Genomic DNA, 57,671 nt, shown 5'->3' on the forward strand with positions numbered 1-57,671 from the left:
CTCCATAGCGGTGCAAATTAACAACTACTGTTAATCGCTATTGCATCAGTGATATTGTTTTTCCCTTTTTATTGGGCTTTGCATCCATTTTTCGGCCCAAACTGGGGGGCTGGAATCGCTGCCTTTATGATGTATATTGGGTTTCCTGCTTTATTTTTATTTAAATGGAGTAAGCGAAGTAGCCACCCACTCTTAAAGGTGTGCAACTATGCATTAGCCGTTGTAGTGTTGGGCTTACTAGGTTGGGTTTTTTACGGCGTGCTTTTCAATAGTGCTCCTATTCCAAATTCAATTGCTTTGGCAGGTGTTTACGGTTACCTAGCTTTCTATTTCTTAAAGCATGGATACATGCCTTATCAAGCTATAGAGTCAGAGACAGAGTGAGATGAAAGGCAAAACAAATAACAAACCCATCAAATCGCTCTCAGGCTAACTGGAACAAATACTCATTGTCTCTCCCTTGTACCTCGGGCATTATAGCCAACTAGTATTTGCCCTTTATGGAAAGCGTTATGCGTTAATGCAAGGAAAATTATGATATGGATATAAATACAACACTTATGGGCCAGATGTTCGCTTTATTTGCTTTAGTCGCTTTCGCATTTACTATCTCAATAATTAGCTACATTCTTGGCAAGAGGAAGACAGAAACGCCTGAAATTGCAGCTAAGATTGGTTTTTTCTTAGGCTTACTTCCCCCTCTATCACTGATTTATCTGATAGTTTTAATGTTAAAGCAAGATAAGTTTAAAGCACAAGATGACGTTTAATGCCTCTAAGCATAACAAAGCACTAAACTCAAACGCTTTTGCTCGCTGGGACAGCAACTTGGTACTCCTTCAGCTATTGTGCGCGCACCGTTGCTGCCCGTTAGTGCGGTGTTGAGGCTGTAGAAAAAACCAGATAACAAAATGGGTTTGGAGAATTGTACAATTAATGCACAAAAAATGTGTGTACGTGAACTTCAGATAGGAAAGAGCGTTGAACTTTCAAAATAGTCAACACAGAGCTCCGGCTTATTCTTACATTTTGTTTTTCTGCAGCCTCGTTAACTGTCCTTAGGATAACCTGCATGAAAGAAAAACTAAGAGTACATTCTGATAATCCTGAGAGCTCTTCGTTAGGAAAAGTTGTTTGGTCACCGATCAAATCGACCTGGTTTTTATCGAATTTATTTTTAGCGGTATTCGTAGCCCCTTTTTTTATATCTTTTTCAGCAATTCTGGTGTTCATACTCCTTACTGGCGTGACCTTGTGTTTTGGCCATTCCTTAGGAATGCACCGCCTAATGATTCATCGTTCATATGAGTGTCCAAAATGGATGGAGTACCTTTTTGTATATTCGGGTGTTTGGGTTGGTATGGCTGGACCGATTGGTATGCTTAAACAACATGATCTAAGAGACTGGGCTCAACGTCAGGAAAAGTGTCATGATTATTTATTGCATGGAAGTTCAATTTGGAAGGATGCGTGGTGGCAGTTGAATTGTGATTTGGAGCTCGAATATCCACCGAAATTCACTATTGAAGATAGAATTTTAAAAAGTAAATTTTATGTTTTTATCGAGAAAACATGGTTGTTTCAACAAATTTTTATCGCGGTGCCACTTTATCTAATAGGAGGATTACCATGGTTGCTTTGGGGAATTTGCGTGAGAGTGATTGTATCGGTAGGTGGACATTGGTTAGTGGGATATTTTGCTCATAATAATGGACAAAAGACTTGGACAGTAAACGGTGCAGCTGTACAAGGACATAACATTAAGATAGCAGGTTTGGTCTCTATGGGAGAATCTTGGCACAATAATCACCATGCTTACCCTGGCTCTGCCATGCTGGGACTTCATGAAGATGAATCAGATATTGGTTGGTGGGTGCTTAATGCGCTTCATAATTTGGGATATGTAAAAAACATAAAGTTACCCAAAGACTTGCCAGAAAGGTCAGAATTAGTAATTGAAGAGAAACGTGACGTTGAGCGCCAAAAAAAGGAACTTAAACCATGTAAGTTTGTGGGCTCAGTATGAGCAGACAGTTAACAAGTCAAGTAACGGAGATTATCAGCTCATGTCATGCCACTTGCTTTCGCAACCGCCACGCCATAATCTGCTAACTCGTTATTGGGTTGTTAGAACCCACCCACTTCTCATGCAAGGAGATTATTTTGAAAGTGTTTATTAAAGCTGTATCGTTAATAATTGTTGCAATATTAAATTTTGGATGTGGAAGCACAGAAATTAGTTCGGCAAATAATTCAGTTGTTAATTATAAGTCTAGATGTGAAATGCAGCCTAAAAATGAAGAAGACTCGATAAATCAAAGCTTAGTTCATACTACACCTCCAAAATACCCACCTGAAGCCGCGGTTAAAGGATTAGAAGGTTATGTAATAATTGAATACGATATTTCAGAGAGGGGTAAACCAATCAATATCAATGTAATCGAATCTTTGCCAGCTAAAGTTTTTGATAAAGCAGCAATTTATTCATTTAAGGGCTGGCAATATCAACCATCTGCTAGTAAGTGTCACGTTGTTCGCTTAGATTTTACACTTGGTTGAATGAGCAGCAAAGGCTCTAACAAACGCCTCATGGCAGTCGCTGTCCCGACTTCGGACACATAATTTGTTGTGCAATTTGCATTTCGCTGCGTTACGTTATTTCAATTGACACAATAAATTGCGTGCGGAATAGGCGGGTGTTATGCATGTTATAAATTTTTTTTGAGTTTAAATGATGAATGAATCGGACTGGAAAATATTTAAGCAAATTAAAGAGTTGGCTATTGATAAATATTGTTCGCTAGCTTTAGATGAAGCGAGAGATATTGTCTTAGGTGACAGAGAAAGTTCGCATGAGACATACGTTTATTTGTGCAAGATTCTTCAGAATAGAGAGCAGCATTTAGCCGTCATGTTTGATGGTCACAGCAGATCAAAAGCTTGGCTGCAATTGATTGCTATGAGAACAGAAGGTTTGGCAGAACAAGCCTTACTTGATAAATTATCAGAAGAATTTCGAATTAAAACAGATCCAACAAAACTATGGTAATTTCGATGCATAACAAATGCATGCATACGGATTTGTCACAAAAGTAGTACCAAACAGCTTATGGAAGGTGTTATTCGGCGTTAGACATCGCTTGACAAGGTACGGCATTGCCGTATCATTGCATCATGGTCTTTATAGAAACAAGCTTCTTTACAAAACTGCTACCAAATTATTTATCAGATAATGAATATCGTGGTTTGCAATCTTACCTTCTTCAAAAACCAGACGCCGGCGATATTGTAAAGGGCTCTGGTGTTGTCAGAAAGGTAAGGTGGGCTTCTTCAAGAAAGGGTAAAAGTGGTGGCGTACGCGCTATTTACTATTGGAAGAAGGCTGAACATGAGATATGGATGCTCACTATGTACAGTAAATCGGAGCGAGCTACTATCGCAGGTCATGTGTTGAAACAAATAGCAGAGGCAATCGACAATGAGTAATAGAGATATAGGTGCCGAAATTCTTGCAGGTATAAATGAGATTAAGGAATATAAAAAGGGAAAGGTTTCTCTGCGCAATAACGAATTAAGTGAGCCATCAGCGCCACAGGTGATTCGCTCTAAATTGAAAATGTCTCAGGTTATGTTTGCAGGTTTACTAGGTGTAAGCACAAGAACTTTACAGGATTGGGAACAGGGAAGAAGAAACCCTCAAGGACCAGCAGTTGCATTACTAAGGATAGCCGAACAACATCCAGAAGTTTTTAGCGAGTTGAGATAAGCGGAGTGGCGAATAACAAATCGGGGCAAGATTAGACAATTCACAAGAGCGGTGAATCGCCGCTTAATTTGGTGTTGGTATGACTTTATGAAAAACTTATTAATCTTCACTTTTTTGCTGTTACCTTGCTTTGTGTTCGCAGCAAACGTAATCAAAGTGCAAGCTGATCTAGAGTTTCTTTTAGATACCCAAAAGGAATCTGGGAAACTATGCAATAGTGAAAACGATTGCTCGACTTGGTCTCCATTGGACTACCTACGCTGCGCTGCGGCAGCCAATTAGCAAAGCGTTATGTGCGAAGGAAAGTACCTCTCATGAAAAATCTAATTTTACTTATAACTATTTTATTGCTGATAGGGTGTAATGAAGCAACTGACCCAAACACCTGCCTAAATCCTGTTGAAGTTACAGGAGTAAGAAGTGAGGTTAATATCGGTTATATTGTCACTTTTGAGCAAGAGATAAATATTGATACTATTACTACGGAATTTTTAAATAAGTACCAAGACCTCACTGTATTTAACACCTATCAAATTATTAATGGTTTCCATGGTGATTTTGGGCCAGCTACATTAGAGCAAATTCAATGTGAGGATGGTGTAAACTCCATTGAGTTCAATTCCGAAGTGCGCGGTACATAAAAAGTCATTAAACAGCGACAAATAAAGCTTTTTTCTTGTTCACTGCGTTCACCATTTTAGCCAAGGATTTATTTTCCGGTTAACGGGGCGTTATGTGTAATGAGAAAACAGCAGGCATCGTCAATTTACGATGAACAAATATGACTATTGTATCGGGAAAGATAGAGCCACTTAAAAGATTAAAGGAGATCCTGCATAGTCATGGCATATATAGGTTTAATTCTATTGGTGACATTAATGCATTTCTAAAGCAATATGAATCTGAAAAGAAAAATATATCAACAAAAGTAAAGCACTCTACTGACGATGAAATTAAGGACTTAGAGGAAGCACTGAACAGTACAATAGAGATGCGGGATAAAAACATATTCACTAAGCTTCTATACTATTCTAAGGCGAAAAAATTAATAAAGAACCATGCTTCACTGATAAACAACTATGAGGCAGTCTTGTCGCAGCGGTCTTCAGATTCTTATCGTAAGCTGAAATTCATCAAAGAAACAGTAGAGGGTCTATCTTCAGTAATTGCTGGCGCAGTCGGTGAAAATGCCGTTGTGAGTGAACTGAAAAAGCTATCTGATGAATATTACTTGATAAATGACTTTTCGTTAAAATTTAATCCACCAATATTTAATAAGCGCGAAAACGATACAATATACAGCATCCAAATTGATCATTTATTAGTCTGCCAATCAGGCATCTTTGTTATCGAGACAAAAAATTGGAGCTCTAAATCAATTGAAGATCTAGATTTAAGATCGCCAGTTAAACAAGTTAAAAGGGCTAGTTTTGCATTGTTTGTATTTTTGAACAGCGACAATAGTCAAGGTTTAATTGGGAATCATTGGGGTAGAAAGAAGATACCAATTAAAAACATTATCATAATGACCAATAAAGCGCCAAAGACCGATTTTCAGCATGTTAAGGTGCTGTCCCTTGATAAGCTAAACGGATACATTCAATATTTCGCCGACATATTTGATGAAGCCGAGACTGAAAAAATATTCACTTATTTGAAAGATGAAATATTGTAAAACACATAACTAGGAACTTCTGTGGGAGGAGTTTTCAGCTACGCTCCAAACTTCTCTCTAAGCGGCGTTTTAGGCCTACCGTGCATTTATTCTCTTCACTTCGTGTCTGAGCCTAATAGTTGCGAATGCTTGACTTAGATTTACCTAGCGCTTACCAGAAGAACCAAAACCACCTTCACCACGCTCAGTATTTTCAAACTCATCTACCACTACAAACCGCGGCTGAATAATCGGCAGAAATACCAATTGTGCAATCCGTTCAGCAGGTTCAATCGTGTAACTTTCCTGTCCTCGATTCCAGCATGAAATAAACAACTGCCCCTGATAGTCAGAATCAATTAGACCAACTAAATTGCCCAACACAATGCCTTTTTTATGACCAAGTCCGGAACGAGGTAGTATCGTTGCTGCCATATTTTTATTTTTCATATGAATAGCGATACCGGTTGCAATAAGCTCGGTTTGCCCTGGTACTAAGGTAATACTTTTGTCGATGCATGCACGTAAATCTATGCCGGCAGAACCTTCAGTTGCATAGCTCGGTAGCGGGATGTCTTTACCAATTCGGGCATCGAGTATTTTCACTTCAACTTGTTGCACTGTTTGTTCCTTTTGTTAAGCGCCGGTTTGCAGTGTTTAATGATACACATATAAAGGCATCGTGATCGACAAATGTTTGTGCACTTAGGCGCTTTTTATTGGTGCATAACACCGGTGTAATGCACCAAGATGGCCTGCAAAATGAGTCTATCAATCCTCTTTATAAATGTAAGTGCTTGAATAATAATTATAAGTCATGTTGGCAAAAATATTGCAAAGCTATGGGTGTTGTGTGTGCTTTGATGTTGCGTCTCATGGATTGATGATGCCTCATTGAAGGTTATGTCCGGTGCTTGCACTTGTCCTGTGGGCACCGGATTTTCCCATCTTATTTTTCATACTGTATAAAACTTCTGCGCTTAGTTAGATTGCGCTAGGCAATGTAGTGACATTTATGCCATATTTGAACGTGTCTTAAATGCTCAGGACGATGCATGCTGTATTTATACCCGTCAAACAAACTCGAACATCTATCTCATCTTTTGCACGGTGTGATGCGGCACAATGCCCAGCATCCTCTACAAAAGCGAGTGCTGTTGGTTCAACACACGGGAATGCAACACTGGCTATCAATGGATTTAGCCCGTATTTCGGGTATCACTATGCAGCTAGACTTTCCGCTACCTACACGCTTTGTGTGGGAAACATGCCGCGATATTCTTGGTGATGATGCGGTACCCCAGCAGTCTACATTTAAACGAGAGGTCATGGTTTGGCGTATTCTAGATATCATTACCGCCGAAGCATTTAACACCTCGCCCTATGCAGCATCGCTGCATCAGTTTTGGAACAGCACAGATCCGAAACAAACACATCTTCAGCAGTTCCGTTTTGCACAACAGCTCGCAGATTTATTTGAACAGTATTTAGTCTTTAGACCCGATTGGTTGCTCGCTTGGGACGCAGATAGCGACATTGATATCACTCTTGATGATGAATTCAGCCAAATATGTTATGCCTGGCAAAAGTGGTTTTGGCGAGCGCTTGTGGCGCAATTTCCGATGCACCCTGTGGTGCTTCAAAAGCGTGCCATGGCTCAACTAGCTTCAAAGCAGGATAGCTTGCCAAAGCACATTTACTTATTCGCCATTAATACCATGCCGCCAGGCTACATGGACTTTTTTAATGCCTTGGCCGAATTTACTGACATCCATTGGTTTCATTTGAATCCCAGTGTTGACTATTGGGCTGAGGCAAAGTCTGACAGAGCCATTGCACGGCAACTGCGCACAAATACCATGCAGCAGTGGGTAGACGAAGACGACACTCATCCACTGTTAAGAAACTTTGGCAAACAAGGAAAAGACCTATTAGTGCAGTTGCTCAACAGTCAATCCATGGAGATTAGCGCATTTGAGCCGCCTGATATCGACCACAGTGGCGAACTAAGTTTACTTCAGCAGTTACAGTCAGATATTTTAAAGGGCGGCGCAGAACCCGACTTAGACGCACATGCATTTACCGCCAATAGTAGTATCCATGTGCATGCTTGTTACCACGAAATTAGAGAGCTACAAGTACTCAAAGACTTTATTTTAGAACAACTTGAGCAAGACCCAAGCCTAGGCCTTGATGATATTTTGGTGATGTGTCCCGCGATAGAAGAATATAGTCCGTTTATTAGCGGCGTATTTGAAACCAGAGACAGCCAGCATTTAGCGATCAGCATATCAGACCGGCAACCGATTGAATCGCAGCCCACTATCGCTGCCTTTATGCAGTTATTAGCTCTGCCTGAAGCGCGTTTTTCGGTAGAGCAGGTGATTTCGCTATTAGATACTCCCGCTGTGATGAGCAAGTTTGCCTTAAGCGTTACCGACATTAAATACTGCCGAGCATGGATTGAAAATGTAAGGATCAGTTTTGCCTTAGACACTGAGCACAAGGCAAAGCTCGTCTCAGCAGACGCGGTATCGATTAAATACACTTGGGAATGGGGCATAGAGCGCCTGCTAGTGGCGACAATGATTAGCGAAGAGCAGCAAATGGCAAACGGTGTAGCCATTGCCCATACTATTGAAGGGCAGGCTGGCAACACCTTAGGCAAATTAATTGCTTTTTTGTCATCTTTAAGAGGGCTTGTCATCGCGCTCCAGCAAGCGCGAAGTATTCAGCAGTGGCGTGACACATTCGACGATGTCATACAGCAATTCTTTACGGCGTCCTCAGATGATAGTTTCGCATTTTTACTGATTGAGCAAGCCCTGAGCGCCTTGAATGAAAATGCCGATCTTGCCAGCTTTGGCGAGCCTGTTTCGATTGAAATTGCGAGGCAGGCACTTAAACAAGGCTTAACTGTGCCGGAGACCAAGTCGCGCTTTATGTGCGGAAAAGTTACCTTTTGCTCCATGATGCCGATGCGCAGTATTCCATTTAAAGTAGTCGCTATTTTAGGTCTCAACCAAAAAAGTTTTCCCCGTCAGTCTTATCCCAGTGAGCTTGATTTAATTGCTAAGTCTATGCCGAGGGTCGGTGATCGTTCTCGCAGAAACGACGACCGCTATCTATTTTTAGAAGCGCTGGTTTCGGCGCGCTCTCACCTGTATTTGAGCTATCAGTATCGCAATATCCAAAGCAACGCTCAGCGAGAGCCCAGCTTGGTGTTAAAAGAGTTAATTGAACACTGCCGCAAGTACTATTGTGAAAGCTGTTTACAACTTATTGAACATCCCCTGCATCCCTTTAGTCAGCAAAACTTTGTGAGTGTGCCGGGTTGGCATGGCTCCTTCGCAGGCTCTTGGGCAAGGCATGCGGCATGGTTACAAGCGCCTCTAAAAAACAATCATCAAAGAGCTGAGCAATATCATGTAAGCGCCAATATATATGACATTGCTGTAAATGATTTAGTCGCTTTTTATGAGCAGCCGCTCAACTACTTTGCAAAAGAGTGTTTACAGCTTAGGTTTGAAGCAACTGCTATAAGCGAATATTCCCAGCCATTTGACATTGAGCCCCTGCAAAAATATGGTTTTCGTCAGCGTTTATTTAATCAGTTGAGTCAGCCGGTTGAATTGAATTTTGCCGAAGGGGCACAGGCGCAACAAAATCATCTATTGAATGCTGCGATGCAGGCCGGCGGTGACTTGCCTGAGCTGCCAGACATAGATACATATATCGAAATACAAACATCGGATATAAAAAAGTTAGTCGCTTTTTTGCATGAAGATTGCAGCCTACAAACATTGAGCGGCCAAGTTGCTTATGCAATAAATGATAATTTAAATAGCAATAGTCTGCCCTCGATAAATATATCTGTAACAAGCGCGAGTGAGCAACAGTCTTTACAAGCAGGCGCTATCAGTTTCTTCTGTCAAATTGATGCGAATCAGGGCATGGTCTTCCCGGTCTTTAAGGAGGCGCCAAAACTCAAAGACAGGCTACAGGCTTGGATATCATATGTGCTGTTGGTCAACTATGCGGCAGATAATCCAGATGATGAAAGACTCGCTGCTTTTAATGAAAACAGGCCCTTGTGCGCTTCCATTGTTAGCGTCAAACATAGCTATGGAAAACCGAAACTCACCCAAGAAACACTGCCATTGCTCGATGCAGAGCGAGCTAAAATAGTACTAAGCGATATGCTTGCATGGTTCAAAGCAGGAAATCAGCAGCCGCTGTTTGTTAACCCTAAACTAGTCGATGATTTAGTCAATTTTGAAAGTGCTGATCAGGCAAGCGTTGACATGAGCTTCATGCGCACTTGGAATAGTCAGGCCGAGCAAAAAGGCAAACACATCCCTTACGATGCCTTGGCTCTTAACCCCTATTTTGCGTATTTTTACGCCGGCGTGCCGCCGCTCACTGCAGCGCTGTTGCAAATTTACTTTGATGTATATGTTCCAATGTTAGTCGAGCCTGTAAGTGAAGAGGCCACCGATAGTGATGCAGCGATATCGCAGGAGCCAAAGCATGACTGACTTTATTGATAATCGTCCTATAAATGCCGGACGTGATGCACAGGAACTCAATCCATTGCAACTGCCGCTCGGCGCTAGACATTTAATTGAAGCGAGCGCTGGTACGGGTAAAACCTTTAACATTACCCGCCTGTATGTTCGCTTACTGGTAGAAAAGTCGTACAGCGTTCAGCAAATATTGGTGATGACCTTTACAGAGGCCGCTACCGAAGAAATCCGCACGCGAGTAGCTGAATTTATTGACGAAGTCTTGCTAAATTGGGATGGCCAAGACGCGTTTATTTTAGGCTTACAAGAGCGCGTAGATAAAGAACACGCAAGACGCTTGCTTGAGAGCGCCAAGCTAACTATTGACGATGCCTCTATTTTCACTATCCATGGTTTTTGCCAGCGGGTGATCACGCAGTTTTCAGCGAGCATGAAACAAGACCCTGATTCAACGATTCTTACCCAAACGGAATCTTTGATAATGCAGGCACTTGCCGACGCAATTATCGGCTTAGATAAACAGGGTAAAGACTTTGCCGCACTGCAAAACAATAGCTGGCATACGCCGAGTAAGTTTTATAATGCCTTTAGGGATCTGTTGTATTACCAAGATACCATCACCTTATTGAGTGCAGAGACCATATGGCAAGAATATCTACAAAGTGCCAACGGGCATTGGCAGGCCAATGAGTTTCTGCGTTATCGACTTGTTAAAAATTTAAAAGAATCGGATAACTGGTTAGATGGTTTAGCCTCAAATCCAAAAAACGCTAAAAGAGTCGAAGATGAAAAGAGCACGGCGATCGCGTTTTTACAAAAGTCAGAATTGCTGGGTGATGTTGAAGGCTCCGCCTTATATGATGAACTTAAAGCAGGAGAGTTTAACGACAATCCTTACACTCAAATCATAGATGACGGACTACTCAAACTGTTTTCAACAGCGCGACTAAAAAAATATCCACAAGATTGGCTAAAGGCAATTAATCAAGATTTTGAACAGGTATTTGCAGCAATACGCGAGCCTTTAAAGGTATCAGGTGACAATCGCTTGGATAAACGTATGCAGCTTACACTAGCGCATGCTGTGGTGCTTAAAGTGGTAAATCGAGTGCAAGCACAGGTGTACGCGCAAATGCAGCAAGACAGTCTGCACTCTTACGACGACCTTATCCGCATTGTTGCGCAGACCATATCGGGGCCTAATGCCGAGGTGATTAGCTCGCATTTACTGAAGCAATTTCCGGCGGCCTTGGTTGACGAATTCCAAGATACCGACCAGCAGCAGTACAGTATTTTTTCGAGACTGTATAAAAAAGCGGAGCCCAGCACCACACTGATCATGATTGGCGATCCCAAACAAGCAATCTACGGTTTTCGGGGCGGTGACGTGTTTACCTATTTACAAGCTAGACAAGACGCTGATTATTTATGGTCTATGGATACAAATTGGCGCTCTACCCAGGACATGGTGGCCGCTTACAATTTTGTTTTTTCCAGTAAGCCTGAGCGTGATACCAGCCCCACACAAGCCATAAAAAGCGTATTTGACTATGGCATCGAATATTTGCCAATTATACCGGCTCAAGGTAATAAGAAAGAAACGTCGCAGCTCACAGTGAGAAATCAGGAAGATAATCAAGCTTTGCAGTTTGTTTGTGCTGATGCCTTCAATGAAAACGAGCGTTTTACGGACATTGATGTACAGCGTTTACAGATTATCCACTGGATGATCAATGAGATTAAAATTTTGTTACGCAATGGCACAATCGAAGAAAAAAGCGGCAGCCGGATTGTACAAGCAAAAGACATCGCAATATTAGTTAGGGCCGGCTATGAGGCCGACTTAATCAAACAGCTATTCAATGAGCACGGTATTGCCAGTGTTTACTTAAGTGAAAAGTCACCGCTGTTTGATTCACGTCAAGCGCACTATCTGTACTTTGTACTCGATGCTATCTGGACCGGGAACGATCAGCGTCGCTGCATCACCGCTCTTGCGACCGGTATCTTTTATCATGCGGGAGATGAAGTCATTGGTGAAGTACCCTTGTCGACCTTAATTGCCGATCATAGCCATCCACAGTGGCAGAGTGTTTACAAGAAAAATGCACAGTACCGCCAAATTTGGCAGAAGCAGGGCATATATGCCTTGGTTATGCATTTGATTAAAGATCAACTCAGTCTAAGTGATGCTAGCGATAATCCTGAGCGGGCTTTGACCAACTATCAGCATTTGGCCGAGCTACTCGCCAAAGCAGCCGTCATGCATACGACACAAAGCGCACAGCTTATGTGGCTTGCTAAACAAATCAATCAAATAGACAAGGACGAAACCGCTCAACTGAGGCTAGAAAGCGATCAAGCGCTAATTAAAATTGTGACTCAGCACAAATCTAAGGGACTGGAGTATCCGATTGTGTTTTTACCTTTTGCCAATATAGGACGCAAAGGCGCTACTGGTAGAATTGTGAAGTATCACGATAAAGATAATGCTCTAATTATGCAGTTGGGCTCTAGCGAAGCCGCTGCCGATGCAATGCGTCAAGAGATCCTTGCCGAAGATATGCGCTTGCTTTACGTGGCATTAACTCGGCCTATATACCGCTGCTACATTGGGATGCTGAGCTCAGATACGGCAGATCAGAGCGCTATTCATCGCGCTTTGCAGCTTCCAGCGCTGCAGATCCCGGAGCAAGATGGCAATCACAGCAGTGAAGTTTTAAGCAACTATGCAGACACCTTAATCTCTAACATATTACACGTGACTCAGGCGCAACCTGCCATTGGCGCACGAAAAGCCAGTGCGCTGGGCGAAAGCTTGGAGCTTCCTGAGCCTGACGAGCTGCCAAAGCTGCATGTACGTAAAGTAACTCGCAGTATCTTGCAACAATGGGTACTGACCTCATTTACGGGAATCACTCGCCTCATGCACGCAGATAGCGCGGAAGCCGACCTTGCCAGCCGCTTAGCCAGAGAGCCTGAATTCACTGCTAATAATTTCACTACTAATAACGACACGAACGAAAATACTGAAGCGCAAGAAGATGCTCAAGCGCCTGCACTCGAACTGCGCTTTAGCATGACCAAGGGTGCCAATACCGGAAATATTTTGCACGATACCTGTGAATGGCTTTCGTTTATGGTGCCTGATTTTGAAAAGGTGTTAAAGACGGTCGCGCTTAGGCATACAGATTTTAGTCATGTGAATACACAACAATATCGCCAGTGGATAAATGAATGCCTAAAAGCGCCTATCAACAGTGTGGATGTTTCGCAAAAGGCATTGTCTCTATCAAGCTTGCCCGACAGCGTTACAATCAAAGAAACGGAGTTTTATCTGCCCATTGAAAAACTTGATAGTAGCGCGCTTGAACGCTTGTTGCGCGCACACAGGCAGCGCGTAGCTGAGCAATTTGGTTTTTCGCCAGTGCCGGTTAATCGCCTCTCTAAAACGAATATCGAAGGCATGTTGCATGGTTTTATTGATTTGATTTTTATGGCAGATGAGCAGTATTACGTATGTGATTATAAATCGACTCACTTAGGCAATCGCTATGCCGATTATACCTCGGCAAACACCGCTTATAATATCCAACTGCATGATTACGACCTACAGTATTTGCTCTATGCGATGGCCCTTGACCGATTTTTAGCGCAGTCGCTAATAGATTATCAACACCAACAGCACTTTGGTGGGGTGTATTATTTGTATTTACGCGGCATGACAGATGCACCTGCGCATCTGATTGATGGCGTAAGTCCTGGCGTGTTTTTTACGCCTATACTAGAGCAAGAGTTAGCGCAGTTAAATGCCTTGTTTGCAAACGAGTCGCCTAGCGCTAAGCATGCTGCTGTTCAGACGCAGAACACTCATTTAGGTGATAGCCAATGAGCCAAAGTAAACGCGCAATTTTTAGCAGCGATGCAAGTGCAGGCTTGCCATATCAAAATTTAGAAGCATGTTTGTCAGACTTGGTGGGCATAGAGGCTATCGATTATTTCTTTGCTCAATATATGATGTCTTTATGTGAAGCAACGCCCGCTTACAAAAGCTTAAGTAAGGAGCAAGTCCACTTGAGCTTTTACTCACTTTTGGCGCTTAGCTTTGCTCAGCGACAGGGCAATAGCTGTTTGGTGGTAGAGAGTTTAGCAAATAAACTAATGTGGTCACAAAGTGACAAAGTGTCTGGATCACAGGGCAATGCTGCTATTGGCTACCAGTTCCCTGATCATTCTAAACTGCTCGATGCAAGCTTAGTTTGGAAGGCAATGTTTCAAAGCATTGAGGGTATTCAGTTTGACGGTAAGCGACTGTACACGCAAAAATTTTATGAATATGAGCGTAAGTTTTGTGAGCACCTACTGCACAAAATCAGCGCGAGCGAGGACAACTACCAGATGCTGTGTGCTGAGTTAGATCAGCAAGATGGTACTCAACAAGACATGCATCAAACTAAGACAAACTTAAGAGATTGTTTAGATAAAGATTGGCCTGCACTATTTGCTCAAACTTCTGAGGCAAACAGCACCGATTGGCAGCAACTGGCAGTGATGAATGCCTTAGTATCAAAGTTCGCGATAATTTCAGGTGGTGCAGGAACCGGAAAAACTTACACGGTCAGTCGACTGCTGTTAACGCTGGTCAGAGGCTTAAAATTACAGCCACGTCGTATTGGTCTAATTGCACCTACCGGAAAAGCGGCAAATCGTCTGGCAAGCTCGCTCAAATTTGAGCTTGCGCAATTTGCAAAATTGCCTGAATTTTCTGATGTAAACACACTATTTTCAAAAGTTGAGGTACAAACCGTACATCGGCTGTTGGGTATTCATCCAGTAGACGGTCGCTGCAAATACGATCAACATCGTTTATTACCCTTTGACTGCATTATTTTAGACGAAGCATCTATGGTCGATTTGTCGTTAATGCATAAATTATTAAGGGCCACCGATAGTCGATGTAAATTTGTTATGGTCGGTGATCCGAATCAGCTGCCATCAGTTGAAGCCGGGTGTCTACTCGCAGATTTAGTGGCGAGCACCGCGCCCGAACTCAGCCGGCAAAGCGTCAATCAGCTGCAGGCTTTAAATCCAAAGCTGCGGGTCAACATTGAGCATTTCTCAGCGCAGCCAGCTTCAAAAAATCAATATCTGGTGAGTTTACAGCAAGGAAAACGCAGTGAAAAAGGCGTAACAGCGCTAGCCGAAGCGGTGTTAGGTGGCGACTATGCCGCGCTTGTGAATACGTTTGAGCAAACGGTGGCTTTTCATAACATTGCTATTGATGCGTCGCACAGCGAAGGCTTAGTCAAGATACTCACCGATTCGGTATTGCCTCAAATTGCTAAAACGCTCAGTGCGCAGAGTATTATTGAGGCGTGGCAAGCGCTCACAGAGTACGCATGTCTTACTCCAAATCGGAGAGGTTATGGCGGTGTTGAATGGGTGAATGCTTTTATAGAGCGAGCTTTGAGTCAAAAATTTGCGTGGGTTGAGAGCAATCAGCCGTACAAAGGTAAGCCAATTATGATCAATCAGAATGATTATAGCCTTGGCTTGTTCAATGGTGATGTCGGCATAATGTGGCCTGATAATAAAGGTGAGCTATGGGCGTATTTCCCCGCTCAAGAAGCAGGGAGTTTTCAAGCATTTTCTCTATATACGTTGCCTGCATACGATCCTGTATATGCCATGACTATCCATAAAACACAGGGCTCTGAATACGCTCAGGTTGATATCATTTTACCGCTTCAAAGTGCTCATTATTTAAGTCGAGAGTTACTGTATACCGGCGTCACGCGGGCTAAAAAGCAAATTCGTATATTTACAGATGAACAAACGCTAAAAGCGGCAGTGAGACAAAAAATTGAAAGAGTAAGCGGGATAGAGGAAATACTGCAATAAGCTAAGTGCTTTTCTCATTAATCGAATGAACGTTTGATACCGAAGCAGAAAAGGTAAATAACTGTTTAGTGCGATTCATACTAGTATCGACTTTGTGCAACAAAATAGGTTTTGAGAGCACTAGTTGATTAGATTTAGTGTGAAAGTAATTACTAGCCTCTTGATAATGCTTACCGTCGCTAATGCATGCAAATTTGGTGACATCAATATAGTTTAGCCAACCGACAATTAGGCCAGCCTGTAAGACGCAGCCAATCAATGACTCGATGTCTTCTCTGATGGTTACCGAGGTGCCAAAAATCGGCTTATCTGACATCCCCACATCAGTATGATCATCTAGCACCAAGGTAAAGACGGGATCGCTTGCCTTGTGTCTGGGAGACAAATTGTTTGCTTGGCTCGTTGAAATCATACCTATGCGGCACCTTTGTTTAATGTATTATAATTGTTGGATACCAATTACCTTAGTCTAATATAACGCTTTAGTCTTAGTAGCTTGATGATTCAGATCAATGTATTAGTGATGAATGGGAGAAAAAGTTGAATAAAATAACCACGCCTAAATATATAAGCTTCGTTTTTATCGGTTTCATGTGCTTGTTTTCGTTGCAAGCGCATAGTCAAAGCGATGGGGCAACTCAGACTGGCTTTGTTGACCTTGTATATGATGCAAGCACCGATAGTATGTTCATAAGGCTAGATAAAACCCAGTTGGACCAAAACCTTATCTTTCAAAGCAGCCTGCCAAGAGGCATTGGCTCAAACGATATTGGTTTAGATCGAGGGCAGTTAGGAGATACACGTCTAGTCAAATTTGTTCGTTTTGGTAATAAAATATTATTGCAGCAGGTAAACACGGAGTATCGAGCAAGCTCTACTAATGATGCGGAGCGACGCAGTATTGACGAAGCCTTCGCTGACTCAGTGATTGCTGGGTTTATAATTGACTCTGAGACAGATAGCACACTGACCTTTGATTATACTGACTTTCTATTGTCGGATATTCATGGCATCAGCGACCGTTTATCAGCGAGCGGGCAGGGTGCTTACTCCCTAGACAAAAGCCGCAGCGGAATTTATTTGCCTCGCTCTAAAGCATTTCCAGAGAATACTGAGTTAGAGGCGTTAGTGACCTTTGCGGGCTCGCCAAAAGGTCAGTACATCAAAGATGTAACGCCAGATGCGAAAAGTGTCACTGTGCATTTGCATCATTCGTTTATTATGTTGCCCGACGATAATTATGAACCGCGTGTATTTCATCCATTTTCAGGATTTTGGAAGCATAGCTATCGTGATTACAGCGTGCCCATCGAGGCAGACATGGAAATCAAATACATTCCACGTCACCGTTTAAGCAAACTTAACCCTGAGGCACTAATCAGTGAAGCGCTTGAGCCTATCGTTTATTATCTTGATCCAGGTATTCCTGAGCCAGTCATGACCGCGCTAAAAGAGGGCGCTCAGTGGTGGGATCAGGCCTTTGAAGCAGCAGGGTATAAAAACGCATTTCAAGTAAAAGTGCTGCCTGCTGATGCTGACCCAATGGATGTCCGATACAACGTGATTCAGTGGGTGCATAGAGCAACGAGAGGCTGGTCTTATGGCAGTTCAGTGATTGATCCAAGAACCGGAGAGATCATTAAAGGACATGTGACGCTGGGCTCTTTGCGAGTGAGACAGGATTATTTGATTGCCTTGGGTTTAACTAGCCCGTTCACCGATAAAGAAACCGATACCAGCGCCCAGCTAAACCTTGCCCTGGACCGCATCCGTCAATTATCAGCGCACGAAGTCGGGCATACCATCGGAATTGCGCATAACTTTGCTGCAAGTGAAAACGATCGTGCCTCGGTGATGGACTACCCACACCCTCTGGTGACCCTACAAAATGATCAAATAGACTTGTCAGACGCATATGATAAAGGTATTGGCGATTGGGACAAATATGTGGTGACCTATGGTTACAAAGACTTTGCTGATGGCATAGACGAGCAAGCTGCACTGCTTGAACTTGTTGCACAAGCTAAAGCAAATGGATTTTTATATAAATCCGACCCTGATGCGCGCACCCCATCGCGTGCATCTGCAGACGGACATTTGTGGGATAACGGCGCTAACCCTATTGATGAGTTTACCAGAATCAGTGATGTAAGAGCCCACGCACTCAAGAACTTTGGTGTCAACTCATTGCCTTATGGCAGCGCTTATTCTGAGCTAGAGGAGCGCTTAGTGCCGATTTACTATGCGCACCGGTATCAGCTAGACGCCTTAGTAAAGCAAATTTCAGGAGTGGAGTATGATTACGCTGTAAAATCATCATCTTCACCCATACAAAAAGTCACAGCGGTTGAGGCGGGCGTGCAGCGCAAAGCACTGGAGCTAATGCTGTTGAGTGCAAGTGCAGATTACTTGTCTCTGCCAAATGAACTTTTGTCGTTGATACCTCCAAAAGCATACGGCAGCAGTCGTACGCGCGAAAGTATGGGTTCAAGAATGGGTATCGCATTTGATCCGGTGACTGCTGCCGAATCAGCTGCGGGATACTCACTGGCGATTTTGCTTAACCCGCAGCGTTTAAACAGAGTGGCTTATCAACACTCTATGAATAACGATATTCCTTCTGTTGCTGAGATTGCTAGCGGTGTATTTGAACGTTTGGTCAAGGTAGACAGCAGCAATGCATTAGAGGCGCGCATTAGCTACGTAGCGCTGAGCGTAGTCTTCGATACCTTGAGCTCAGATTTGCTTGCACCAGAGGTAAAATTGGCGCTACAGAACCAACTGATGGAGTTTCAAAACCAGCTATCCAAGCAACGAAGAGCCGGTGCAGAATCGAAAGTATTGCTGAAACACCTTCAACACTATTGGGACCATGGTACTTGGCCTATGAGAATGAAATTAATTCCCTTGCCACCAGGCTCTCCGATCTAAAGCCGGTTAAGACAAGAGCAAGAGTTTAGATTCACAAAAAAAGCACCTCTTTTAAAAATAGGTGCTTTTTATTATTGATGTTTGTTAAGCCTCAACAAAGCTTAGTTGGCAGTTTGCAGGGCCCTTATGCTGCTGGGCATTAACACCGTGGCGCTTGCTAGAGACATCGCATACCCCGGGCTTTCCTTTTCTAACGCGGCAGCGGGCAAATAAAAGTGCTTGTTGGCTCCTGACTGATACATCGCAGCATCTAATATATGCCATTTATCTTCTTGCCACACCTCAACCCAAGCATGGCCAACGGCCAGTACCTGTGCTTTCTCTTCAACTAAAATGGTGCCAATAATGACTCTCGCCGGCAATCCAAGAGAACGTGCAAGCGCAGTTAGTAAAACAGCGTATTCAGTACAATCACCACTGCGACTAGTTGCCACCACTGAAGCAATGTCAAAACCATTGACGTATGACGGCTTGTCGATGTGCTGGCTAACATATGCAACAAGGGCGTTAAGATCTATGCTCTGTGTTCTGCTGCCAGAAAAATTCGCAACAAACGCTTTAATGCTTGGCTCGCTAATATCAATTACAAAGCTATCTTTTGAATGCTTGGCGCTAACATTGCCTGCATAAAGAGCTTGTTCGATCATTTCAATCAGTAAAGTGGCATCGTCGAGTTTACTGACCTTTATGTCGGGCCAATCCTGCAAGCTTTTCGCTAAACCATCGGCATTGGTGGTAATCAGCTCAAAGCTGATCCTACTCCCTAGGGGCAAGCTTTGCTCTGGCGCCAATTGGATTTCCAGCATCGCCATAGAAGGACTAGACTGCGCGCTAGTATATGCGCTGAATACTAACGCTAAGCAGCAGCCTATGTATTTTAAAGTAATATGTTTTACGGTAATGAGGGTTCACCTTTTGAGTATATGAGTTCCATGTTCATAGAAACTGGACCCTGCTGCAAACTGCCTTGACGAAATACGCCTTTTTCATCGGCAAGAAACTTCATGACAAGTGCGCCCATATCCACCTCAAAGTTGGCGTTTTCATCACCTTCAATTTGTCTAAGCACTACCGGCAAGGCTGATGTTGGGTCAGCACTGGGGGCCCACATGTTAAACTCACCGGAGGTGGCTTCAGCATTGCGTAATATTTCAAGCTCAAGATAACTACCAAAACCAGAAAGCAACCAACCATCATGATCAAGTTTTGCGCTGATCGCCTTGCCTTGCATCTGCCCTTCAACTTGCCATCCCTCATCGCCATGTAAAATGGAAAACTGAGAAGTAACAACGCCGTTTTCAAGGGTATATTCGGAACCATTAATGAGCGAACCATCGGGTCTTGCCCAAGAGGTTGATACGGTGTCGGTGCGCGCAATCGAACTAGCATCTACAGGTATCAGCAGTGCAGTATTGTTGACGATATACACATCCCCATCGGCATCTTTGGCGTAGCTTTCTTGCATGTATCCCATTGGAATACCGTTTAGGCTAACTTTAAATAGAGACTCGAAGAACTCGGGGTTTTGCTGGTTTGCAGTAAAGGCTTTGACAAATGATTCGAAGACTTGTCTAAAGCTATCGCGATAGCCAATTTCGTTATGCATACAAATTTGCAGACTTTGGTCGGTTTTTGCTGACATAGCCTTGAGCACGCCAGATAATTTCTCACTGCCTTCGCCTAGGCTATATAGAGTGTCTAATGCCAAAAATGGGGTGTCACCAATTACGCCAGTATTGAGATAGTAGTTATTTTTACTGGTGAGCGCTTTGTCGTATATACTTGCCGCGCCAGATAAACCAAAGTCAATTACGGAATATAAAGACGTGGCTGGCCCATCGAATTCGCTAAATACATAACACTCTACCGGAGCGGGCGTACCGATATCTATGGTGTAATACCAAGTGCCGTCGCTATCATCAGCAAGCGTATAAGCCCCGATGACTTCTGCATCCACATTAAACTGCTCAAGCTTAAGTTGTGAAGTTTTATCCAGCTTAACTTCTCGAGCAATAGACTCTTGAAACCACTCTGGAAAATCTTTTAGATTGACAAAATCAACAGCATTGGCACTTAGCGCTAATGCAAAACTCATTAATACAGCAATAAATAGGCGGTAAAGCATATGGATTCGTTCCTTGAAAATTAAAAAATGGCTGGAAGCATGTTAATCGTTTTTTTTTAATTTTCCAGCAGAACCGCTCAAATAAAATGCTAATCGTTAGCGCAAAGATATTTACAGCACTGTGTAGCAGGCCTAAGCGAACGGCTCTGTAAAGCCTTAGATCACCCTGGAATATCGAGTCTGATGCAGTGGCTTATCGAGATATTGATCGAAACTCATGCATATGTTGCGCACGATCAGTCGGCCTCTCGCATGAATTTGAATGTCAGTGTCGCTGTGGGTGACCAACTTGTCATCAATAAAAGGCTTCAGATTTGCAAGACTGCTAGCAAAGTAATCATCAAAGTCGATGTTATATTGATGGGCGAATGCGTCTTTATTTATGCCAAAGTTACACATTAAACCGTGGATCAATGCACGGCGTATTTCGTCATCTGCGGTGAGTGCGATGCCTTTTACTTTCGGGCTTTGGCCGGCATCGATCGCGCGGTAGTAGTCTTTTAAATCTTTATGATTTTGTACATATACGTTTTTGATACAGCTAATCGCAGATACCCCAAGACCTAAGGTGCAATTTGCTTGGCTTGTGGTATAGCCTTGAAAGTTTCTAAATAAACGTTGCGCATTTTTTGCCTTGCTCAGTTCGTCTTCAGGCTTGGCAAAATGGTCCATACCGATAAACTCATAACCTTGCTCCGTTAGCTGGCTAATCGCCTGTCTAAATAAGCCAAATTTAGCCTCAGCATTTGGTAAGTAGTCATCTTTAATTTTACGTTGTGCGGCGAATAACTGTGGCATGTGCGCATAGCTAAATAAGGATATGCGGTCGGGCGACATTAACTGCATTTCATCTAATGTGTTCTGAAAACTGGCTTCAGTTTGATGCGGCAAGCCGTAAATCAAATCAAGATTAATTGACGCAAAGCCTGCCGCTCGGGCGCGGCTAATTAAATCTCTAATAAACTGTGTGCTTTGCACACGATTAATGCTCTGCTGTACTTTATTGTCAATATCTTGAACACCAATGCTTAAGCGGCTAAAGCCTAAGGATGCTAATTCATCGGCGTAATCTAGCTTAATTTCTCTTGGGTCGACCTCAATGCTCATTTCTACACTGTCGTTAAAATGAAAGACATCTTTTGTGGCTTGCAGCAGTCTGCTTAACTGTTGTTTATTCAAAAAACTTGGCGTGCCGCCGCCCAAATGAAGGCTGTCAACGCTGCAGCCGCTTGCTAGTTTTGCTTGTTGCTGTATTTCTTTAATCAAATAATCTAAATAAATATCGGCTTTGTGAGCGTGACGAGTAACAATTTTATTGCAGCCACAGTAATAGCAAAGCGAATGGCAAAAAGGAATGTGCATGTAAAGAGATAGTTTATTGGCATCTGTGGTGCGTGAAAGTGTCGATAGAGCATTGCTGAGAAGACTGCAGTTTTCTAGGGGTTCAAATGCGATTGCAGTAGGATAGGAGGTATATCTTGGTCCCGCAGTATTGTATTTTTGCATGACCTTTTGGTCAAAGTAATGATTAATTGAATCTGGCACGCTATACACTCTGAGCTTTAATATGTGCAAGCATTCTATGGAATGCGCCAATAGATAACTTTGATCTCGATTAAGCTTTTCGTATTTTTAAGATGAATGCTTCATTATCAACACAATCAATTACACTTAGTGACTAAAAACCATTAACCTGAATTTAACAATAAGTCGAAATAGTACAATATGGCAGAACTCTTTTTAGTCAGGCACGGGCAAGCGTCTTTTGGCAGCGCAAATTACGACAAGTTAAGTGAGCTGGGTCATCAGCAGAGCCAGCACCTGGGCGATTACTTTGCGTCACGCGGCATTGTCTTTGACCGAACCATTACCGGCGACATGGTGCGTCACAGAGAAACGGCTCAAGGTATTGTCGGCTCTCTTGACAGCGCAGAGATTGACACGGGGTGGAATGAATTTGATTTTAATGCCGTGGTTAGCGCCTATTTATCGGTTCATCCAGAACAGCAGCCAGCAAAAGGTGCTCCGCGCAGTGATTGGTATCGAGTACTCAAGTTAGCCATGCTTGCATGGTCTGAAGAAAAACTGCCTGATCTCGATGAAGATTGGCAAGGTTTTGAGACCCGCGTTCACAATGCCGCTCAGGCCGTTTTTAAATCATCCGACAAAAAAGTGTTGGTAGTCAGCTCCGGTGGTGCAATCGCCGTGTGCTTTATGCAGATGCTAGGTCTGCAAATTCAAAAAGCCATCGACTTCAATTTACAAATCAAGAATACCAGTGTGCATCATGTGTTCTTTAATAAAAACAGTGCACAGCTAAGCAGTTTTAATAATGTACCCCATTTAGATCACCCAGAGCGACAGCATCTGATTACGTATAGTTAATATAAGGTCAATTCCCATGAATTTTGATTACAGCGAAAAAACCCTAGGCCTGCTTGAGCGCCTAAACACTTTTATGGATGAAAATGTATATCCAGTTGAGCAGCAATATCATGACATGGTAGCCCATAACCCGAATATGTGGCGCACGCCAGAATTAATGGCAGACCTAAAAGCCAAAGCGCAAGCGGCCGGTTTATGGAACTTGTTTTTGCCCAGTGAATACCTCCCCTTAGGAGCCGGTTTAAGCAACCTTGAATACGCGCCTTTATGTGAAGAGATGGGCAAAGTCATGTTCAGCGGTGAAATATTTAACTGCAGCGCGCCTGACACGGGCAATATGGAAGTGCTCGCAAAATATGGTAGTGAGGCACAAAAGCAACAGTGGTTAATGCCATTACTAGCCGGAGAGATTCGTTCAGGTTTTGCGATGACAGAGCCTGAAGTCGCTTCATCTGATGCGACCAATATTGAAACATCGATCAGCAAAGACGGTGATGAATATGTGATCAACGGTCGCAAATGGTATACCAGCGGCGCGATGAATGAGAACTGTAAAATACTGATCGTGATGGGCAAAACAGATACCTCGGCCGCTCGCCATGAGCAACAGTCACAAATTCTTGTTCCTTTGGATACTAAAGGTGTCACGGTAGTTAGACCGATGTCGGCGATGGGCTATTTAGACGAGCCAATCGGACATGCGGAAGTATTGTTTGAAAACGTGCGTGTACCCGCAGAGAATTTAATTTTAGGCGAAGGTCGTGGGTTTGAAATCGCCCAAGGACGCCTTGGTCCGGGTCGTATACATCATTGTATGCGCCTAATTGGCTGTGCACAAAGAGCACTAGATTTAGCGTGTGTGCGTGTTGAGCAACGCATTGCCTTTGGTCAGCCCTTATCTAAACAGCAAAGCGTCAGAGAAAGCATCGCGCAGATGTACTGCAAAATAGAGCAGGCGCGCTTGCTCACATTGAAAGCAGCTGACCAGATGGATAGATACGGCAATAAAGTCGCTAAAAACATCATCGCTGCAATCAAAATTGTTGCGCCTAAAATGGCTTGTGACGTCATTGATGAAGCAATTCAGCTGCATGGCGCGGAGGGTACATCGCAAGACTCGATATTGTCTGCAACGTATGCATACGCCCGTACGATCAGATTAGCCGATGGTCCAGATCAAGTGCACATGATGCAGCTAGGCCGTAATCTTATCCAAGCAAAAAAAGCGCAATAGAACATTGATAAAGGATTCGTAAATGAAAGCAATTGTTTGTCATGAGTTTGCACAAGTTGCAGACTTAAAATATGAAGAGGTCGCTGACCCTGTAATAAGTGCTTCTGAAGTGCTTATTGATGTGGCAGCCGCCGGCGTGAATTTTCCCGACAGTTTGTTAGTGCAAGGTCTCTATCAATTTAAACCTGACTTACCGTTTATTCCGGGCACTGAAGTTGCCGGGACGGTCAGTGCAGTGGGTGCGGATGTAAAGCATCTCAAAGTAGGTATGCGGGTCTTAGGTATTTGTCGTTTAGGCGGTTATGCTGAAAAAGTCGCTATTCCAGCAGCGCAAGTGATGCCGATCCCCGATAGCATTCCCTTAGAGGAAGCGGCGGGATTGGTTACCGCACATGCTACCGCCCACCATGCATTAAAACAAAGAGCGCAAATCCAAGCGGGCGAGACCCTATTGGTAACAGGGGCTGCCGGTGGTACGGGCTTAGCGGCCGTACAAATTGGTAAGCAAATGGGAGCAATCGTCATTGCTGCCTGTTCGACTGATGAAAAGTGCGAAATTGCAAAACAAAATGGTGCGGACATCACCATTAACTATACTAAGCAAGACTTCAAAGAAGCGGTGAAAGCCGCAACCGACAACAAAGGTGTTGATGTAGTCTATGAGTGTGTTGGTGGAGATACTTTCCACACATGCTCTCGCCTGATGGCCTGGGCGGGTCGTTTGTTGGTGATTGGTTTTGCGGGTGGCGAAATCCCCAAATTCCCTATCAACTTAGCGCTGGTCAAAGGCTATTCGGTAGTTGGCGTATTTTGGGGTTCGTTTATGGCGCATCAACCGAAAGATTTCGTGGCTAATATGCAAGAGTTAATTACTTGGTATACCCAGGGCAAAGTGAAGGTACATGTGGACCAAGCTTATGCCTTACAAAATACAGTAGACGCTATTGATAGAGTGACAAGTCGTCAGGTAAAAGGAAAGGTTGTGTTGACGACCTAGTGCGCTTGCTAAACTCTTTTAAATCCTAGCACACATTAAAAAAGTGGCCCCGGAGAGGGGCCACCAATGGCAAAGTCGCCTTTGCCTACCATGTTGAACTGTTTATCAACAAGTGTGAAAAGTGCTTAAATCCTATCTAAAAGCTCTTTGGCTACCGCATTTTCCGAAAGTCCTTGTTCGCTAATCCACGCTTGCAAGGTCTTGCCATCATTTTCGGGTTCCGCTAAAAGCTTTTTTGGCATCTTTTTAACCAAGAGGGTTCCAGCTTCAACCGAATTATTTAAAATTGCGAGTTTGATTAAGCTGTTGCCGCCACATGATATGCCGCTGTAATAGTCGCGAAGCTGCAACTGGTAATTAGAATGAACGTTTTTCATTTTCTTCCGTAACTCGCCTTTGTCATCGGTTTTCACGATTTCACAAATGTTGGCTAAAGCTGCTTCGATTTCTGCGTTAGCAGAGGTCGACACAGTCAATGGCGCGATTACAAGTAACGGTATAAGTATCTTTTTCAACATGATGTTTACTCCGTATGGGTGACTACGGAATCTATGTTAAAGCACAAAGACCTGCTTAACAGACCAAGCGTCAATACTTGGGTATTAGCTTATATACGTCTTCTAAGCTGTTATCGCACTCAGACCATGCTTTTACCATGCAGTGACACCACCATCAATTGCGATAGTTTGGCCATTCATATAGGTATTCGCAGGTGAGAGTATGAGTACCATAACGTTAACAATTTCATCAATGGTGCTAATTCGCTTCATGGGTGAGCCCATGCCCAATTTTTTCTTGTCTTCGTCTGTCATCAAACCGCCGATATTCATGATGTCGGTTGGACTAAAAAATGGACAAATAGCATTTGCTCTCACATTATAGCGGCCATATTCTACAGCGGCGGTTTTCGTCATGCCGACTACCGCATGCTTTGCAGCACTGTATGCGCCGCCTTTTGGAGTGCCGCCTAAGCCAGCTAGTGAGCTAATGTTTAATATGTGTCCAGAGCCCTGCTTTAACATCACTTTTGCCTGGTGCTTCATGCCAAAACCGACCCCTTTTACATTAACGGCAAATTGGCTATCGTATATTTCTTCGGTCATTTCGTGCATTGCGCCTTGACGGTGGGCAATACCCGCATTGTTGACCGCAAAATCAAGTTTTGCAAAGTGCTGTAGGGCTAAAGCGACTGAATCTTCGGCACTGGATTCTTTGCAAACATCAGCGCACAAGGTTTGGGTAGTGCCTGCTTGCGCCAACAGTGCAGCGGTTTCATCAAGTGCCTGCTGATTAATATCGGTTAATACAAGCTTTGCGCCCCTTGCATTTAAAGCAATGGCTAGCGCTCTGCCAAAACCGCCGCCAGCGCCGGTAATGATCCCCACGGAGTCTGAAAAATCGAGTAGTGTATCCATATTAAATATTGCCTCTAAAAAGTGATATTGCGGTTTCGATTAGCTGGTCGCCAAGATCTTCTTGAAGAAAGTGACCACCGCCTTTGAGGGTTACATGGGGCTGGTTAAAGCAGCCCGGAATCAATTTTTGCATTATTTTATCGCCACCAGCAGTAATTGGGTCACTGTCACTGAATGCCGTTAAAAAAGGCTTGTTGAACTTAGCCAAAGACTGCCAAGCCTGACGATTATTCGCCGACTCCGGATCATCGGGTGAAATCGGCACTAACATCGGAAATTTTCTTACCGCACATTTATACTCTTCAGTTGGAAAGGGCGCATCATAAGCATCTTCCACCTCTTGAATTAATTCGTTTACGGTGGCTCGTTGAATGACTTTGCCAACTGGAAAATCTGGCACTTCTTGAGAAAAGCGCTGCCATTTTAAAAAATCTTCGCCAGGATGCTGATCACCGGTTGGCAACATTGTGTTTGCTGCCACGACTGCTGCAAATTTATCAGGATACTTTGCGACTAACCTCAAGCCCAATAGTCCACCCCAATCTTGACAAATTAGGTTGACATTGTTCATACCGGTGCCTAAGAAAAAACGTTCAAGCCAAGTTAAATGGTTTGCATAGGTATATGGTTCTTGTGAATCAAATTTATCAGACTTGCCAAAGCCGATTAAATCAGGCGCTAGCACTCTAAATCCATTCGCTTCTGCTTCACAAATCATTTTACGATACAGATAGCTCCATGACGGCTGCCCATGCAGCATCAATATAATTGGGGCGTCTGTCGCGCCATAATCGACATAGTGCATCATCAATGTTTGTGCAGTGTCGCCTACATCGATGTAGTGTGCTTGAAAGCTGTATCCTGGCAATTGTTTAAATCGCGATAATGGTGTTTTGAGTATCTTCATATTTACGATTAATTAACATTTTTTTTACAGTATATCGGGATAGGCAGAAAACAAACAATTCATTAGATTGACATTGCAGTATTAGTTAACGCTATGTTTTAACATCGTTTACAGCCAGTTTATTATCAATTGTTATTCATTATTATTAAATCAATAAATTGGGATGATATATGCGATTCCGTTAACCTAGTGTTAATAGTCATACTAGCAAAAGGTTTATCCATGCAAATAGATAGTAAATGTGTAGCGGTTGAGCAGATAGGCGATGTTGCGCTTATCAAAGTAAATAACGCACCAGTGAATGCATTGTCTAGAGCCGTAAGGCAAGGATTAATGCTGGCAATGGATGCAGCACTTGCTAATCCAGATGTTGCAGCGATTGTAATTTCTAGTGAGCTGGCTCTGTTTAGTGCCGGTGCTGATATCAGTGAATTTGCAGGTGGTAACTTAGAGCCAGGTTTGCCGCAAGTTTTAAACCACATTGAAAGTTCGGTTAAGCCAGTGATTGCTGCGGTGAATGGCAGTGCATTTGGCGGTGGTTTGGAGTTAGCGTTATCGTGCCACTATCGTTTGAGCTTTGCCGGTAATAAAGTCGGCTTGCCTGAAGTGCATTTAGGGATTTTACCGGGTGCTGGCGGTACTCAACGTCTGCCGCGCTTAGCGGATGCAAAAACCGCGTTAGATATGATCGTAAGCGGCGCGCCAACCCCAGTTACTGCGCTCCCCGGCGTATTTGATGAAATAGTGGGTTCAGCGGCTGAGCTATATGACGCGGTTTTTGCTTTTACCAAAAAAGCCATTGCGCAAGGCCCGCGTCCTGTGTCAGCGGTTAACTTATCTTTTGACGGTGACACACCTGCATTGTTTGCAGGCTATGCTGAACAAGTCAAAGCAAAAACAAAAGGCTTTTTTGCACCCGCAATGTGTGTTGAAGCAGTAAAGGCTGCCTATCAGTTGCCATTTGCAGAGGGCTTAGATGAAGAAGCTAACTTGTTCATGCAGTGCATGAAGACCCCTCAAGCGCGCGCTCAACAGCATTTTTTCTTCGCTGAGCGTGCAGCTGGACATGTACCCGGTTTAAACAAAGAAGCCCAGCTTCGTGATATCAAAAAAGTCGCCATTATCGGTGCGGGTACTATGGGTGGCGGGATTGCTATGAATTTCGCGAATGCCGGGATTCCGGTAACAATGTTAGAAATTAAGCAAGAAGCGCTTGATAAAGGCTTGGCATTAATTCGTCGCAACTATGAAAACTCCGCGAAAAAAGGCAAGCTCACACAAGAACAAGTTGAGCAGCGCATGGCCTTGCTAACGGGCGCAACAGATTATCAAGATCTATCTGATGTAGACCTAGTAATAGAAGCGGTATTTGAAAAAATGTCGGTGAAAAAAGAAGTGTTTACAGCCTTAGACAAAGTCTGTAAACCAGGCGCGATTTTAGCGTCGAATACCTCTACCCTAGATATTAATGAAATTGCTGAATGCACCTCACGTCCAAGCGATGTTATTGGTCTACATTTCTTCTCCCCTGCAAACGTCATGAAGTTGCTTGAAATTGTGCGTGCTGAGCAAACTTCAGATGATGTGATTAAAACATGTATGAAGCTGGCTAAGACGATTCGTAAAGTCGGCGTGTTAGTCGGTGTGTGTTTTGGTTTTGTTGGTAACCGAATGATTGAGGTGTATGGCCGCGAAGCAAATCGTTTAATGCTAGAGGGCGCCACACCAGAGCAAGTTGACCGCGTGATAATGCAGCTCGGTATGCCTATGGGTCCGTTTACTATGGGCGATATGGCAGGCCTTGATATCGGTTACTTCGTGCGACAGTCGCGCAAAGCCTTTATTGAACATGATCCTAGCTATTGCGTCGTCGCAGATGTTTTGGTCGAGGCGGGCAGAGTCGGCTTAAAAGTAGGCAAGGGTGCTTATTTATATGAGCCAGGGGATCGCAAACCCATCTCTGATCCAGAAGTTATTGAAATAGCCGCGCGCAAAGCCAAAGAACTTGGCATTGAGCAACGTCAAATAAGCGACCAAGAAATTTTAGAACGCTGCATCTATCCTCTTATTAATGAGGGTGCGGATATTTTACAAGAGAAGATTGCACAGCGTGCCAGCGACATTGATGTAATTTACGTCTATGGCTATGGTTTCCCGGTTTTCAGAGGCGGTCCAATGCAGTATGCAGATGAAACCGGTCTGAGTCACATCCTCGAGCGCATGCGCCATTATCAATCGTCACTAGGCGAATATGGTAAGCATTGGTTCACCCCTTCAAATTTATTAATCGAATTAGTTGAGCAAAATAAAACATTTGCCTCATTGAATAAATAAAGCGAGTACCGACGATGGAAAATTATAAAGCTACACAGCGCGACACATTATTTGTCACCCAAGAACTATTAAATATGGAAGCGCATTACCAAGACCTTGGGTTTGAAGATGCAACCGACGACTTAATCAGAGCAATATATGGCGAGGCCGCTAAGTTTGCTGAAAACGTGCTTGCTCCGCTCAATCAAGTCGGCGATGACGAAGGCTGTACAATTAACGACGGCGTTGTTACCACGCCAACTGGCTTTAAAGAAGCTTATCGTCAATACGTAGACGGCGGTTGGCCATCGATGGCACACCCAGTTGAGTTTGGTGGTCAAGGCTTACCTTACTCGCTTGCCACCACCATGGCAGAATGGTTTTCAGGCGCTAATCACTCTTGGGCGATGTATCCGGGATTAAGTCAAGGCTGCATGGAAACTCTGAAAGCAAATGGTACACCTGAGCAGCAAGAGATCTATCTTACGAAGCTGATTGAAGGTTCATGGACAGGCACCATGTGCTTAACTGAACCACACTGTGGATCAGACTTAGGCATGCTTAAATGTCGCGCTGAACCTACTGAGGATGGCTCATACAAACTTAGCGGAACAAAGATTTTCATCTCTGCAGGTGAGCATGACATGTCTGACAACATCATACATTTAGTGCTCGCTCGTTTACCTGATGCACCCGCGGGAACCAAAGGTATTTCACTATTCTTAGTACCTAAGTTCAACGTTGATGGCCAAGGTAATATTGGTGACCGAAACACAGTAAAATGCGGCTCGCTTGAACACAAAATGGGCATTAAAGGCAGCGCTACTTGTGTTATGAATTTTGATGAGGCAAATGGTTTCTTAGTAGGCGAACCCAATCGTGGTTTGGCATGTATGTTTACGTTCATGAACATTGCCCGCATAGGCACAGGTATGGAAGGTTTGTCGGCAACTGAAGCGGCATATCAAGGTGCGCTAGCCTACGCAAAAGACCGTCTTCAATTCCGTTCAATGACCGGCAAAAAGAACCCAGAAGGCCCAGCGGACCCTATCATTGTGCATCCTGATGTGCGTCGTATGCTGCTGACCCAAAAGTCACTGGCTGAGGGCAAACGCGCGATGGCGGTATACTGCATGAAAATGGTAGATACCACTCTTTATTCAGAAGATGAAGAAGCGAAAAAACTGGCAGAAGCAAAACTTGCGCTATTAACGCCAATCGTAAAAGCGTTTTTAACTGAAACCGCCCAAGAAGCGACCAGTTACGGAATGCAAATATACGGTGGACATGGCTACATCAAAGAGTGGGGCATGGAGCAACTTGCGCGCGATACGCGTATTTGCACCATGTACGAGGGTACTACAGGTATCCAAGCTATCGATTTATTAGCGCGTAAAATCATTGGTTCAAATGGCGAATTGCTAAAAGTATTTGCTACTGAAATAAAGACATATTGTGCCGATTTAAGAGGTCAATCGCAGTTTAATGCGTGGGCTAACTCTATCGATTCTCATGTAGATGAGTGGATTCAAATTAGCACGGATATCGCCCAGTTAGCGAAAACCAACCCTGATGAAATAGGCGCTGCATCAGTTGATTATTTGATGTATGCAGGATATATCACAGTTGGGTATTTCTGGTTGCAAATGGCCGTTACTGCCCAACAAAAGCTGGATGAAGGCACCAGTGAGACCGATTTTTATCGCGCGAAGTTGATGACTGCCAAGTTTTACTTTGATCGTATGTTATCGCGCACACGCTCGTTAGTTTCAGCAATCAATTCTGGCAGCGAAAACCTAATGCAAATGGAAGAAGCATTGTTTTCAGCAGGCAAATAAGCTTAGTTATTAAAGTGACTTACTAAGCTACTATCTAATTAAAAAAGCGGAACGAGACATTTTTGCTGACTCTTTCCGGTTTTTTTATATGCAAAAATGTTGCTAGCTAACGCAATGCTCTACTATTACTCAATGGGATTTGACCGTTTTGTGCCAAGCACACCTAAAGGCTACTTATGATAAAAACTAACATCGCAGAGCTATCGACAACTTCCGTACAATATCTGTCGGTCTTCAAGCAGTCAGAGGATCAAGCCTCACAGCCATTATTGATCATGCTGCATGGTTTTCCTGAAAATAGCTGGAGCTGGCAAGCATATTTAGAAAGCTTATCAGGTGATTTTGAAGTTATCGCGCCAGATTTACCGGGTTACAATGGCTCTTCAGGATATCCAAGTGACAAAGATTACACGATTGCACATTTAGTCGAGACGATGGCCGAATTTGTAAAACATGTAAGTGGTGGTCGACCGGTACATTTAGTTGCGCATGATTGGGGAGGGGTTATTGCCTGGCCTTTAGTTGCCTTTTATAGGGATTTGTTTGCAAAACTAAGTATTCTGAATGCAGCACACCCCACCGGATTTACTCGCGAGATGGCAAATAATCCTCGGCAACAGGCTAACAGTGATTACATTACTGATTTAATCAGTGAAGATGCATTTAGCATTACTAGTGCAGATGAGCATAAGATGCTTAAACGCCTTTATGGTGGTTTTTATAAAAGGCTTACCACAGAGCAGCAAAGTGCGTATGTAAATCAGTGGTCAAACCCACACACAATGAAACAAGCGTTTGCCTACTACAAAAATATGCCGCAGTTAGTCACTCAACGCCTAAGAGCTAACTCGGACGTAAAGCTACCGAATATTGAAATTAAGGTGCCTACTCAAGTGCTATGGGGAATGAAGGATACGGCTTTTGTACCAGAGGTGTTGAACGGTATGGAGCAGTGGATTGAGGAGCTAAGTTTAGTGAAATTTGATGATGCAGACCATTGGTTGCATCATCAGAAAATTCCGGAAGTCATCGCGCATATTCGCAAGTTTCATTTAGCTTAGCGCGACAACCTTGTCCTTAAATTACATGCGCGCTTTTACTACTGCTGCTATCTCAGTTCCGTCCAAGCCATTATTAGCAATCCAGTCGGTGAGTGCGATACCGTCTTTCTCGGGCTCGGCTAACTTCGACTTAGGCATTTTTTTCACCAACAATGTGCCCGATTCGACGGCATTACTTAACAGTGCAGTCCGGATCAGGCTATTGCCATTGCAAGTAATGCCGTCGTAGTAATCGCCTAGTTTCAATGCGTAATTTGACTGTACATCGCGCATTTTTTTACGCAATTCTGACTTATCATCACTTTGAACAATATTACATATATTCGCCAATGCGGCTTCAACACTCGCATTTGCATTAAAGCTCAAGACAGAACTCGCACAAATTGACGCTACAACTATGGTTTTTAATTTCATCATGGTAAATGACCTTTTAAGGATTAATAACAACCCGCGAAGTGTATGCTTATCGCGCTATTGAGCAATCTCATAGGTCATAATATGGTGTAAAAAGATATACCTAAAGTCAGAGGTCAATTCTGACGCTTCTCAATTTACTCATGCGGATTATAGGTTTTTGCGACCTCAGCAATTTGGTTGCGCATCCACTGATGAGCGCTGTCATGATCCGCACTCAAATGCCAATACAAGTAATATTCAATTGGCGGAATATCAAAGGGTATTTCATACATTGCCAAATCATAATGTTTAGCTAAGTGATAAGGGATACAGGCGATAAGATCGGTTTTAACGACGGCAGACGGCACGGTTAAGAAATGTTGGCTGCGCATTACCACTTTACGTTTCTCACCGATTTTATCTAACGCAATATCTACCGGACCGGCGCCTCTGCGTCGATGTGAAACATTAATATGACCTAGCTTTAAAAAGGTCGACAAACTTAAGCCTTGCTGCAGTAACGGATGATTCTTTCTGGCTAATACAACGAATCTATCTTGCGCTATTGCTTGCTTTTTTAAATGCGGGTCAGTAAATGTCGAAGCATCGGCAAAAAAGTCCAAACTTCCACTGGCCATGGCAGACACTACACTTGTTCTAGCGATTTCATAATTGGTTAGCGTAATGTTGGGCGATAAGTTCTGCAGTCGCGCCATGAGTCTTGGCATGATGCTTACTTCTAGTAGGTCTCGGCTCGAAAAATGAAAAGCTTTTGTTGAGCTTTCAGGTTCAAATATATGACTTTGTTGAACACTTTTTCTAAGCAGACCAAGAGCCTCTCGTGCCGGTACAATGATATTCTGTGCGACTGGAGTAGGGGTCATGGAATGACCTGTTCTAACAAACAGAGGATCATTGAGCATTTCGCGTAAACGCGCCAGTGAATTACTCACAGCGGGCTGCGTAATACATAGGACATCGGCCGCTTTGGTGAGGCTACCAGCTGTATAGATCGCATCGAACACAGCAAAAAGATTTAAATCAATGCGGTGTAAGTTCATTGTTGTCTCCAATAAGTTGCATTCATAACTTCAATATATTGTTATCAAAATATTCAATTGAAGTATCACTATGGTTAATAGTATAAGAGGATTTCAATTAAAAGCAGTAATAAATTAGGATTAATATGAATATTGCTCAATTATCCATCGGAACCGCTATGTCCACGCCAGACTGGTTTCAAGTCACGCAAAAAATAGTGAATGACTTTGCAGACGTAACTGGTGACTTTCAATGGATCCATTTGGATCAACAAAGGTGCGCTACTGAAAGTCCGTTTAGGACAACTATTGCTCACGGCTTTTTGACGGCCGCTCTCATGCCGCAGATGTTTGCAAAATGCGTTTCGATTGATGCCAGTCGATATACCATGCTTAATTACGGGATCGATGGTTTACGTTATTTAGAATCGGTTAGAGTAGACGACAAAATTCGATTTGGATTTTCGCTTACTGAAATTGAACAAAAACCTACCGGTAAGTTGCATCGTTTTGCGACCCATGTAGAAATTGAGGGCCGTGATAAACCTGCTTTGGTAGGTGAGTTTTTAATGTTGCTGATAGAAAATCCAGCATAAATATAGGTATTTTGGAATACTGGTCCGACCATCTTTTTATAAAATAATCACATATAACTAACAAAAAATTTACAAACCCTTGATCATTTCCTACTATAGGGCGTAGATGTAATACATCTGTACAATAATAACGCCACAAATTTTAAGTGGTGCTCTTCCATTTTAGGGGATGATTTATGAAGTTTACTGGCAAAAAAACTGCTGTTGCTGCTTTCGTTGCGGCCCAGCTTATGACTTTACCATCGGTAGCGTTGGCGCAGTCGGCTGACGAAAACGAAGCGAGCGAAGTAGAGCTTATATTAGTAACGGGTAGTTTCGTAAGGCGAAGTGAAAACTTCGAGTCACCTTCTCCACTGCAAGTGGTTGATAGTGTAGCGATTGAAACTATCGGCGCAAAAAACATTGCAGATATCACACAAACGCTAACAATTAATACTGGCTCTGAGAACTCACCTGACGCATTTACACAAAATGCTACTGCGGGTACCTCAAACATTAACTTAAGAGGTTTGGGTGTAGCTTCTACCCTAGTCCTGTTAAACAACAAGCGCCAAGTTGTCAACGCACAGCCAACTAACGAAGGTTTAAACTTCGTCGATACTAGTTCACTTGTGCCGATGATAGCGATTGACCGCATGGAAATCGTTAAAGACGGCGCCTCAGCTCTTTATGGCTCTGATGCTGTAGCTGGTGTTGTTAACTTTATTACTAAACGTAACTATGAAGGCGCAAAAATTACGGCCGATTATCAAGACGGTGCGCACGGCAACAACAAAGAATATATTTTACAAGGTCTTTGGGGAGCAACGTCTGATAAAGGCAATATCATGGCCGCTGTCAGCTATACAAATCGTTCACCGCTGTTCTTATCAGATCGTCGTTTGTCTCGTCCACAGGACGATACGAGTGCACTAGGTAATCCAGGTTCATTTTTCTTCACTGCTGGTCCACTAGCAGGCACACCCATTATTGACCCAGGCTGTTCTGCTTTTGGTGGTTTCCCGCAGTTGCTAGCACCCACCGGAACGGTGCCTGGTCTAGACATCGGGCTATGTGGTTTTGACTTCGGTCCAGGCTACTCATATGTTCCCGACGAGACTCGCCTGAACGCTTTTTTCAACGCAAATTATGAAATATCTGATTCGATGACTTGGTCTACCGAAATTAGCTATGCTCGTAACCGTGCAGAGCGCGGCGGCGCGCCGAGCTTCCCGATTTTGACAGGCCCATTAGTGCCTGCTGCACATCCTAACAACCCATTTGGCCAAGCCGTAGTGTTCTTCGGTAGAGCAGAGGGTAACGGTTTTGAAGCGGATCCAGCCAACACTGAGTCTGATACATTCCGATTTAGCACGTCACTTCAAGGCGAGTTAGAAGATGGTTTTTGGGAAATTAGCTATACCAACGGCGTTAATGATTTCTACTTTTCAGTTGAAGACGTAATTCGAACAGAATTTACTCTGGCCCTGAATGGTTTAGGCGGTCAAGGCTGTGATCCAGTTAACGGTACACCTGGTCAAGGCAACTGTGAATACTTTAACCCCTTCTCTACTAGCTATACTTCCGCGCCAAACAGCCAAAACGTGATTGATTCATTCTCTGGTCTACAGCAGATTGATTCACGCGCCACGCTAGAAGTCTTGGAAGGTTTTGCCTCGTTTGATGTATTTGAAATGGACGGCGGTGTTGCGGCTATGGCAGTCGGCATGCAATATCGTGATGAGGGCTTATCGCAAGATTACGATGCCCTATCAAACCAAGACTCATTTACATTTGTTATCGGTAACCCTGATTTTGACGACAGTTTAGACGTATGGGCTGCATTCGCAGAGATTGCTTTGCCAGTTACTGATGACTTAGACGTGCAAATCGCATTGCGTTATGAAGACTACGGCGGTGTTATCGGTGATACCTTTGATCCAAAGTTAGCATTTAACTACCGTGCTACTGACGATTTGTCGTTAAGAGGTTCAATTTCAACTTCGTTTAGAGCACCTTCAGTATTCATGCGAAACGGTGGTGCAACATCATTGCAGCAATTAAGAGATCCACTAATTGGCGCGAATGCGTTTGCTGCAGTTAGAACAGCAGGTAACGAAAACTTAACTCCAGAGCAATCTGAAGCTTACAACATTGGTTTCTCTTTTGAACCGATCGATGATTTATCAATTGAACTTGATTATTGGAACTTTGATTTTGAAGACTTGATCATTCAAGAAAGTGCTCAGGCAATCTTGGATCTTGACCCAAGTGACCCAAGCAGAATCGTCAGAGCGGGTAATCCTTTAACTGGTCCGCTGGTTCAGGTGAACAATACTTATGTGAATGCAAGTTCGTTAAGTACGGCTGGTTTCGATATTGTTACTAGCTATAAATTAGAAACTGAGATAGGTACTTTTGTTCCTAATTTGTCTGCTACGTATATCACCAAATATGATCTTGTTGATCCACAAGCCGGCCCTATTGATGGCGCGGGTCGTCGTAACTTCACTAACATTGGTGTATCCTCGCCAGAGTTGCGTGCTAACCTTGGTTTAGGTTGGAGTAATGGAGCATATGGTGCTAACTTGTTTGCGCGTTATGTTAGTGCTTACGACGACGATCAAAACGCTGATCCAAGTGGAAATGGCTTTTTAGAAGTCGATAGCCATGTGACATACGATGCTCAAGTAACGGTTGACTTAGGAACGGTACTAGACACACAAACTAGCTATGTTCTTACCTTTGGTGGTATCAACTTAACCGACGAAAATCCTCCACAGGTATTTACTAACAGCGGATTTGACTCTAAGGTTCATGACCCTAGAGGACGTCAGTTATATGTTAGATTAGCGGTTGAATTCTAGGTCTTAATCTCAACATACATAACTTAAGTGACAAAGCCCCTGAATAGGGGCTTTGTTTTTATTGCTTATACATTAAAGGATACTGCAAATGCCTAAACGCTTGGAACAAGCAGAAATTGCAAAAGCATTAGACGATTTAAATGAAATTGCCACCGACACCCCATGGGTAATTGAAGACGGTAAGTTAAGCAAAACATTTAAGTTTAAGAGCTTTATTCGGGCTTTTGGTTGGATGAGTCAGATCGCAATATGGTCTGAAAAACTGAAACATCATCCAGAATGGTTCAATGTCTATAATAAAGTCGACGTAAAATTAGTGACGCACGACGTAGATGGTATCAGTGAGCTAGATTTTGAATTGGCAAAAAAAATGGAAATGTTTAAATAAACTGCGGGTTTAGTCTGAAAAAACGACATATCTTTGTTATTTCAATATTAAGACAAAATGGTGCTTGCAACGCATCAAAGCGTATGTATAATACGCACCTCTTCAGCAACTAGCTGAACACCAGTTTCGGACGCGGGATGGAGCAGTCTGGTAGCTCGTCGGGCTCATAACCCGAAGGTCGTTGGTTCAAATCCAGCTCCCGCAACCACATTCAAAGCCTTGGCAATGCCAAGGCTTTTTTGTGTTTGAGTACTTTAAAAAAATTATTAGCGCTCACGTATCTAGCTTCATCCAAATATCTACAAGATCTAATGACATCCAATGCCGATTTCCATTGCAACAACATCACGCTTAAGCTGCAACTGTTTAATACTCCAAGAAATGACGCTTTATTCATTACTGAGAATTGCAAATTAGGTCTCCCACAGCGAAAAAAATTGATTACTATTGAAGATACAATTTGATACAACACCCATCTTGAAAAATCCATATTATGGAGATCAATCAAAGCTTAATGAATAATCATTCAATGACCATAAAAAAAATAACCCTGTGTGCTTACGTTTTGTTTTTAGCACTCAGTGCAAAAAATCTAAGTGCGAGTGAAAATGAAAGTACTCTAGCTCCCCAAAACGAATCTCAAGCGTATAGCTTTTTTGAAATAGGTGCCGTTGCCAGAGCGTATACGCCTCTTTTTAATTCTCGGGATACATTCGAAACAGACTCACAGCCGCTGACCCTGCGCTTTGGAATAAAGTGGGACAATGGCATCTTTATGAACTTTGGTAATTTTGGTACTCGGGGAAACGGCGTAGGCTACAATTTTTACGATTACGGTGATTGGGAGTTTGATGCAATAGTGCATCTGGGTTTAAGTGGCATTGAAATCGGCAGAACAGCCAGTGTCGCCGATTTCAGATTTGGTTTACGCGCCACACATTATTCTGACAATGGTGTATTTAGGATGATTGCATCCCCGGTAAGCATCAATTCGGATGACGATGGCTTTTACCTAGGCTCTTGGTATGTCAAAAACTGGCAAATTAGAAACTGGAATATTCATGCCATCACCGGCGCCAGCTATTTTAGTGCCGACATTATGGATAATCGCTATAGCACGTTCTTTTTCATCCCAGAAAGACCAGAATTCCCTAATTATAAAGCAGGGCAAGGCGTTGTTCTGGAGTTTGAAGTAGGCGCTTCATATGCGCTCAATAGAGATTGGGTGTTTGAAGCAAGTCTTGGGCAAACGCTTGTGTCAGATGCAATATTTGACAGTCCGTTTGTAGATAAACGGGGCCAGACATATGCAAGCGTAGGTATTATGTATGTTTTTTAAAAAACGACCTTTACTGCTAGGTGATAACCTATATCTGCTAAAAGGTTCGCCTTTGCTTGTGTTAGCTGCTCTACTCGGGTTACTGAGCAAGCCAATAATGGCAAAAGAACCTGCCTATAGTTTAACAACAAAACCAAAAGAATGCGTTTCTCTCTATCAAGGACAAACTTGCTATTTGACACTCGATTTTGATTGGAGCGCCCCTGTCTCTGGTGACTACTGTTTGTTTATAAAAACAAATAGTCGTCCAATGCAATGTTGGTCAAAGGAATCAGTAGGTAGCTTTTCTCAAGAATTTGAAACTGATAAAGACCTTACCTTCGAGCTTCGTAGCCGTGAGGCAAGTGATATTGTGTTAGCATCAACGACGCTTACGCTATCTTGGGTTTATAAGGTACCCAACAAAAAACGTTTGGCATGGAGGCTCTTTTAACAATGGCTGGCAAAAACGATGACTGACAAAACAAACGCCGCACTAGCTGCAGGTAGGATACTGCTAGTTGAGGATGATCAGTCCTTGTCTGATTGGATAAAGGATTATTTAGTAGCAAAAAATTTTCATGTTGAGCAATGTTTTAGGGGCGATGAAGCGGTCGCGCTAACGCTGAGTCTGTTGCCAGATCTGCTGATCCTAGACGGGATGTTACCCGGTTTAGACGGCATTGAAGTGTGTAAGCAACTTCGGCCATTGTATAAGGGGCGCATAATCATGCTCACTGCACGTGATACCGAATTGGATGAGGTCCTTGCTTTAGATATTGGAGCAGATGACTACCTAAGTAAACCGGTTCGAGCAAAGGTATTACTGGCGCGAATTAATACTCAGCTTCGTCATCAATCAAAGATTAAGCTTCAGACCGATTTAGACAATACTGAATCCATGAGATTGGGTAACCTCTATCTCAAAGCTTCCTCACGCACAACCATGCTTAGGGGAGAGGCCATTGATTTGAGCAGCGGTGAGTTTGATATGCTGTGGTTGCTCGCCAAGCAGGCGGGTATAACGGTGACCAGAGACGACTTGACTAAAGTGTTAAGAGGGTTTGATTACGACGGCTTCGATCGCTCGGTCGACTTAAAAGTATCAAGGCTACGCAAAAAGTTAGCGGATGATCCTAAACATCCGAAAAAAATTGTCACTGTGTGGGGCAAAGGCTACAAATTAGTACCGGATGCTTGGCAGTGAAAACCATCACCTTCTCACTTATTCTTGCCGTGATTATTTCTTCAGTTTCTATTGGTTGGCTTATTGACTACTCATATCATCACCTGCTTGCGCCGCCGAGCAATGAGATACAAAAAAAGGTTTCGTTACTTCAATTAAGCGGTCAGGCCATTGCTGATAGGCTTAGTGATGCCCCTGATAACGACGACCTTATTGAGCAATGGGAAGCAAATAAGGATATATCTCTTAAGTTAGTCAATTTAGATGATATTGCTTTACCCATTTCTTTATTGCAAAGACTCAAGGCTGGTGAAGCTTTGCTGCTTGAAAGTAAAAATGGGCCAAGCTTTTCATATTATATTGCCTCTTCAGAGCAAGTATTACAGGTTTACTCTGGTACTTTGTTCAAAGAAGATGACGCACTCGGACAACTGGCACTCACCATTCTATTTTACCTCGCCTTGTCTTTCTTACTTACTCTATGGGTTTACCCCATTGCGAAGCGTTTATATTTAATCCAACGAGCCTCTGCCTCGTTTGGGACCGGCAAACTAGATACAAGGTTAGATGTTGGCAATGTCGCCGGCATCCGCGATGTTGAAATAGCGTTTAACAGTATGGCAAGTCGCATTCAAACATTGTTAGATGATGTAAAACTGCTCAGTGGTGGGGTTTCTCATGATTTAAAAACTTCTCTGGCTAGATTGAGATTCGGAATTGATACTATTCAAGACGACCCCAGCTCATTATCGGATACCCACCTAACAAGGTTAAGCGAAGACACCGATGAGATGATTCAACTGGTTAATATGATGCTGCAATATACCAAATTAGATATGAGCCTATATTCAGTTCAGAAAAATGAAATCGCATTCGACAAAGTAATAAATGAAATGATTGGTGTTTCTCAAAAATGGTCAGACCTAAAACAAGTCGAGTTTCATATAGAGAAGGGCAGACAGTACAAAATACAAGGGAACCTAATGTATTTAAAATTGATGCTCAACAATTTAATTTCAAATGCAATGGATCATGCACAAACTAAGGTCAATATAAGCTTACGCCATTCTAAAACGCGCCTTGTTTTGAGCATACGTGACGATGGTTTAGGTATCCCAAAGCAATATCATCAGGAAGTTTTCAAGCCATTTTTTCGGGTGCCTGAACAACTTAGCCAAAGTAAAGTGAATCATTATGGCCTTGGCTTAGCGATTTGTCAGAGGGTTGTCGAAATACATAATGGAGAGATATTGCTCAAAAGTAGTGCTGAAACAGATAATCCGCCACAACAAGAAATTTGTTTAAGCGGACCAAAAACGGAGCAAAGCGAGCAAGAAAGAAACAACCATCTCTATTCCCCAACGGGTACAGAAATCCTAATATATTTGCCTTTAAACTAGTCAGCACGCGAAGTCTCCAGCATGTATTGTCAAATCTTCGTGAGGCTTTCTGTAATAGCTTTCTAAGCTTTTGCTAACAGCAAGAATTCTGCGTTGCAAAAGCAAGCAATAAAATCGCCATTATGTGACTTTTGCGCCTTGTCCTTCACGCTAATATTGTTACCGAATAATAAAGTATAAAAAAATTAATACTTTTTATAGGCATGCACGATTTCTTATCCCGAGTTGGGGTTAAATATGTAAATTTATCCTTTATCCAGTCGATAACGTCTTTAAGTGTGCTCGCAATATTATTCGATTCAATATGACGAACACAAAGCTAACACTATGAATTGGACTCAAGCCACATGTTGCAAACTTTAAAAGACACAAATTTTAATCGTATATTTGGTAAAAAAACACGTTAAAACGTCGATTAGCACAGACGTTTTTGGCTGTGGGTTTAATCCCAATGCTGCTGGTCAGTGTGATTGCCTTGTGGTTAATTTCAAGCATGGCAACGAATAAGCTGACGCAAAATTTAGAGGCATTAAAATATAACAAAGTCGTGGCGATTGAAGAGTACGGAAATACCATTGTTAATCAAGTATTGACCGCGTCAGACGACCCCAATCTAGTAAGCAACCTCAACAGTATTATCAAAGCGTTTGATAGTGTTGTTGCAGAAACCACCGACCCTGACGCGAATCTGAAAGCTGCTAAGATCAGCCGTCTTCGAAATGAGCTGTCAAATTACTATAACTCACAATTTTTGCCGCAATATCAATCAGTGAATGATGGGAAAAATATCGATACGCAAGCTCTTTTAAACCGCTTGAGTGATGAGGCCGTTGTATTACAGCATGCTTATATACAGGCGAACGCATCGCCACTTGGCAGTAAACATGAAATGTTTAAATCTAGCCTAAACACGGATTATGACCAAGCGCATCTACTTATTCACAACACGTTCAAAGAATATTTGGAGCGATTCGGGTATTACGACATATTTTTAGTCGATACAAAAGGAAGAGTAGTCTACTCGGTGTATAAAGAATTAGATTACGCAACAAATTTAATTAGCGGTGCTTATGCTGGAAGTGGTTTAGGTCAAGCATTTCAATCATCACTATCACTCGCAAACTCATCTGATTATGTGCTTTTAGACTACGCACAATATACACCGTCATACGAAGCTCCCGCGAGCTTTATAGCTTCTCCGATATTTGACGGTAATAACAGAGTCGGCTCTTTGATATTTCAGATGCCTCTTGATGCAATTTCAACAGTGATGTCAGAGCGTCGTGGGCTAGGGCTGACGGGCGAGTCATATTTAGTCGGTAACGACAAGCTTATGCGGTCTGATTCTCATAAGTTTCCAGACGAATATAGTGTAGATGCTTCGTTTCGTAATAATCGCTTAGTGAATAGCGAAGCAATAGAACTTGGCTTGAAAGGTTCTTCAGGGACCCTGGAAACGAAAAACTATAAAGGTGAGAGCGTTTTGTCTGGTTATATTCCAGTAAAGTTTGGCTCCTTAGACTGGGTAATGATTGCAGAAATAGAAAGTAGTGAAGCTTATGCGGCTGTGTCGAATTTGCGCTGGGTGATATTGGTATTGTGCGCCATAGTACTTGCCGCCATCGTGTATGTAGCTATGCTTGTCAGCACTCGCATTATCAAGCCCGTAGAGGACATGAGAAAGTCAATTGCAGACATCGCACTGAACACTCAGTTTTCAAAACGTGTAGACATTATCCGCGATGACGAAATAGGGCAGTCGGCGAAGAGTTTAAATACCCTACTTGAAAAACTAGAAGCGTCAATAAAAGAAACAAATGCTGTGGTGAGCTCCATGGCTATTGGTGATTTTGGTCATAGAGTAGAAGCCGATTTTAAAGGAGATCTACTCATCCTTAAAAATGGTGTGAATGTGTCGGCTGGCGCGATGGGTGATTCAATAAAAGAGGTTAATAGAGTGGTAAACGCTCTCGCAAAAGGTGACTTCAAACAAAAAATCACTGCTGACATGAAAGGACAATTAGGGTTTCTAAAAGAAGGGGTGAATAGCTCGGCAGAAGCAATTTCTGAGTCTATTTCAAATATCAGAAGCTTAATGGTGGCGATGAGCAAGGGTAACTTTAAGCACCGTGCGAATGGTCTATTAGTAGGTGAGTATGCAAAACTCGCTGAACAGGCTGACATGGCTATGACATCAATAGACAGTGCATTAGATGAAGTTGATTCGGTGATGGCTTCAGTGGCGCAAGGGCAGCTAGATGCCCGGGTTAAATCAGAGCTGCCTGGCCAATTAAATGAAATAAAATTAAACTTAAATATATCGATTGGCGCGATTGCTGAAGTGTTCAGTGAGACTGAAAATGTTTTACAAGCGCTGTCAAAAGGCAGACTAGACACTACTATTTCTGCCGATTTTCCGGGACGTTTTAATACCTTAAAAACAAACACTAATGCGACTGTGGCAAAGCTTAATGAAGTCGTGAGAGAAATAAAAACGGCTGCCTCTACGGTTAGAGTTGGCGCAGAAGATATTGCTAGCGGAAATAGCAGCTTAAGCGCGCGCACAGAGCAGCAAGCGAGTAATCTTGAACAAACTGCCGCCAGCATGGATGAAATAACCTCAACGGTCAGGCACACTTCGGAAAATGCTGGGCATGCCAATAAAATTGCTGCAGATGCTAAAGCACAAGCGCAATTAGGTGGAAAGGTTGTACATGAGGCGGTAAGCGCCATGGCTGAAATTAATCAAGCAAGCAGTCGTATAGGCGACATCATTAGCGTGATCGATTCGATTGCGTTTCAAACAAATTTACTGGCATTAAACGCCGCGGTAGAAGCAGCCCGCGCCGGTGAGCAAGGGCGAGGCTTTGCAGTCGTGGCTGGAGAAGTACGCAACCTAGCCGGACGAAGCGCTAATGCTGCCCAAGAAATTAAACGCTTAATTGAAGACAGTGTTGCAAAAGTCGAAGCAGGTTCAAATTTGGTAAATAAGTCAGGTAAAACCCTCGAGGATATTATTAAGCAAGTTGAAAATGTCAGCAGCATAGTGGGTGAAATTTCCACCGCGGCTGAAGAGCAGAGCACGGGTATTTCTGAAATACATAGAGCGGTAGAATCGCTGCAAATGTTAACCCAGCAAAATACGGCTCTCGTTGAAGAGGCGGCAGCGGCAAGCGAGGAGCTAGGGCATCAAGCGAAAGGAATGAGTGAACTTATGGAGTTTTTCGATTCAGATGAAATAAGGTCAACTCAGTAGATCATAAAAGTCTCATATGGGTAAAATTAGGTTTGCGTATATTTAGGCAACTCGTTATACTACGCCCCATAAATGAATACGATGCATTTCGAATAGAGAAATCCAACATATTTATTTGACGAGCGGCGCTTTGTATTTAGGTATTATGACTTTGATGTAAAGTGTGTCCACCAAGGCATCGGTGAAAAGAATTCTTGTAAGGCTCCGCTTGTCCGGGGCTTTTTTATTTTTACGGTTTTACGTAAAAATATGAATTGGGCGATAGGCCCTTTTTTTATATGTGTTTTTTGAACAAGAGTAAATCGGAGAAAATATTTGTCTCAGTTAGAAAAAAAATTGACTGACATGTTGAGCGCACCTGTTGAGGCTATAGGCTTTGAATTGGTAGGCGTAGAGTTTATTCGCGCTGGAAAACACTCTACCTTGCGAGTTTATATCGACAGTGAAAACGGTATCGATGTTGACGATTGCGCAGACGTCAGTCGTCAGGTGAGTGCGGTGCTTGATGTAGAAGACCCAATCACCAATGAGTATAACCTAGAGGTGTCCTCTCCGGGCATGGATAGACCATTATTCAAGGCAGCGCACTACGCAAGCGTTGTGGGCGAAGAAATTACCGTGAAATTAAATTTACCGCAGGATGGCCGCCGAAACTTTAAGGGCGTATTAACACAAAGCACAGATACTCACATTCATGTTGAAGTAGATGGAGAAGCTTTTGTGTTGGCCATTAGTAATGTAACCAAAGCAAATTTAGTACCTAATTTTGACTAATATGGGGATGTTGGCCGCAGGGCAAACAAATAAGAAAATATGAGCAAAGAAATATTATTAGTTGCAGAAGCTGTATCGCACGAAAAACAAGTGCCAAGAGAAAAAATCTTCGAAGCATTGGAATTTGCCTTAGCAAGTGCAACAAAAAAGAAAAATCCTGGCAATATCGAAGTAAGAGTCGCCATCGATAGAGAAACGGGTGATTTTGATACCTTTCGTAGATGGATGGTAACCGCTGACGATATTGAGCAAGAAAATCCTTATGCCGAAATTACGATTTCTGCGGCTCAGATTGATGAACCCGATATTCAGTTAGGTGACTTTGTTGAGGAACAAATCGACTCTATAGCGTTTGACCGCATTACCACGCAAACGGCAAAGCAGGTCATCGTGCAAAAAGTTCGTGAAGCCGAGCGTGCCCAGATGATTGCCGAATATGAAGATAGAGTTGGCGAGCTAGTTACCGGTACAGTGAAAAAAGTGAATCGCGATAACGTCATTGTTGATTTAGGGAATAACGCCGAAGGCGTAATTTTCAGAGACGACATGCTGCCGCGGGAAACATTCCGTCCAGGTGACCGCGTGCGTGGCCTACTATACGTCATTCGCCCCGAAGCACGTGGTGCTCAGCTATTTATTAGCCGTACGCATCCAGACATGCTGATTGAGCTTTTCAGACTTGAAGTACCTGAAATTGCAGAAGAAACCCTCGAAATTAAAGCGGCGGCTCGCGACCCGGGTGCCCGTGCAAAAATCGCTGTAAAAACCAATGACAAGCGCTTAGATCCTGTTGGTGCTTGCGTAGGTATGCGTGGATCAAGAGTTCAAGCGGTTTCAAGTGAGTTAGGTGGTGAGCGTGTCGATATCGTGCTTTGGGACGAAAACCCTGCTCAGTACGTCATTAACGCTATGGCGCCTGCAGAAGTTGCATCTATTATCGTCGATGAAGATACCCGTACAATGGATGTCGCGGTAGAGAGTGACAACCTAGCACAAGCAATTGGTCGCAATGGTCAAAACGTCCGTTTAGCAGGTCAATTGACTGGCTGGGAGCTAAACGTCATGACTGTTGAAGACATGAACAATAAGCACCAAGCCGAAAACGAAAAAGTCCTTGAACTATTTATTAAGCATTTGGAAATTGATGAAGATTTTGCCTTAATGTTAGTTGAAGAAGGTTTTACGACTTTAGAAGAAGTGGCATACGTACCTGCATCTGAGCTACTTGAAATTGATGGCTTAGATGAAGACATCGTTGAAGAGCTTCGCTCTAGAGCCAAAGCTGCTTTGACCACTCAAGCATTGGCAAATGAGGAGTCATTAGAAGCATCAGAGCCAAAACAAGAACTATTAGATTTAGAAGGTTTAGACAGACATGTGGCATACATACTGGCTAGCCGCGGCATTACCGATTTAGAAGCCTTAGCCGAGCAGGGCACTGATGAAATCAGTGACATTGAGGAACTGACCGAAGAGCAAGCAGGCGCTTTAATTATGGCAGCGCGCAATATCGTTTGGTTTAACGAAGAATAAGGTCAAGGGGAGAGATTAACACCATGGCAGAAGTATCCATAGAAAAGTTAGCGAACGATATCGGCACCTCGGTTGAGCGCTTAGTTCAGCAATTTAAAGATTCAGGTGTTGAGAAAACCGCAACTGACAACGTAAGTGAAGATGAAAAGCAAAAGCTACTTGATCATCTAAGCAAGCAGCACGGTGGCGCAGGCGCACAAGCACCTAAAAAAATGACCTTACAACGCAAAACTACCAGTACCATTAGTTTAGGTAAGTCTCGTGCAGTAAAAGTCGAGGTGCGTAAAAAACGCACTTACGTCAAACGTAGCGACATCGAAGAAAAGCGTCTTGCAGAAGAAGAATCGCTTCGTCTTGCAGAGGAAGCTCGCGTTAAGCGGGAATCGGAAGAGAAAGCACAAGAAGAAGCTAAAAAAGCGGCCTTAGAAAAACAGCGTAAAGCAGAAGAGGCGAGAAAAGTTCAAGAAGCTGAGCGTCAGGCAAGAGCTGAAAGGGCTAAAAAAGAAGCAGAAGAACGCAAAGCGTCTGAGTCTAAGCTGACCGATGAAGAAAAGCAGGCACTTGAGGCCAGCCGTCTTGAAGAAGAACGCATCAGAAAGCAGCAAGAAGAAGAGGTTCAGCGCAAATTAGAAGAAGATGCAAATAGAGCTTCTGAAGAAGCGCGCAAGCTAGCGGCAGAAAACGAGCGCCGTTGGAAGGAAGAAGAAGAACAGCGTAAAAAAGAAGAAGCAAAAGAAGTTCATTTGCATTCAAACCGTTATGCACAAGAAGCAGAAGACGAGGAAGACGCGCAGGTTGAACGCGGCAGTCGTCGTCGTAAAAAGTCTAAGAAAAATGCTGGTGAACACTTAAAGCAGAGCTTTACTAAGCCCGTAACACCAGTGGAAAAAGTGGTAAAACTGGGCGAGACAATTAGCGTAAGCGAATTAGCAAGTCGTATGGCAATAAAAAGTAAGGAAGTTATCAAAACCATGATGAAAATGGGTGAGATGGCGACCATTAACCAAGTTCTTGATCAAGAAACAGCAGTGCTGGTGATTGAAGAAATGGGCCATAAATACGAAATTGTTAATGAAAATGCTTTAGAAGACGAATTAGTTGCCAATAACAGCGACGGTGAGAAGTTAAGTCGCGCACCAGTTGTAACGATCATGGGCCACGTTGACCACGGTAAGACATCATTACTTGATTATATTCGTCGTGCTAAGGTCGCCGATGGCGAAGCGGGCGGAATTACTCAGCACATTGGCGCATACAGCGTTGAAACTGACACCGGCCGTATTGCATTTTTAGATACTCCTGGTCACGCTGCGTTTACGGCTATGCGTGCGCGTGGTGCTACCGCAACCGATATTGTTATCTTAGTTGTAGCTGCAGACGATGGTGTAATGCCGCAAACCAAAGAAGCCATACAGCATGCGAAAGCAGCAGGTGTTCCTTTGATCGTAGCAGTCAATAAAATGGATAAAGAAGCTGCCGATCCAGATCGCGTTAAAACCGAGCTTTCTCAATTAGAAGTTATTTCTGAAGAGTGGGGCGGTGAGCATCAGTTCGTGCATGTGTCAGCGAAGACGGGTCTTGGTATCGACGCCTTACTCGAAGCAATCAATTTACAAGCTGAACTGTTAGACCTTAAAGCGGTTGATACTGGACCAGCTAGAGGTATCGTGATTGAATCTCGTTTGGATAAAGGACGTGGTCCAGTAGCGTCTGTTTTGATTCAAGAAGGTTGCTTAAAGCCGGGTGATATTTTGTTATGTGGTGAAGAGTACGGACGTGTCCGAGCGATGCGCGATGAGACCGGTGCAGATATTAAAGAAGCCGGTCCATCAACGCCTGTTGAAGTACTTGGTCTGTCTGGCGTACCTATCGCGGGTGAAGATGCATTAGTTGTCGCCGATGAGAGGAAAGCTCGAGAAGTAGCTGCCAAACGTCACACCAAGCAACGTGAAATTAAACTTGCCAAGCAGCAAAAAGCGAAGCTTGAAAATATGTTTGCGAACATGGAAAGCGGCGATGTGTCTGACTTGAATATCGTGCTCAAGGCTGATGTTCAGGGCTCTATTGAAGCAATTGCTGAAAGCTTAATTAAACTATCTACTGATGAAGTAAAAGTGAATATTATCGGTAGTGGTGTAGGCGGAATTACAGAAACAGATGCCTCATTGGCAGCTGCTTCTAACGCGATTATCGTAGGCTTCAACGTTCGCGCTGACGCAACTGCACGTAAGATGGTAGAAGCGGAAGAAATTGATTTACGCTACTACAGCATCATTTATGAACTCATCGATGAAGTGAAAGCAGCGATGAGCGGTATGTTAGCGCCTGAATTCAGACAAGAAATTATTGGTCTAGCAGAAGTACGTGATGTGTTTAAATCACCAAAAATCGGCGCGATTGCAGGCTGTATGGTTACTGAAGGTGTGATTAAACGTAGCAACCCAATTCGTGTATTACGTGAAAACGTGGTGATCTACGAAGGTGAGTTGGAATCATTACGCCGCTTCAAAGATGACGTACAAGATGTGAAGAAAGGCATTGAGTGCGGTATCGGCGTGAAAAACTACAACGACGTAAAAGTCGGAGATCAAATCGAAGTATTTGAGATTGTAGAAGTACAGCGCGAGATTTAAGTTTTTAAGTTACGTTGAAATAACGGAGGCCACGCGCCTCCGTTTTTTTCCATCAGACTTTATATCAATTACCCCAATATGAGAGGTCGCTATGGCTAGAGAATTTTCGCGCACGGATCGCGTTGCTCAACAAATCCATAAAGAAGTTGCCAGTATCCTGCAGCAAGAGTTTAAACACAGAGAGCCAGAGGTCGGTATGATCACAGTCTCTGGTGCGGAAGTATCAAGGGATCTTAGTCACGCTAAAATATTTATCACCTTTTATGTCGCCGACGAAGAAAAAATCGAACAAGACATGGCCAAATTAATCGATTCACGAGGCTTTGTAAGAGGGCTATTAGGTCGCCGCATCAGAATGCGTAACGTACCGGCCATTCACTTTGTTAGAGACACATCGATTGTTGAAGGTGCAAGAATATCGGCTTTAGTAAACGAAGCGATTGCCAACGATAAATCAAAAAGTAAAGACGAAGACCAATAGTGGCAAGGCGTCGTAAAGGCAGAGCGGTTAACGGCATATTGTTAGTCGACAAGCATCAAGGTGAATCGTCTAATGCTATTGTGCAGCAGATAAAACGATTGTACGGTGCTGCAAAAGCCGGGCACACTGGCGCACTCGACCCATTGGCGACCGGTATGTTGCCTGTGTGCTTAGGCGAAGCGACTAAGTTTTCACAGTTTTTATTAGATGCTGATAAAACCTACGAAGTTGAGGCGCAGCTTGGGGTTCGTACCGATACCTCAGATGCTGACGGTGATATTGTGCAAACGCGCGATGTGAACGTTAGTGATGCACAACTTAATGCGGCGTTAACAAGCTTTCGTGGCAAAATTAGTCAAGTCCCCTCTATGTATTCTGCGCTAAAGCATGAGGGAAAACCTCTCTATTTTTATGCAAGGCAGGGCATTCACATCGAGCGTCCGCCTCGTGATATTGAAGTGTACGCTAACGAGCTTGTTCACTTTGAAGGCGATTCGGTTCGCTTGCGTATTCATTGTTCGAAAGGCACTTACATTCGTACGATTGTTGATGACTTGGGCGAAATGCTTGGCTGCGGGGCTCATGTGCGAGAGTTACGTCGCTTAAAAGTCGCTGACTTTGTGCCGCAAATGCGCAGCGTTGCCGAATATCAGACCTTGGTCCAAGAGGATGATGACGCATCAGCAAAACATCTTATTTTAGATGATTTGCTGCTGCCAATGGATACGCCTGTGTTGTCTTTACTGTCTGTGGATATTGACCATGCAAACATGCTCAAACTGCAGTTAGGTCAAGCGCTGAGATACAGCATTGCAGAAGCGCATGTTGGGCAGTTTATTCGAATCTATGGACCTGAAAAATTGTTTCTTGGGATTGCTGAATACACAGAAACGCAAGAGCTTCAGCCAAAGCGCCTAGTGGTATACGAACAAACACTCATATAAGCAGCTAAGCGTCTTTATTGTTGGTAAATGGACTTGCAGTTTACGGGCATACCAGTATACTACGCGCTCTTTTGATGGCACTGAATTAGTGATTGGGCCATCGTTTAATTAAATTTTGGAGAACACTATGTCACTAACTACACAAGAAACAGCAGATATCATTGCGTCGTACGGCGTTAAAGAAGGCGATACTGGCTCACCTGAAGTTCAGGTTGCATTGCTAACAAACAACATCAACAAGCTACAGGGTCACTTTAAAGACCATAAGAAAGATCACCATTCACGTCGCGGTTTGCTACGTATGGTTTCTCAGCGTCGTAAATTACTTGATTACTTAAAAGGTAAAAACGTAGAACGCTATCAAGCTCTTATTTCTAGCTTGGGCCTACGTCGCTAGTAAGTAATACCCAGATACAAAAAAAGCCACTCGATGAGTGGCTTTTTTAATGAGTTAAATTCTTTCAAACCATGATGTTAAATAACAATGACTGCATACTAAATATTAAATGGTCTTTAACGCCAGCTCTTTTACCTGGCCTTCTACCTCGTTGAGCTTTTGTAGCAGTGAGGTATTGCGTCTTTCTAGTAAGAGTATTTTTTCTTTCAGTTCTCTGATATCGCCATTTTGAGATGAATTAGCTTCAGCAAAACCTTCATACTCGACCTTTACTGCGAGTATATTGTTAGCTTGCTCCGAAATTTTGCTGTTCATACTGTTAATTCGAGTCATGAGTTGTTGAGTGCCGCTTTCAGCTGCATTAACCTTTTTGGTCACATCCGCAACGCTCTTGTTAAAGTCGCTTTTTAACGCAATCACGTCGCTATTTAATGACTTAATTTCTTCTTGGTTTCTGCGCCATGCTGAAGCCCACAGCTTATCCATCTGATCCCATAGCTCTGCGGTTTTGCCTGAGAGCTCACCTAACTTCACCTGAAGTTCAACAGTTGAGTTACCCATCTCTTCACCGGTAGCCGACAGTCTATTCTCAAGCATCTGGATCCGCTCTTGGTTAGCGACTATGGTTTCTTGGCTATTTTGCAGCTGTGAGTACAAGTATGCACTAAACCCGCTGGCACCGACTGCAATCAGTAGTGTTAATATCAGCATTGATTTATTTGAGCTACCGCCAGTAGCAGGAGGCTGAGCCGATGGCTTTTTTGTGGCAGTTGGAATACGATCGTTTACGTCAACATTAATAGGCGCAAAATCGGTATCTTTAGAACTTTGGGACATGAAATCTCGCTTGTATATTTGCTACACAGTATTTTATACAAGACATGATACAATAAGTTCTATTAACTGCTAATCATTTCGTCTAAACATGCCGATTACTTACTATCAAACGTTAATAATTGTTAGTATTATCAAACATCACATATGATTACATGAATCATCGAGACACACAGGTTTTATGAAATTAAATCGAAAGCTCTCTTTTACTTTAGCTATTCGCAGCCTAGTGCTATTAGTGTGCCTCGGCCTGCTGATGGCATTTTTACAGACTTTATTCGATTTTAGAGAGCGCCAGGCAGAAGTAAAAGAAACCATTGATTCTATTGTCACATCAGCTCGAGGATCTGCCAGTAATGCCGTTTATCTGTTAGATAACCCGATGGCGCAGCAGGTCATCGATGGCTTGTCTTATTTCGACTTTTTTAGCTATGTATCGATAATTGACGACCATGGAAACGTGATGGCGGACTTTCGTCGGCAAGAAATGGAAAGTAATGTTGCCATTAATACCTCTTATAATCCTGTACTTTCCTTAGTAACCGAAAACTTCACTAAATCTTCAGTACTGCTAACAGGGCAAACGCTTGCAGATGGCCGTCCCCAGATATATGGCGAAATGGTCTTGGTTATCGATAACCACATTGCTTTGTCGGGGGTTTACGACCGCGCAATAAGGGCGTTTGCGATCGCTGTAGCGGGATATATTTTCTTAACACTTGCGCTAAGTATTCTGTACCACTTTGCACTAGCGGCGCCTTTGACGCGTTTGTCTGGCCGGTTTCAACGTGTGAATATAAAATCCATTGCCACGCAAAAGATTAGCCATTTGGTTGGCCATGAGCAAAATGAATTTAGTTTGATCATTAACGCTGCCAATGACATGTTGTCTCGAATTTCATCTAGCCAAGTGCTGCTAACTGAACGCTCTCAGCGATTTCGCTTAATACTCGATACTGCTCCTGCGCTAATTTATTCCTTAGATAATAACTTAGACTTTGTTTTTGCAAATAAGGCTACGGCAGTTTTTTATGGCTATTCAATTTACGAACTGAAAGGCCGCAGCGCAGACGATGTTATCAAACCAATTGATGCAGATTTACTTAGCTCAATTAAAGAGTTCATTAGTTCGACTAAGCGTCAAGTGAATAACATTATTCCAATGAAAAATGCCAATGGTGCCGAATGCTTCATGGAAATGTCGCTAGTGAAGTTCAAAACGCCAGATGGGCATAGTATTTTAGCCACTGCGTCTGACGTTACCAAACGTGTTAAAGCCGAAGAGAAAATTGAATCACTGGCGTATTACGATACCTTAACTTCGTTGCCGAATAGAAATAAAGTGTATGAAGTCCTTAATCGTGCCAATGAGGGCGAGAAGGGTATGTACGGGATTGCTGCAATTGCAGATTTAGATCAGTTCAAGCGAATCAACGATACCCTCAGTCATAGTGTCGGTGACCAATTAATTGTTAAACTTGCCCGACGTTTACAAAAAGAATTTTCTTTTTCAGATCTTATTGCTCGTTTGGGAGCGGATGAGTTTTTGTGTATTGAAGAGAATGTTTCGGACAGTTTAAAAACCGCCACAAGCGGTGCTGAAGTGCTTGGTGAGCGCCTTAGAGCTTGCATCAATAAAGAGATAGATATCGGTCTGCACAGCTATTCTCTTACCGCGAGTATCGGCGTTATCGTGTTTCGCAAGGGGCAGTCGAGCGCCGACGAAATCTTGCAGTATGCTGATACCGCGATGTACGAGTCAAAGCGCACGGGCAGAAACAAAGTTACCTTGTTTAAAAACGAAATGGCCACCCAAGCGGCTGAGTTGTTAAAACTAGAACGTGACATTATGAAAGCCATGTTCAGAGACGAGTTCTATTTCGTTTTACAACCGCTTGTCGATTCTGAAACCCACCAGTTACAAGGTGCCGAAGCACTTATGCGCTGGAAAAAAGATGGCGAGACAATTAGCCCTGCTGAGTTCATTCCGTTTTTAGAAGAGAGCGCCCTGATTGTTGACGTGGGCGAGCGGATCTTAAACTCAGTGTGCAGCTATATTGCAGATGCAGACAAAAGAGGCATCCTACCGCCTGGTTTTAAAATTGCAGTTAACATCAGTGCCAAACAGCTAGCTAAACATGATTTTATTGAGCTTGTCTCTAGAGTATTGCTAAAACATGACGTTGCCGGCGAGAAGCTGGAGTTTGAAATTACTGAGAGCGTTGCTCTGAATAATATGGCAGATACCATCAAGAAAATTGTGAATTTGAAAAAGATGGGTATTAGCTTTTCATTAGATGATTTTGGCACCGGTTATAGTTCGCTGAGTCATTTAAAAGACCTACCGGTTGATAAATTGAAAATCGATCGTTCTTTTATTAATGATATAACGGTTGATAAGCAAGATGAGAATCTAGTTCGCTCTATCATCCAGCTGTCGCGTAACCTTGGTTTAGTGACGGTGGCCGAGGGCGTTGAAACCCAAGCGCAGGTTGAATGGTTAATGCTAAACGGTGAACTATTACTGCAGGGGTATTACTTCAGCAGACCACTTGATGTGGATGTATTTGAGCAGACCTATCTTAGCAAGCCTGTTACTGACATTACGTAAGCTCCTGCGTTAATGAAGCGGCCGGCGCATATGTCATATTAATGCAGCCGGCTAGAAAGCCCCGCTCTGATACTCGACATCATTATTACATCATGGGCCGCATCAACTAACATTTCCCCACAATTTTTCAAAAACTTTATCTTACTTAACTCTCTGCTCTCAGCTTGCGCGTTTGTCAGAAGTGCATTTCTTATCGTGTTCAGCAACAGTGTAGCCTCTTGATGTTTACCTAAAGCAGAGTAGGCATTGGCTAAGGTAATAGTAAGGCTAGTTAGCATGGTGGTTAGTTGAGGACTTTGCTGTGCACAATTGTATAAGACATAAGCGGTCTCAAAAGCGCTGCCAATATAAGGCAGGGCCGCTTCTAACCCTTCGCTTAAGGCCATCTTATGTGCCTGTGATGACATCTCTAAAAGTCTTAAAAACGCCTGTTGTGGTTCACAAACTATCCATTGTTGGTGGTCATCACAAATGTATTTGCAGTCTAGCATAGCTTGTTCACTCTCCATTTAATGGTAATGAGAATCATTACTGTTTAAAGTAAAAGTTTACAGCCATTTCGTCAAGCAGAGTATTCAATTTTTTTCTACAATGTTACATCAGGGCTCAGAAATTCATACCCATAGACGTCTTTATTAGGAGTGATAGAAACAAAAAAGGGGAGAGCTAAATCGTATACACTTCATTTTTGCTTTCTTGATGGAAGGATGGCTTCTCGCCTTTTTTATATCAATATGTAGGTGTCAAAATTCAGTAAATTCGCTGAAATTCTGCAAAGATAGAAAAATGTTGAAAAATAGATATTCTCTTAAAATCACCTAAATAATTCTTAATTCGCATAAAATCTCAGATTATTCATTAAAATACGAAATGCCAAAATTTTATATGTTCCTCTAAAAGTTTCGAAAAAATTTAAAAATCGTTTAAAAGCACCTAAAATATCAAATAAGCCTCTTATCTTTTAATTTTAAACTTTGAAGTATAGGGAAGTGCGCAGTTTTGTGGTGTCGTTACCGCTATAATTTATTTATATTAAAACCATCGTGGGTTTTTTCATAGTCAGATTCCATTTCTAAACTTTTAATTTCTCGGCCACTTAGCTTGCTTAGCCAACTCAAGGGCAATAGTCTGGACGCGATATGAGCAAGGGTAGCCTGATTACCAAATACAATACGGGCTTTGTTCTGCTTCAAACACTTTGCTATATACAAGGCAATATCAAGGGGATTGGTTTTTAAATAGCGCGCTTTGAACTTTTGACTTTCAGGGATTCTGGTAATGTTGGTATCGATGCCACCAGGATGAACTAAGTGCACCTGCAGGTGTGGATGCAGTAAAGCCAGCTCGGCGCGCAATGATTCGGTGTAGCCACGAATCGCGAACTTACTTGCACAGTAGTCCGCAGTATTGGGGGGCGCAATCATGCCAAAAATGCTAGAGACATTGACTAATGCCGCCCATGGGCGTTTAATCAAGTAGGGCAGAGCTGCTTTGCTTCCATAAACCATGCCATAGAAATTTACATCCATAACGCGCTCTAGCGTGGCATCGTCAGACGCCCACACCGGACGGCATGAACCCTCGATCCCGGCATTATTAATCATGATATCAATGTGTTCACATGTCGCTGCGGTAGTTTCCAAAAATTGAGACCACTGCTGTTTGTTTGAAACGTCAAGGACATCATGAAATATAAGTAAACTTGGGTGTGTATGCTTAATGTCGTTTACGACTCTTGTCAAAGCCGATTGATCAATATCACAAAGCGCCAGTTTACATCCTAAGTCAGCAAAAACTTTTGCAAGTGCTTCACCAATACCCGAGCCAGCCCCGGTGATAACGGCGGTTTTATCTTTGTAAAATGCACTTAATGCAGAATGTTTCATTGCGTTTCGGTCTCGTTATGTGTCGATATGCTAGGCTTTATGCTATTGCGCTTCGGCGTAAATTGAAACCTTTACTTATTGCCAAGGCGACATACTGGA

46 protein-coding genes and 1 tRNA gene are annotated in these 57,671 nt (G+C 43.1%); 34 read left to right on the forward strand and 13 right to left on the reverse strand.

Annotated features, from left to right (window positions below):
- Window positions 1–539 precede the first annotated feature (539 nt).
- From AB9H30_RS09625 to AB9H30_RS09660, 8 genes are all read left to right on the forward strand, one after another.
- The gene (locus AB9H30_RS09625) at window positions 540–770 is read left to right on the forward strand and encodes a hypothetical protein (protein ID WP_371194459.1); all 231 of its coding nucleotides are present in this window, start codon (window positions 540–542) and stop codon (window positions 768–770) included.
- Window positions 771–1,072: 302 nt separating this feature from the next.
- Entirely contained in the window at window positions 1,073–2,026 is a 954-nt protein-coding gene (locus AB9H30_RS09630; protein ID WP_371194460.1) for an acyl-CoA desaturase, read from the forward strand.
- Between the two features lie 143 nt (window positions 2,027–2,169).
- Complete coding sequence (locus AB9H30_RS09635; protein WP_371194618.1) at window positions 2,170–2,559, forward strand: energy transducer TonB; 390 nt, start codon at window positions 2,170–2,172, stop codon at window positions 2,557–2,559.
- A 172-nt stretch (window positions 2,560–2,731) separates the two neighbouring features.
- Complete coding sequence (locus AB9H30_RS09640) at window positions 2,732–3,049, forward strand: hypothetical protein (RefSeq protein WP_371194461.1); 318 nt, start codon at window positions 2,732–2,734, stop codon at window positions 3,047–3,049.
- Between the two features lie 107 nt (window positions 3,050–3,156).
- Window positions 3,157–3,486, forward strand: a complete 330-nt coding sequence (locus AB9H30_RS09645; protein WP_371194462.1) for a transcriptional regulator — start codon at window positions 3,157–3,159, stop codon at window positions 3,484–3,486.
- The gene (locus AB9H30_RS09650; RefSeq protein WP_136252537.1) at window positions 3,479–3,766 is read left to right on the forward strand and encodes a DNA-binding transcriptional regulator; all 288 of its coding nucleotides are present in this window, start codon (window positions 3,479–3,481) and stop codon (window positions 3,764–3,766) included. Before AB9H30_RS09645 ends, AB9H30_RS09650 begins: the two co-directional genes overlap by 8 nt.
- A gap of 314 nt (window positions 3,767–4,080) precedes the next feature.
- Window positions 4,081–4,407: a hypothetical protein gene (locus AB9H30_RS09655; RefSeq protein WP_371194463.1), complete on the forward strand. Its 327-nt coding sequence runs from the start codon at window positions 4,081–4,083 to the stop codon at window positions 4,405–4,407.
- Window positions 4,408–4,547: 140 nt separating this feature from the next.
- Entirely contained in the window at window positions 4,548–5,441 is an 894-nt protein-coding gene (locus tag AB9H30_RS09660) for a nuclease-related domain-containing protein (protein WP_371194464.1), read from the forward strand.
- Window positions 5,442–5,585: 144 nt separating this feature from the next.
- Here the strand turns inward: AB9H30_RS09660 and dut are convergent, their stop codons facing one another.
- Window positions 5,586–6,041 carry a dUTP diphosphatase gene (gene dut, locus AB9H30_RS09665; RefSeq protein ID WP_371194465.1) on the reverse strand — a complete coding sequence of 152 codons (456 nt, stop codon included), beginning with the start codon at window positions 6,039–6,041 and terminating at the stop codon, window positions 5,586–5,588.
- Between the two features lie 434 nt (window positions 6,042–6,475).
- Between dut and recC the strand changes: the two genes are divergently transcribed.
- The 3 genes from recC to recD are packed head-to-tail and all read left to right on the forward strand — an operon-like array spanning window position 6,476 to window position 15,847.
- A complete protein-coding gene (gene recC / locus AB9H30_RS09670; protein ID WP_371194466.1) occupies window positions 6,476–9,958 on the forward strand; it encodes an exodeoxyribonuclease V subunit gamma in 3,483 nt (1,160 codons plus the stop codon).
- Window positions 9,951–13,838 carry an exodeoxyribonuclease V subunit beta gene (recB, locus tag AB9H30_RS09675; protein ID WP_371194467.1) on the forward strand — a complete coding sequence of 1,296 codons (3,888 nt, stop codon included), beginning with the start codon at window positions 9,951–9,953 and terminating at the stop codon, window positions 13,836–13,838. Before recC ends, recB begins: the two co-directional genes overlap by 8 nt.
- Window positions 13,835–15,847 (forward strand): exodeoxyribonuclease V subunit alpha, encoded by a 2,013-nt coding sequence (gene recD / locus AB9H30_RS09680; RefSeq protein WP_371194468.1) that lies wholly within the window; start codon window positions 13,835–13,837, stop codon window positions 15,845–15,847. The genes recB and recD overlap by 4 nt, the downstream gene beginning before the upstream one ends.
- Before the next feature lies 1 nt (window position 15,848).
- On the opposite strand, the gene AB9H30_RS09685 is transcribed toward recD, so the two are convergent.
- A complete protein-coding gene (locus tag AB9H30_RS09685) occupies window positions 15,849–16,259 on the reverse strand; it encodes a hypothetical protein (protein ID WP_371194469.1) in 411 nt (136 codons plus the stop codon).
- A 179-nt stretch (window positions 16,260–16,438) separates the two neighbouring features.
- On the opposite strand from AB9H30_RS09685, the gene AB9H30_RS09690 reads away from it, so the two are divergent.
- Window positions 16,439–18,778 (forward strand): zinc-dependent metalloprotease, encoded by a 2,340-nt coding sequence (locus AB9H30_RS09690; RefSeq protein ID WP_371194619.1) that lies wholly within the window; start codon window positions 16,439–16,441, stop codon window positions 18,776–18,778.
- 101 nt (window positions 18,779–18,879) lie between these two features.
- On the opposite strand, the gene AB9H30_RS09695 is transcribed toward AB9H30_RS09690, so the two are convergent.
- The 3 genes from AB9H30_RS09695 to hemN form a co-directional block, all read right to left on the reverse strand.
- The gene (locus AB9H30_RS09695) at window positions 18,880–19,590 is read right to left on the reverse strand and encodes a transglutaminase family protein (protein ID WP_371194470.1); all 711 of its coding nucleotides are present in this window, start codon (window positions 19,588–19,590) and stop codon (window positions 18,880–18,882) included.
- A gap of 80 nt (window positions 19,591–19,670) precedes the next feature.
- Entirely contained in the window at window positions 19,671–20,903 is a 1,233-nt protein-coding gene (locus tag AB9H30_RS09700; protein WP_371194471.1) for a hypothetical protein, read from the reverse strand.
- Between the two features lie 156 nt (window positions 20,904–21,059).
- On the reverse strand, window positions 21,060–22,448 hold the full coding sequence (gene hemN, locus AB9H30_RS09705) for an oxygen-independent coproporphyrinogen III oxidase (RefSeq protein ID WP_371194472.1): 1,389 nt from the start codon (window positions 22,446–22,448) through the stop codon (window positions 21,060–21,062).
- A gap of 180 nt (window positions 22,449–22,628) precedes the next feature.
- On the opposite strand from hemN, the gene AB9H30_RS09710 reads away from it, so the two are divergent.
- From AB9H30_RS09710 to AB9H30_RS09720, 3 genes are read left to right on the forward strand one after another with little or no spacing between them, the layout of a single operon-like run.
- A complete protein-coding gene (locus AB9H30_RS09710; protein WP_371194473.1) occupies window positions 22,629–23,288 on the forward strand; it encodes a histidine phosphatase family protein in 660 nt (219 codons plus the stop codon).
- Window positions 23,289–23,304: 16 nt separating this feature from the next.
- Window positions 23,305–24,522 (forward strand): acyl-CoA dehydrogenase family protein, encoded by a 1,218-nt coding sequence (locus tag AB9H30_RS09715; protein WP_371194474.1) that lies wholly within the window; start codon window positions 23,305–23,307, stop codon window positions 24,520–24,522.
- A 22-nt stretch (window positions 24,523–24,544) separates the two neighbouring features.
- Window positions 24,545–25,519, forward strand: coding sequence for an NADPH:quinone oxidoreductase family protein (locus AB9H30_RS09720; RefSeq protein ID WP_371194475.1), 975 nt, complete (start codon window positions 24,545–24,547; stop codon window positions 25,517–25,519).
- A gap of 125 nt (window positions 25,520–25,644) precedes the next feature.
- Here the strand turns inward: AB9H30_RS09720 and AB9H30_RS09725 are convergent, their stop codons facing one another.
- The 3 genes from AB9H30_RS09725 to AB9H30_RS09735 all read right to left on the reverse strand — a co-directional run bounded on the left by AB9H30_RS09725 (window position 25,645) and on the right by AB9H30_RS09735 (window position 27,841).
- Window positions 25,645–26,037, reverse strand: coding sequence for a DUF3718 domain-containing protein (locus AB9H30_RS09725; RefSeq protein WP_371194476.1), 393 nt, complete (start codon window positions 26,035–26,037; stop codon window positions 25,645–25,647).
- A 132-nt stretch (window positions 26,038–26,169) separates the two neighbouring features.
- Window positions 26,170–26,934, reverse strand: a complete 765-nt coding sequence (locus AB9H30_RS09730) for an SDR family NAD(P)-dependent oxidoreductase (protein ID WP_371194477.1) — start codon at window positions 26,932–26,934, stop codon at window positions 26,170–26,172.
- 1 nt (window position 26,935) lies between these two features.
- Window positions 26,936–27,841, reverse strand: coding sequence for a haloalkane dehalogenase (locus AB9H30_RS09735; protein ID WP_371194478.1), 906 nt, complete (start codon window positions 27,839–27,841; stop codon window positions 26,936–26,938).
- Between the two features lie 222 nt (window positions 27,842–28,063).
- Here AB9H30_RS09735 and AB9H30_RS09740 point away from each other — a divergent pair, with 222 nt between their 5' ends.
- From AB9H30_RS09740 to AB9H30_RS09750, 3 genes are all read left to right on the forward strand, one after another.
- Window positions 28,064–30,175: a 3-hydroxyacyl-CoA dehydrogenase NAD-binding domain-containing protein gene (locus AB9H30_RS09740; protein ID WP_371194479.1), complete on the forward strand. Its 2,112-nt coding sequence runs from the start codon at window positions 28,064–28,066 to the stop codon at window positions 30,173–30,175.
- A gap of 14 nt (window positions 30,176–30,189) precedes the next feature.
- A complete protein-coding gene (locus tag AB9H30_RS09745) occupies window positions 30,190–31,992 on the forward strand; it encodes an acyl-CoA dehydrogenase C-terminal domain-containing protein (RefSeq protein WP_371194480.1) in 1,803 nt (600 codons plus the stop codon).
- Between the two features lie 176 nt (window positions 31,993–32,168).
- Entirely contained in the window at window positions 32,169–33,053 is an 885-nt protein-coding gene (locus tag AB9H30_RS09750) for an alpha/beta fold hydrolase (protein WP_371194481.1), read from the forward strand.
- Between the two features lie 21 nt (window positions 33,054–33,074).
- On the opposite strand, the gene AB9H30_RS09755 is transcribed toward AB9H30_RS09750, so the two are convergent.
- Together AB9H30_RS09755 and AB9H30_RS09760 are read right to left on the reverse strand one after the other, a co-directional pair.
- Window positions 33,075–33,470 (reverse strand): DUF3718 domain-containing protein, encoded by a 396-nt coding sequence (locus AB9H30_RS09755; RefSeq protein WP_371194482.1) that lies wholly within the window; start codon window positions 33,468–33,470, stop codon window positions 33,075–33,077.
- Between the two features lie 134 nt (window positions 33,471–33,604).
- On the reverse strand, window positions 33,605–34,510 hold the full coding sequence (locus tag AB9H30_RS09760) for a LysR family transcriptional regulator (RefSeq protein ID WP_371194483.1): 906 nt from the start codon (window positions 34,508–34,510) through the stop codon (window positions 33,605–33,607).
- 125 nt (window positions 34,511–34,635) lie between these two features.
- On the opposite strand from AB9H30_RS09760, the gene AB9H30_RS09765 reads away from it, so the two are divergent.
- The 15 genes from AB9H30_RS09765 (at window position 34,636) to rpsO (ending at window position 52,241) form a co-directional block, all read left to right on the forward strand.
- A complete protein-coding gene (locus AB9H30_RS09765) occupies window positions 34,636–35,085 on the forward strand; it encodes a MaoC/PaaZ C-terminal domain-containing protein (protein ID WP_371194484.1) in 450 nt (149 codons plus the stop codon).
- 176 nt (window positions 35,086–35,261) lie between these two features.
- Window positions 35,262–37,931, forward strand: a complete 2,670-nt coding sequence (locus AB9H30_RS09770) for a TonB-dependent receptor plug domain-containing protein (protein WP_371194485.1) — start codon at window positions 35,262–35,264, stop codon at window positions 37,929–37,931.
- An 88-nt stretch (window positions 37,932–38,019) separates the two neighbouring features.
- Complete coding sequence (locus tag AB9H30_RS09775; protein ID WP_371194486.1) at window positions 38,020–38,319, forward strand: 4a-hydroxytetrahydrobiopterin dehydratase; 300 nt, start codon at window positions 38,020–38,022, stop codon at window positions 38,317–38,319.
- A gap of 131 nt (window positions 38,320–38,450) precedes the next feature.
- Window positions 38,451–38,527 (forward strand) — tRNA-Met (locus tag AB9H30_RS09780).
- Between the two features lie 321 nt (window positions 38,528–38,848).
- Window positions 38,849–39,658 (forward strand): MipA/OmpV family protein, encoded by an 810-nt coding sequence (locus AB9H30_RS09785; protein ID WP_371194487.1) that lies wholly within the window; start codon window positions 38,849–38,851, stop codon window positions 39,656–39,658.
- Complete coding sequence (locus AB9H30_RS09790) at window positions 39,648–40,091, forward strand: DUF3019 domain-containing protein (RefSeq protein WP_371194488.1); 444 nt, start codon at window positions 39,648–39,650, stop codon at window positions 40,089–40,091. The genes AB9H30_RS09785 and AB9H30_RS09790 overlap by 11 nt, the downstream gene beginning before the upstream one ends.
- A gap of 18 nt (window positions 40,092–40,109) precedes the next feature.
- Window positions 40,110–40,844: a response regulator gene (locus AB9H30_RS09795; RefSeq protein ID WP_371194489.1), complete on the forward strand. Its 735-nt coding sequence runs from the start codon at window positions 40,110–40,112 to the stop codon at window positions 40,842–40,844.
- Window positions 40,841–42,223: a sensor histidine kinase gene (locus AB9H30_RS09800; protein WP_371194490.1), complete on the forward strand. Its 1,383-nt coding sequence runs from the start codon at window positions 40,841–40,843 to the stop codon at window positions 42,221–42,223. The genes AB9H30_RS09795 and AB9H30_RS09800 overlap by 4 nt, the downstream gene beginning before the upstream one ends.
- Window positions 42,224–42,659: 436 nt before the next feature.
- Window positions 42,660–45,479, forward strand: a complete 2,820-nt coding sequence (locus tag AB9H30_RS09805) for a methyl-accepting chemotaxis protein (protein WP_371194491.1) — start codon at window positions 42,660–42,662, stop codon at window positions 45,477–45,479.
- Between the two features lie 315 nt (window positions 45,480–45,794).
- The gene (gene rimP, locus AB9H30_RS09810; protein ID WP_371194492.1) at window positions 45,795–46,253 is read left to right on the forward strand and encodes a ribosome maturation factor RimP; all 459 of its coding nucleotides are present in this window, start codon (window positions 45,795–45,797) and stop codon (window positions 46,251–46,253) included.
- 39 nt (window positions 46,254–46,292) lie between these two features.
- Window positions 46,293–47,786 (forward strand): transcription termination factor NusA, encoded by a 1,494-nt coding sequence (nusA, locus tag AB9H30_RS09815; RefSeq protein WP_371194493.1) that lies wholly within the window; start codon window positions 46,293–46,295, stop codon window positions 47,784–47,786.
- 23 nt (window positions 47,787–47,809) lie between these two features.
- Window positions 47,810–50,419, forward strand: coding sequence for a translation initiation factor IF-2 (infB, locus tag AB9H30_RS09820; protein ID WP_371194494.1), 2,610 nt, complete (start codon window positions 47,810–47,812; stop codon window positions 50,417–50,419).
- 91 nt (window positions 50,420–50,510) lie between these two features.
- Window positions 50,511–50,900 (forward strand): 30S ribosome-binding factor RbfA, encoded by a 390-nt coding sequence (gene rbfA / locus AB9H30_RS09825; RefSeq protein ID WP_371194495.1) that lies wholly within the window; start codon window positions 50,511–50,513, stop codon window positions 50,898–50,900.
- Window positions 50,900–51,844, forward strand: coding sequence for a tRNA pseudouridine(55) synthase TruB (truB, locus tag AB9H30_RS09830; protein ID WP_371194496.1), 945 nt, complete (start codon window positions 50,900–50,902; stop codon window positions 51,842–51,844). The genes rbfA and truB overlap by 1 nt, the downstream gene beginning before the upstream one ends.
- Before the next feature lie 127 nt (window positions 51,845–51,971).
- Window positions 51,972–52,241 (forward strand): 30S ribosomal protein S15, encoded by a 270-nt coding sequence (gene rpsO / locus AB9H30_RS09835; RefSeq protein ID WP_371194497.1) that lies wholly within the window; start codon window positions 51,972–51,974, stop codon window positions 52,239–52,241.
- 105 nt (window positions 52,242–52,346) lie between these two features.
- Here rpsO and AB9H30_RS09840 read toward each other — a convergent pair whose 3' ends face one another.
- A complete protein-coding gene (locus tag AB9H30_RS09840; protein ID WP_371194498.1) occupies window positions 52,347–53,078 on the reverse strand; it encodes a hypothetical protein in 732 nt (243 codons plus the stop codon).
- A gap of 178 nt (window positions 53,079–53,256) precedes the next feature.
- On the opposite strand from AB9H30_RS09840, the gene AB9H30_RS09845 reads away from it, so the two are divergent.
- Window positions 53,257–55,686, forward strand: coding sequence for a putative bifunctional diguanylate cyclase/phosphodiesterase (locus tag AB9H30_RS09845; RefSeq protein WP_371194499.1), 2,430 nt, complete (start codon window positions 53,257–53,259; stop codon window positions 55,684–55,686).
- A gap of 38 nt (window positions 55,687–55,724) precedes the next feature.
- On the opposite strand, the gene AB9H30_RS09850 is transcribed toward AB9H30_RS09845, so the two are convergent.
- A complete protein-coding gene (locus AB9H30_RS09850) occupies window positions 55,725–56,177 on the reverse strand; it encodes a hypothetical protein (RefSeq protein WP_371194500.1) in 453 nt (150 codons plus the stop codon).
- Between the two features lie 525 nt (window positions 56,178–56,702).
- Window positions 56,703–57,572, reverse strand: coding sequence for an SDR family NAD(P)-dependent oxidoreductase (locus AB9H30_RS09855; protein WP_371194501.1), 870 nt, complete (start codon window positions 57,570–57,572; stop codon window positions 56,703–56,705).
- Window positions 57,573–57,671: the final 99 nt, after the last annotated feature.

The organism is Glaciecola sp. SC05, assembly GCF_041380235.1.
GTDB lineage: Bacteria > Pseudomonadota > Gammaproteobacteria > Enterobacterales > Alteromonadaceae > Glaciecola.

What these genes read in the sequence shown, in the direction of transcription:
- AB9H30_RS09855 (WP_371194501.1), bottom strand. Translation starts at nt 57,572, where the DNA reads ATGAAACATTCTGCATTAAGTGCATTTTACAAAGATAAAACCGCCGTT.
- AB9H30_RS09650 (WP_136252537.1), top strand. Translation starts at nt 3,479, where the DNA reads ATGAGTAATAGAGATATAGGTGCCGAAATTCTTGCAGGTATAAATGAG.
- AB9H30_RS09740 (WP_371194479.1), top strand. Translation starts at nt 28,064, where the DNA reads ATGCAAATAGATAGTAAATGTGTAGCGGTTGAGCAGATAGGCGATGTT.
- AB9H30_RS09690 (WP_371194619.1), top strand. Translation starts at nt 16,439, where the DNA reads ATGTGCTTGTTTTCGTTGCAAGCGCATAGTCAAAGCGATGGGGCAACT.
- AB9H30_RS09660 (WP_371194464.1), top strand. Translation starts at nt 4,548, where the DNA reads ATGACTATTGTATCGGGAAAGATAGAGCCACTTAAAAGATTAAAGGAG.
- AB9H30_RS09795 (WP_371194489.1), top strand. Translation starts at nt 40,110, where the DNA reads ATGACTGACAAAACAAACGCCGCACTAGCTGCAGGTAGGATACTGCTA.
- AB9H30_RS09700 (WP_371194471.1), bottom strand. Translation starts at nt 20,903, where the DNA reads ATGCTTTACCGCCTATTTATTGCTGTATTAATGAGTTTTGCATTAGCG.
- AB9H30_RS09765 (WP_371194484.1), top strand. Translation starts at nt 34,636, where the DNA reads ATGAATATTGCTCAATTATCCATCGGAACCGCTATGTCCACGCCAGAC.
- AB9H30_RS09845 (WP_371194499.1), top strand. Translation starts at nt 53,257, where the DNA reads ATGAAATTAAATCGAAAGCTCTCTTTTACTTTAGCTATTCGCAGCCTA.
- AB9H30_RS09750 (WP_371194481.1), top strand. Translation starts at nt 32,169, where the DNA reads ATGATAAAAACTAACATCGCAGAGCTATCGACAACTTCCGTACAATAT.
- recD (WP_371194468.1), top strand. Translation starts at nt 13,835, where the DNA reads ATGAGCCAAAGTAAACGCGCAATTTTTAGCAGCGATGCAAGTGCAGGC.
- AB9H30_RS09775 (WP_371194486.1), top strand. Translation starts at nt 38,020, where the DNA reads ATGCCTAAACGCTTGGAACAAGCAGAAATTGCAAAAGCATTAGACGAT.
- AB9H30_RS09715 (WP_371194474.1), top strand. Translation starts at nt 23,305, where the DNA reads ATGAATTTTGATTACAGCGAAAAAACCCTAGGCCTGCTTGAGCGCCTA.
- AB9H30_RS09735 (WP_371194478.1), bottom strand. Translation starts at nt 27,841, where the DNA reads ATGAAGATACTCAAAACACCATTATCGCGATTTAAACAATTGCCAGGA.
- AB9H30_RS09625 (WP_371194459.1), top strand. Translation starts at nt 540, where the DNA reads ATGGATATAAATACAACACTTATGGGCCAGATGTTCGCTTTATTTGCT.
- nusA (WP_371194493.1), top strand. Translation starts at nt 46,293, where the DNA reads ATGAGCAAAGAAATATTATTAGTTGCAGAAGCTGTATCGCACGAAAAA.
- AB9H30_RS09710 (WP_371194473.1), top strand. Translation starts at nt 22,629, where the DNA reads ATGGCAGAACTCTTTTTAGTCAGGCACGGGCAAGCGTCTTTTGGCAGC.
- AB9H30_RS09745 (WP_371194480.1), top strand. Translation starts at nt 30,190, where the DNA reads ATGGAAAATTATAAAGCTACACAGCGCGACACATTATTTGTCACCCAA.
- AB9H30_RS09720 (WP_371194475.1), top strand. Translation starts at nt 24,545, where the DNA reads ATGAAAGCAATTGTTTGTCATGAGTTTGCACAAGTTGCAGACTTAAAA.
- AB9H30_RS09655 (WP_371194463.1), top strand. Translation starts at nt 4,081, where the DNA reads ATGAAAAATCTAATTTTACTTATAACTATTTTATTGCTGATAGGGTGT.
- rbfA (WP_371194495.1), top strand. Translation starts at nt 50,511, where the DNA reads ATGGCTAGAGAATTTTCGCGCACGGATCGCGTTGCTCAACAAATCCAT.
- AB9H30_RS09725 (WP_371194476.1), bottom strand. Translation starts at nt 26,037, where the DNA reads ATGTTGAAAAAGATACTTATACCGTTACTTGTAATCGCGCCATTGACT.
- AB9H30_RS09785 (WP_371194487.1), top strand. Translation starts at nt 38,849, where the DNA reads ATGACCATAAAAAAAATAACCCTGTGTGCTTACGTTTTGTTTTTAGCA.
- AB9H30_RS09840 (WP_371194498.1), bottom strand. Translation starts at nt 53,078, where the DNA reads ATGTCCCAAAGTTCTAAAGATACCGATTTTGCGCCTATTAATGTTGAC.
- rpsO (WP_371194497.1), top strand. Translation starts at nt 51,972, where the DNA reads ATGTCACTAACTACACAAGAAACAGCAGATATCATTGCGTCGTACGGC.
- AB9H30_RS09790 (WP_371194488.1), top strand. Translation starts at nt 39,648, where the DNA reads ATGTTTTTTAAAAAACGACCTTTACTGCTAGGTGATAACCTATATCTG.
- AB9H30_RS09695 (WP_371194470.1), bottom strand. Translation starts at nt 19,590, where the DNA reads ATGGCGATGCTGGAAATCCAATTGGCGCCAGAGCAAAGCTTGCCCCTA.
- AB9H30_RS09850 (WP_371194500.1), bottom strand. Translation starts at nt 56,177, where the DNA reads ATGCTAGACTGCAAATACATTTGTGATGACCACCAACAATGGATAGTT.
- recB (WP_371194467.1), top strand. Translation starts at nt 9,951, where the DNA reads ATGACTGACTTTATTGATAATCGTCCTATAAATGCCGGACGTGATGCA.
- AB9H30_RS09630 (WP_371194460.1), top strand. Translation starts at nt 1,073, where the DNA reads ATGAAAGAAAAACTAAGAGTACATTCTGATAATCCTGAGAGCTCTTCG.
- AB9H30_RS09755 (WP_371194482.1), bottom strand. Translation starts at nt 33,470, where the DNA reads ATGATGAAATTAAAAACCATAGTTGTAGCGTCAATTTGTGCGAGTTCT.
- recC (WP_371194466.1), top strand. Translation starts at nt 6,476, where the DNA reads ATGCTGTATTTATACCCGTCAAACAAACTCGAACATCTATCTCATCTT.
- AB9H30_RS09730 (WP_371194477.1), bottom strand. Translation starts at nt 26,934, where the DNA reads ATGGATACACTACTCGATTTTTCAGACTCCGTGGGGATCATTACCGGC.
- infB (WP_371194494.1), top strand. Translation starts at nt 47,810, where the DNA reads ATGGCAGAAGTATCCATAGAAAAGTTAGCGAACGATATCGGCACCTCG.
- AB9H30_RS09685 (WP_371194469.1), bottom strand. Translation starts at nt 16,259, where the DNA reads ATGATTTCAACGAGCCAAGCAAACAATTTGTCTCCCAGACACAAGGCA.
- AB9H30_RS09760 (WP_371194483.1), bottom strand. Translation starts at nt 34,510, where the DNA reads ATGAACTTACACCGCATTGATTTAAATCTTTTTGCTGTGTTCGATGCG.
- AB9H30_RS09770 (WP_371194485.1), top strand. Translation starts at nt 35,262, where the DNA reads ATGAAGTTTACTGGCAAAAAAACTGCTGTTGCTGCTTTCGTTGCGGCC.
- AB9H30_RS09640 (WP_371194461.1), top strand. Translation starts at nt 2,732, where the DNA reads ATGATGAATGAATCGGACTGGAAAATATTTAAGCAAATTAAAGAGTTG.